This window comes from Geobacter sp., assembly GCF_030834625.1.
In the GTDB taxonomy this organism is placed as follows: domain Bacteria; phylum Desulfobacterota; class Desulfuromonadia; order Geobacterales; family Geobacteraceae; genus Geobacter.
On sequence record NZ_JAUQXO010000039.1, the window covers coordinates 1 to 57671 of the forward strand.

Below are 57671 nucleotides of genomic sequence, written 5' to 3' on the forward strand. Positions count from 1 at the left end.
TGACGCCTCGGATCGCCTCAAGAGCAACTTTCGTCTTGTACTGACTGGTGAAGCTTTTGCGCTTCCGTTCACTCATTGCCTGCTCCTTTTTATCGCAGGCACCATCTTAAACTATTGTCCTGAAATTGGGGTCCACTATAACGGAAACCAGCTTTTTCGGAAGTCATGAATACAGTAAGGAGGAGCTTGTTGCTGAAATGACTTCTGCCTTCCTTTGCGGTGAATCTGGAATCATTCAATCTACCATCGACAATTCCGCCGCATATATTCAAGGATGGTTAAAGGCTCTGAAGGGGAAGGATAATAAGGGAATGGTCATTTGGGCGGCAGCACAGGCGCAAAAGGCAACAGATTTCATCTTGAATAGGAAATCGGAAGAAATAAAGGAAGCGGCATAAATCGAGAGGGGAGGGGGTAGAACCTAACCTCCCTATTTTATTGAATCATTATCTTGACTTGGAAAAAATATTTGGTATCAACATTAAAATACTCTTTTGGGGGCAGATATGGAACTCGTGCAAGGGACAGTGAAAATACTTCAAAATACAGTCAGTTTGTCAGGTGGTGGGAAAGATTCATCTGTCACAACTTCACACATATATATTTTGGAAATAAACGGAAAAACTATAAAATTTGACTTTTATGACCCAGCTATTATCAGTGACGGAGACAATATAATTGTAGTTGGCAAACAAAAAAATGGAGTCGTTGAAGCTGCAATTTATTATAATGTAACTAGAAATATAAGATACTATAACTATAGTAAAACTATATTAATTGTATCATTAATATTGTTATCAATTGGCCTTGGAATTAAAATTACCTTTGACCGTGATGAAGGTATATTATTTGGAGGTATGTTTATTGCTTTGGGATTGACGTTTGTTTACAAATATTTAACATTAAGAGAAGCAATAACTAAATTAGAGCGATATGTTAGTAATAGTATATTCTAGTCCTTCAGTCCTTCCAAATACCGTTCATGCTCCGTTTTGGTATTTGGACAGTTGACATTAAATTTATAATATAGATGTAAATCGTTCACCATTTCAAACAGTGTCCTGATTTCTACATCCTTCACATATCTATCCCCGGTGATCGTCCCTGTCTTATGTCCGAGGAGCCTTGAAATATAGGTGCTTTTCGCATGGGTATTTTCAAGAGCCGTTGCCACGTTCGCCCTCAATGAGTGAAAAGTTTTCGTCCGGTCCTCAGTCACATTTTCCCTATTGAACTTGCTGAACCACTTTACAAAGTCGTGTGAATATCCGTTTTCCCGCTTCACAAGGGCAGGGAAGAGCCGCAATCTTTCCCGCTCTTCCTTGCTTTTCGCTTGCCGGTAAATTGCCCCCACGTACTCTATGAAACCCAAACGCTCAAGGATAGGGTGAACCGGCACAAAGCGCCTACTGGCCTTGTTTTTCAGCTTCTTATCCCGCTCGTTATTTACATCAAAAAAGTAAATTTTTTCAGGTAGCCATTTGATATCCATCACGTAAAGTTGGCAAATCTCGTCTACCCGCATCCCCGAAAACAGCGCAATGAGGGGAACCCAGAACCGTTCTGGCTGTCTTTCCCTATGCCATGCCTCTCTATTCCTCAAAAGGAGATCCACGAGGGTTTGAAGCTCGTTATCCGAGTAGATGCTACGGTGTTCGCTTTCCTTCCGTTCGTCCTCTATATGCAAGCCTTCTGCAAAATTCTTTTGCATGTAGTCGAGTTGGACACCGTACTTGAAAAGACTCGATAACGTAGTCAAGTATTTATTGGTGGTGCTTACCGATCTTTCCGCACGTAAACTAGTCCTGAAATTTACGATGTCCTGCCGTGTAAAATGGTTTACAGGTTTTTTTCTGCCAAGCATGTCAGCAATTTTCCCAAAAATCCCGCTGTACTCCATTTGGGTTTTTTCGGTCCATTTAACCGACTTTTCGGCAACATATTCTTTTATGAGTTGTTCGAGTGACTTGCTGGGTTTTGAACTTGGTGAAGTGCCAGCAAAGGGAGCGGGAACCGGAGGGGAGTTTGTAGACGAGGATGCTTTGAATTTTTGGGTGCAGAGGAGGGCATCGACTTTTTGCCGTGCCATTTCAGCGTCCAGAGCACCGACCCGGAGAGCGACGATGATCTTGTCTAGTTCGGTGTCATAAAATGATTTTAGGGTCCGGGCCTCAGACGGGTTTTTGGTGTTCAGGGTAGTGGTGAACTCCACCAAGCTAAAAAACACGTCATCCCTGAACTTTGTGGGAACCCGACGCCGGTAGTGAAATTTTCCGTTTCTATTCTTCATACGCCTAGCAAGAAACATAAAAAGCCGCTTTCTGTCCACAAAATTTGTGGTACAAAAAGCGGCTTTTTTCTGTCTCACCCTTAAAAGCTCAAATATTTTAAGGATTTGTAACTTGTGGTGCCGAAGACTGGACTCGAACCAGCACACGGTTGCCCGCACAAGAACCTGAATCTTGCGTGTCTACCAATTCCACCACTTCGGCGTTAGGGCTTCAATCTATAGCATCGGCGTTGATTGATTGCAAGAATTTTTTGACGTCTCATGCGTCGTGAGCGTCATTTTCACTTCTCTACGCGGCTCTGCTCGGCGGGCGTATGGGAAGATGTTTCACGGAGCAGGTCGAAGAGCCGCTGGAAATCGAAGGGTTTGCTGAATACTTCACGAATGCCGGCGGCTGCAGCCCGTTCGGTAATGCCGGGGTAGAGGTGTCCGGTACCCATGAATATTGTCAGTTCCGGCCAAAGACGTCGGGCATGGTTGGCCAGTTCGAATCCACTCATACCCGGCATGTTCTGGTCGGTGAGCAGTACAGAATATGGGCGTTCCGCAAGCAGTTCCAGCGCCTGTTCGCCACTTTCCGCGCAGGTCACCTCAAACCCCTCATTTTCAAACGCCAGTTTTACGAAGAAGAGAATGTCACGGTCGTCGTCCACCACAAGTATGCGTCCGTGTGGGCCCGCTAGGGGCTCGTCTCCGGCCTTTTCCATCCTGCACGCCTCCTTTGACGGGTTTGTTGTTCCTGCTATGCGGATTCGATAAATAAGACAAATAGACATTATTGTCAATGTAAAATACTACAAATAGTCATATTGTGAATCGCGTTGACACGTGGGTGCTGAAAGGGGTATACCAAATTGGCTATTGGGGCGTATAAATCCGCGCCCGATCAGTAATTCACCGGAATATATCCCGTGGCACAGGAAATAGTGGGGAGTTGTCGTTGAACAGTGATATCGGTCGAACGCTGAAGAAGCTGAGAAGTAACCGGGGGTTGACACAGAAGGAGCTGGCTGCCCGGGTGAGCGGTGGTCTCGACTATACGTACATTGGGAAGATCGAGAGGGGAGAACAGCTTCCGTCCCTGAAAATCCTGATGGGACTCAGCGAGGCGCTTGGGGTGACGGTCTGTCATTTTTTCCAGGATGAGGCGCCTGCAGAGATCGGCCGACTTCGTGTAGCCGGCGCCGACGGCAAGTCGTCGGAGTTACATAAGGAACTGCGGCAGCTCCACCCCGATGATATCCCCCTCCTGGTGGAGATCGTCAAAGCACTGAACCGCCACCGCAAATTCGACCGGAAAAGATATCAGGCTGCCTCCGAAGCCCTCCCTTTTGCTGCAGAGGATGGCCCCACCTACGAGAAGCCATAGAGCGCTCCCCCATGACAACCCTTCATTCCTCAACCGAATCCAAAAGCCGTGAGCGCCTCGACAAGCTCCTGGTGGACCGGGGACTTGTCCAGTCCCGGGAGCGCGCCCGTGCCCTCATCATGGCCGGCCAGGTTGTGGTGAACGACCACTTGGCCGACAAGGCGGGCACCAAGGTTTCGGCTGATGCGGACATCCGCCTCAAGGGGGAGGATATCCCCTTCGTGAGTCGCGGGGGTCTCAAGCTCGCCCGGGCCCTCGACGAGTTCGGGCTCGATGTTGCGGAAATGGTCGCCATCGACGTGGGAGCCTCCACCGGCGGTTTTACCGACTGCCTCCTCCAGCGGGGAGCCCGTAAGGTCTACGCCGTTGACGTGGGGTATGGCCAGCTCGCCTGGAAGCTCCGCCAGGACTGCCGGGTAGTGAATCTTGAAAAGACCAATATCCGCTATCTGGAGCCGGAAGCCCTTGCCGAGTCCCCTGACCTGGCAGTCATCGACGCCTCGTTCATCTCCCTCGACAAAGTGCTGCCGCCGACGCTTCGCCTCGTCCGCGACGGTGGCGCCGTTGTTGCCCTCATCAAGCCGCAGTTTGAAGTGGGGAAGGGGGAAGTGGGGAAGGGGGGGGTCGTGCGGGACGAGAACAAGCACCGTGACGTGGTGGCGAACGTCGTTGCCCTGGCCGAGTCGCTCGGGCTTGAGGTGTGTGGAGTGACCGAATCGCCGATCCTCGGGCCGAAAGGTAACCGGGAATTTCTGATCCATCTCAGGAAACCATGACCATCCGCATCCTTCATACCGCCGACCTCCATCTGGGCGCCCCCCTCAAGAACTTCGGGGACTTGGCCTGGGAGCGCCGGCGGGATTTCCTCAAGACCTTCGACCGGATCATCACCCTTGCCATCAAGCGCGAGGTGGACTGCCTCCTGGTGGCCGGCGATCTCTTCGATGCCACCCAGGTTGACGCTGAAACCGTGGGGCGTGTTCAGGACGGCTTCGAGCGTCTGGTGGGGCGCGGCATCCGCGTTATTCTCATCCCCGGCACCCACGACAACGTGGTGTCTGCCGAGAGCGTCTACAACCGCTATCCCTTTGCCGGCGTCCACATCCTGAAGGATCCCGTGGTGACCGAGCCCCTTGCGCTGGAGATCAGGGGGACGACGGTCAGTTTCTACGGGTTCGCCTTTCGCTCTGACCGTTCCCGGGAGGCTTTGGAGTCGATGCGCCGTCGGGATGCCGGGGGGCTTCACGTGGGGCTGCTCCACGGTTCCCTCAAGGGGAGCCCCGAGTGGGAGATGCGGAAGAAGGACATTCCTTTCACTGTGGCGGAGCTGGCGGCCCTGGAGCTCGACTACGTTGCACTCGGCCACTATCACAGCGTCGGATGCCTTGAGGAGCAGGGACGGGTCGTTGCCTGCTATCCCGGCTCCCCCGAGGGGAAGAAGTTCGGTGAGAACGGAGAGCGCCACGTCCTCATCGTCGAGGTGGGGGAGGGTGTTGCGACGGTTGAAAAGGTCCCGGTGCAGACCCGGATCGTGGACGAGCGGGTGGTTGACGCCTCCCTTTTCCCCGAGCCAGATGCCCTGGAGGGGGAGTTGGCGCGACTCGCCTCCTCTGACCTGATTGCCCGCGTTCGGCTTGTCGGGACGGTTGAGGATCCCCTCGATACGGCCAATCTGGTCGGCCGGCTCCAGGGAAAGTACGCCTGGCTTGAGCTTGTGGACGAAACCGATCTCTACAACAGTGACCACGTGAAGCGGATGGAGCGGGAAGACTCGATCCGGGGGCTCTTTATCCGCAAGGTTCACGAGCGATTCGGGAAAGCGGAATCCGAGACAGAACGGGAGCTTTGCCGCGAGGCCCTCAAGCTTGTCATGGGCCGATTCGTCCGGGGAGGGGGGAACTGATGCTCTGGATAACCTCAGTGCAGCTCCCCGCCTTTGGCCGTTTCCGGGGGGCGGAATTCACCCTCCGGCCGGGCATGAACCTCCTCTATGGCAAGAATGAAGCGGGCAAATCGACAATTCTGGCTGCCATCGCCGGAACCATCTTCGGTTTCCGCAAGGAGAGGGATCGCTTCGTCCCCTGGGACGGAGGAGAGCGCTGCGAGGCGCGGGTGAGTTTCGCCTACGACGGCCGGGAGATGACCATCGCCCGCGACTTTCTGACCGATCGGGTTCAGGCGGTGGAGCGACGGGGGGAGGAACTCCTGTGGCGTTTCGAGGGAAAGGTTTCGGCTGCGGGGCGCAGCAGCGAGCGGGAGGAGTACCTGGCGAAGATTGAAGATATCTGGGGCTTCGCCGAGGGTGACATCTTCCGCAATTCGGTCTACGTGGGGCAGCGGGACCTGAAGATTGATGGAGATGGGGCACTCACAACCCGGATCAAGCAACTCCTTTCGGGTTTTGCCGAGAGGGACTACGACGCGGTGGTGGTGAGTCTCGAAAGAGAGCTGTTCGAGTTGACCAGACGCCCCGGCGGGCGGTCCAAGGATCGCGAACTGGAGGAGGTCCGCGCCCGGATGACCGAGCTTGCCGAGGCGTGGCGAGCGGCGAGCCGGACACTGGAGGAGGTCGGGAAGATCGAAGCTGAGCTGGCGGAACTGCGGGGCTTCATCGATGCAAGTAAGGCTGACCTGGAGAGGGGGGAAAAGTACCTCCAGCGGGTGAAAAAATACCACGAGTCTGCGGTCCGGGAGGCTGCGCTCCGCAAGGAGTTCGATCGCGTCCAGTCGGAGCGGGAGAAGGTTGAGGCCCTGGTGGCGCAGCAGGAAGCCATCGAGGCGCGGCTCGCCCCCCTTGGGGATGTGGCCGGTTTGCCCGATGGGTTCGGCAAAATCATCGAGGCCTACTGCACTGCCAGCGACCGGTTGGACCAGATGGAAGAGGAAATGGCCGGGCTAGACGCGTTGCCCGTTGCCGGCCGGCCGGTTTCTGTTGCGCTGCTCCTCTCTCCCCTTGTCTGTTGGGGGGTGGCGGTGGCGGCCTGGTTTCTCATGCCGGCGGCTGCCTATGTGGTTACCGGCATTACCGTGGTCGCAACCCTGGCCGTGGCGCTCTATGCCGCCAGATCGAGCAGTGCTCGGAACGCCGAGGCGTCGCGCCGCCAGGGAAGGATCGACGGTCTCTCCGCCGAGATTGGTCGGCTGCGGGACGAGACGGCTCGCCACGAAAAGACGCTTGCCGCGCACCTGGGTGATGTCGACCCGGCCAGCGCCCGGGGGATTCTTGGGGAGTTGGAGCGTGCCGAGGAGATCATGGACGAGCATGACCAGGTGATGAGCGCCCTCCGGGTTCTGTCTCCCCTGGACGAACTCAAGTCCCAGGGGGCGGAGCTTGTCAGGGAACTGGCCGTGGTTCGGGAAGCCGTTGAGAGCACGGTCGGCAAGGGATTTCAGGTTATGACCCATGAGGAGTTCGCTGCGGCCGAGGAAAAGATGCAGCGACTTGCGGGGGAGGTAAACGAGAAGAAGCGGGTCGCCCTCGTCAAGGAGCAGGAGTTGGCGCTGCTCCGCGTGGGGGGACTCGACCTGGAGGCCATCGCCGAGGAAGGGGAGGAGCTCAAGTCCCGGGAGGAACGGCTCGTGCGGCGTACCGGTGCGCTGCGGCTCGCCGTGGAGCTTCTGCGGGAGACCCTCGACGAATACCGGGCCACGTACCTGGCGCGTCTCTCCACCGAGATCAACGGCAAGCTCTTCAATCTTACCGCCGGGCGGTACCGGGAAGCCCGGCTCGACGACGGCTTCAACCTCACCATCGGCGCCGACAGCGGACTCCGTCCGGCGGAAGCCTACAGCTGCGGCGTTCAGGATCAGGCCTACCTCGCCTCGCGGCTCGCCCTGGGCGGCATCCTTTCCCGGGGGAGAAAATTGCCTTTCCTTCTCGACGACCCTTTGGTAAATTTTGATGACGAGCGGAAAACCGCTGCTCTTACGACACTTAACCTCATCGCTTCCGGGCACCAGGTCATTCTCTTTGTCCATGATGAACGCTATCTCCGGCTCAAGGGGGCCGACCTCTGGCACCGGATCCGGATCGACGCGAAAGGAAAACCTGATGGACAACTGCATCTTCTGTAAGATCATCGAAGGGGTCATTCCCGCCAGGAAGGTCTACGAGGACGACGACCTCGTCGCCATTGAAGACATCAACCCGGTTGCACCGCACCATCTTCTTCTCATACCGCGGAAGCACATCGTGAATGCCCTTGACCTTACCGCTGAGGATGATGCCCTGGTGGGCCGCGTTTATCGGGTGGCCGCAGCCATTGCCCGGGAGCGTGGGGTGGACGAGCGGGGCTTCCGCATCGTCCAGAACACGAACGCCGACGCCGGTCAGTCGGTGTTCCACATCCATTTCCATCTTCTGGCGGGACGGCATCTCGGGTGGCCGCCGGGGTAGGGGGATTGCAGTCGGCTTCTCAGAATCAAGGTGACACGCGGGAGGAAACCAATAATGCGCTATTTATGCACAGTGCTGTTCCTGGCTCTGGCTGTGACGGCCCACGCCGACATTTACAAGTGGGTGGACGGGCGGGGAACGGTCAACTACACCGAAGACCTCGGCAAGGTTCCGGCAAAGTATCGCAAGAAGGTGACGGTTATTGTTGATGGAGGGCCTACGCCGGCGGAGGTAACCGAAACGGTTGTCGAGCCCGTAGGACAGGAGAAAAAGCTGGAAGCTGGGCAGAAGGATGTCGATAAGACGCCGGCCCCAAAACAAGAAAAAACGAAGACTGTTTACGGTGGCAAGGACGAGGATGCCTGGAGAGCCGAATTCAAGGAGATGAGAAGTGAAATAAAGGCCAGCGAGGCAGAGCTTGCCGCGCGCCGGACCCGGATGGCTAACCCCGGCACCATGAGTCGTGGCGAGTATCTGGGCGTCCAACGGGAAGCGAAGAGGCTTGAGGATACGTTGATAGGCCTGAACGGCAAGCTGAACGCCCTCGAAGAGAGTGCCCAGAGGGCTGGCGTACCGCTCGACGTGAGGAAGTAGCGTGAGAGAATTTGAATAAAGAAAAGCCCGGAGGATGATACCCCGGGCTTTTCTTGTAATTGACGTCCAGCGGGGATGCTTTCTCGTATTCGTCGGTAGAAACGGTCGTGAAGCCAAGCAGGACGCTCTTTTATGACCGTCGGGCCTGATCTTTCGCGGCCGTTTCCCCTTTTGGGGGCGGTTGTTACGCGCCTGACGGATGAGACGTACGCTTATTGCGCCATTCCCTGGGCGTCAATTAGTAATGTTGCTCCGGGATAACCGTATAACCGCTGGACCCTCTGACCATTGGTAAACTTTTTGTCGGGAAGGCACTTCAGGCTTCCCCTCACTGCGGGCCTGCTCACCGCGCCTGAACCCGTATTGGTGTCGTGGGTTAACCGTCAGGTCCCTCAACCGGTTGTTACCTGATTCCCAGAGCAAATGTCAAAGAACATATCCTTTTGATATCATTGTAACGCCATCATGGATTCTGTCAACAGGGGTGTAAAAATTTTCCTCTATATGCCCCCTGCTGCACAAGTCCAGTGACAGGGGGCGTTGATTGACACCATGCGGTATTATTGCTAGGGTAGGACGATTTCGCCCAGAGAGGAGCACCCATGCAGTTTCCGCACATCGATCCGGTATTCTTCCGTATCGGCCCCCTGGAGTTTCGGTGGTACGGTCTGATGTATATACTGGGGTTTATGGCTGCCTATTTCATTGTTCTCAGGAGGGTCCGGCAGCGCGCTCTCCCCCTTACAGCGGATGATGTGGCGGATGTGATCTTCAGCCTGGCGGTCGGGGTCATTCTTGGCGGGCGGTTGGGCTACGTGCTCTTTTACAATGCTTCCTACTATCTGGCCCATCCCCTGAAGGTTTTCGCCGTCTGGGAAGGGGGGATGTCGTTCCACGGGGGGCTCATCGGCGTTGTGCTGGCTGGATTCTTTGTGGCGCGAAAAAAAGGGGTCGGGTTCTTTACCCTGGCAGACCTCTGCGTGCTCACCGCCCCGGTGGGGATCGGCCTGGGAAGGCTCGGCAACTTCATAAACGGAGAACTCTACGGGCGTGTCACCGATATGCCGTGGGGGGTGATCTTTCGGGATGGAGGAGAGATGCCGCGGCATCCGTCGCAACTCTACGAGGCTATTTTAGAGGGACCGGTGCTGTTCGCGATCCTGATGGCCGTGGGGAGGAGGGAGCGCCCTGGCGGGGTGGTATTCTGGACTTTCATCGCCTTCTACGGGCTGTTCCGTTTCTTTGTCGAGTTTTTCCGGGAGCCCGACCCTCAATTGGGACTCCTGCTTGGCCCGTTTTCCATGGGGCAGTTGCTCAGTTTTCCGATGTTCCTTCTCGGTTTGACAATGGTCCTTGTCATCACGCGGAAAGGGAAAAAATCAGAGTAACTTATTTTACGCGCAGCAGCGCAGGCACTTGGTCATCTCCAGCATATTCCCGCCGTTTATCTTCTCGTATCTCACTGTATCCATCAACTGTTTGATGATAAAAATCCCCCTGCCGCGATCTTCGAGATGGTCGAAGTCGGGCGGGGGGATACTGTTGATGTTGAACCCCTGGCCGTCGTCGAAAACCCTGATGAGAAGGTCCTGGTCCGTGATGTTGATGTAGACGTGGACCATCTTGTCCGGGTCGTTGGCGTTGGCGTGCTTGATGGCGTTCACCATTGCCTCGGTGAGGACCAGGTTTATGTGGTATGCGAGCAAGTCCCTGTCGCCGTCGAAGCGGTCAAGTTCCTTGGCGATGTCCTCGCCGATCCTCCCGATAAGGCTCAGGTAGCGGGTCTGGTTCGGCACCTTGATGTCAACTTCGATCTCGTTCTTGTCCATCCCTCACACCCCTAGAAGTTTTCAAGCGCTTCCGCCGTTGAGCCGAATATCTCGAAGACCCGGTGAAGACGGGTCAGCTCGAACATGGATTTGACCTGGGGCTGCAGGCTCGAAAGCTTGAGACTCCCCTGGTGGGATATGGCATTCTTGAAACCGGAAACCAGGGCACCAAGCCCCGAACTGTCGATGAAGCGGACATCGGTAAGATCGACAAGGATATTCTTCTTTCCCACTTCGAAGAGTTCCTGCATTTTTCCCTTCAGATCATTGGAATTGTGGGCGTCGAGCCGCTCCTCCTTCACGAAGATGATCAGGATTTCATTCTTTTCTTCCGTTTTGAGATTCATGGTCCACTCCTTGATTTCAGGTCTTCCCGGAAAGAAATAACCGTCATTATGTGCCGTTTCACTTCTTATATTTTACACCAAAAGGTTACGCTCCGCTCGCATTTTCATTCATTAACCGTCAGGGCGGGAGCACCTTGAAGACGACCATGGAGATGTCGTCGTTGATGACCGACGTGGCACTGAACTTCTCCACCTCTGCGAGGATGGCCTCGATAATCTCCTCCGCCTTCCGATCATTGTGGTTGGTGAGGATGTCGCAGAGGCGTCCCGTACCGAAGAAGTCGCCCAAGGGGTTCTGGGCTTCGGTGATGCCGTCGGTGTAGAGGAGCACCACGTCCCCGTGCTGGAGGAGTATCATCTTTTCCTCGAACAGGACGTCACGCTTGACGCCAAGGATGAGGCCCTCGGCATCCAACTCCACGCAGGCCAGCTGCCCCTCGCGGAAGATGAGAGGCGGGTTGTGGCCGGCATTGGCGTAGGCGAGGATGCGATGTTCGGCGTCGTAGCGGACGTAGAACATGGTGATGAAGAGCTCGGCGGCGGAGAGATCATCGTGGAGAAGTTCATTGAGGGTCGCGAGGATCGCACCCGCGGTCTTGTCGGAGCGGGTCTGGGCCCGGAGTACGCTCCTGGTCTCAGCCATGATGAGGGCTGCCCCCACGCTGTGCCCCGAGACGTCGGCGATGACTATGTCGATGTTTTTTGTGCCGTGCAGGAAAAAGTCGTAGTAGTCCCCACCCACATGGGTTGCCGGTTTGCACCGGCCCGCGATCTCCATTTCCCGGATGATGGGAGGGCTGGAGGGGAGGAGCGAAAGCTGGATCTGCTTGGCGATCTCCATCTCCTTCACCACCCGGGCGCTCTCCAGAAGTACGCGTTCCTTCTCCTCCCGCTCCCGTTCCTTTGCGTCCATCTCCTTTACGATTCGGACAGCCTGAGCCAACTGCCCCGCCAGGCTCTCCAGCAGGTCCAGGAACGGTTCGTTGAAGAGGCCGACAATGTTCTTGGAGAAGACCGACAGAACCCCGAGGGGGGGCTCTCCCTTGCGGGCGATGGGGATGTGGGCAAAGGACTTGATCCCTTCCCGTACCATCAGTTCGCGGGAGACCTGTTTGGTGATGTACTGGGTGTCGTTGACGAACTGGATCCGATTGGCCTGGAATGCCTCGCCGATGTAGGTTTCGCTCTCGGGTTCCCAGTCCTTGCCGATGATTCCGGCGATTCCCTTGCCCCGGTAGCTCCTTACCCTCAGGATTTCCTGTTCGTCGATGAGCCTGATGACCGCCAGATCGAGCTTGAACTCCTTGAGGACAAGGGCCAGGAGATCATCCATGATGATCTGGAGGTCGAGGGTCCGGTTCATGAGCTCCGACGCCTTGAGGCGCACGTAGAGGGCCTCGCGGCTTTCGGCCAGCGACGCCTGGACCGTGCTGAAGATGTCGTAAACTGGCTCCATCCTTGATCCCAGATCCGAGAGGTAGCTCTCCACGATGGCCCCGGCGGCGGCCGCCCCCACCGACCCGGCAAGGGTCTTCTCGGTGAAGCGCTTCAACTTCGGCAGTTCGAACTCCGACACTCCCCCTTGGGCTGTGATCTCGCGGTTTCCCATGTAGTCGGCAATGGCCGAGTTTGCCTGCTTATCACCGATGAATTTCGACATGAGGTTCACGAACTGCATGATCGTGACCGGTTTCGACATCCGCTTGGTTTCCCAGGGGACACCGTTTCGCTCCTTGGTGAAGACGTCGACGAACTTCCGCACTTGGTCCCGTTCCTTGTCACTTTGAGGTAAAAGGATGGAAAGAGCCAGGTATCCCCCCACGTTGAAGAGTATGCTCCAGAAGAGGGCATGGGACCAGATGTCGAAGCCGGCAAGGCCGAAGAGTTCCGTCGGCTTGAGCAGGGCGATGCCGAAGGGCCCCTCGTCGAGAATTGCTCTTGAGAACCATCCCGACATGATGAAGGAGGGGAGGAGCAGAGTGTAGAACCAGAGGCAGAAGCCGAGGACGATGCCGGTCAGGGCACCTACCTTGTTACCCCGGCGCCAGTAGAGTCCCCCCACGAGGGCCGGACCGAACTGGGCCACCGCGGCAAAGGAAATGAGCCCCATGTTCACGAGCATGAAGGTTTCGCCCACCACCGTCTGGTAAAGGAAGCCGAGGGAGATTATCAGGGCGATGCAGAGGCGCTTCAGGTTGATGAGCATGGCCGGGAACCAGGGGCGCGGGTTCAGCCGGACCACGATCGGCATGAGAAGGTAGGTGACGAACATGGTGGAGATGGCAACCGACTCCACCATCACCATGCCGGCTGAGGCCGAGAAGCCGCCGAGGAATGCCAGCAGCGCCAGCCATGAATGGCCGCTCTGGAGCGGGAGGGAGAGAACGAAGAAATCGGCGCCGCGGGCGCCGCCGGTCTGGAGGATGCCCCCGAGGGCGATGGGGACGACAAAGAGATTGATGAGAAACATGTAGGCCGGCAGGAGCCACATGGCCTTTTTGATGTGATTCTCGTCGCTGTTCTCGATGACCATCACGTGGAACTGGCGGGGGAGGAGCATGATGGCTCCCATGGAGAGGTAGAGAGTTGTCAACCACTGGGCGTAGGTGGTTTCTCCGGGACCTCCGAGAGTGGTCAGGTGGTTGAGGAGTTCCCCCTGGGCGTCGATGCGGGCGAAGATGTCGCCAAACCCGCCGAAGAGGCCGTAGGTGACATAGATTCCCACGGCGAGGAAGGAGACCAGTTTCACGACCGACTCCACCGCAACGGCGGCCACGAGCCCCTCGTGGCGGCGCTCCGTGGCAACCAGCCGCCGGGCGCCGAAGATCATGCTGAAGACGCTCAGGATGAGGGCCGCGAAGAAATTGGTGTGCAGCGAGAGGGGGTAGTTTTTGTGGAGGAGAGGGAGCTGGATGTAGGGATAGCCGCAGATAATGTCGAAGGTGCTCGAAACCGCCTTGAGCTGCAGGGCAATGTACGGCATCACCCCGAAGATGGCGATGACGGTGATGACGGCGCCGAGCCACTGGGACTTGCCGTAGCGGGAGCTGATGAAGTCGGCGATGGAAGTGATGTTGTTCTCTTTGCTGATCCGGACGATCTTGCGCAGGAGAAACCACCAGGTGAAGGCCATGAGGGTAGGGCCGAGGTAGACGAGAAGAAAGTCGAGGCCGGTGGTGGCCGCCTTGCCGACGCTGCCGTAGAAGGTCCACGACGTGTGGTACACGGCGATGGAGAGCGCGTAGACGTAGGGGTTCGAGATGATGCTCTTTCCCTCTTCCCGCTTCCTATTGGCATAGTAGGCCACCGCGAAGAGCAGGACGATGTAGAGAAGCGATACACCGACCACCAGTTCAATACTGAGGATCAACGATGATCTCCTTCGTCGTGCTCGTCTTCAGGCTGGTCGATGGCCCTGGTGAAGAGGTAGATGACACCGATTGAAATCGCCCAACCACCCACGAAATAGAGGTAGAGTTGGGGGATGGCGAATATCCGGTTCGATTTGTTGAAAATCTCGAGGAACGGATAGTTCATCATGACGAGGCCGAGCATGAAGAAGATCACCCACGATTCCCGCAGTTTCAGGCGCTTAAGCAGGGCGACTCGGAATTTTTTCATCACGGCAGTATCTCCATGGTGCCGAGGAGCGTGTCGAGCAGTTCCGCAACCGGTTTGGACGTATCGATTCTCATGAGGCCGGCTTCGTCGTCGGTTGGGAAGTGGAACTCCTCTTTCTGGCGAAGATAAATCTCCCACCGCCCGTCCGAGGGTTCGTTGGTCTGGTTTTTCCTGATTTCCAGGCGCTGCCGTGCGGTCCCTTCCGGGCAGTTGGCGTGGATCAGGTGGAAACGGGCGGCATGGCGTACGGCCATCTGCCGGAAGATATCGCGGTCAGTGCGGCTGCGGAAGGTGGCATCGACGATGATGCTTTGACCGGCTGCCAGTGCGGTTTCGGCCCGTTCGAGCAGAGTGTCGTAGGTGCGGGCGGTGACAGTGATTGCGTAGATTCCTTCACCGTACCGGTCCCTGCGGTGCTCAGTGGGCAAAAGTCCGGCCAGCTCCTTTCTTACCACATCGGAGCTGACGATTTCCAGTCCCAGGTCAAAGGCCAGTTCCCGTGCCACGAAACTCTTGCCGGTTCCGGTGAGGCCGCAGGTCAGAATGAGCGATGGCGGGAGAGTCCGGCGGGCGATGTACCCCCGGGCAAGGCGGAAGTAGCGTCGGGCCCGCTCCCTGGCCGCCTCCTTGTCCGCCAGGGGGATCTGCGGATCGAGGAGCCGCATGCTCTCGACCTTTCCCCTGATGTAGGCCCGGTAGACCTTGTAGAAATCCAGCACCTCCGTGATGCTGTCGTCACCGGTTGTCTGTACGTACTCCTCAATGAATGGCCCACAGAAACCCCCTCTGCGGTTCACGTCGAAATCCATAAGGAGGAAGGCGATGTCGGCGGCGGTATCGCCGTAGCGAAAGCGGGTGTTGAACTCGATGCAGTCGAAGATGCAGATGCCGCCGTCATCGTTCAGGCAGATGTTCTCCATGTGGATGTCGCCGTCGCAGTCGCGGATGAAGCCGCCGGCGACACGCCGGGCAAAGGTTTCGGCATTGTCCCTGATAAAGCGGTCGACCCACCCTTCGATGAACCGAAGATCCCGGCCGCTCAGGGTGTCGCCCGCGAACTGACGGGTCTGTTGAAAGTTTTCCTCCCAGTTGGTGCGAATGGTTTCGATTTCGCCGTAGCGGTCGATCTCGTCGCTCCGCTCGGCACGGCGATGGAACTTGCCGATTACCCTGGCGATGGCTCGGATTTCATCCACGGAAACTTTCCCCAGCTTCAGAAGCCGGTCGAGCATCCGTTCCGCCGGGAGCCGCTTCATCTTGACTGCGTAGTCGATGATCCTCCCGTCGCCTGAAAATCCTGCCCCGCCGGGCGTTTCCCGTACTTCCACCACGTCCAGGTAGATGTCGGGGCAGAGGCGGCGGTTGAGGCGGACCTCTTCGTTGCAGTAGAAGCGGCGCCGGTCGAGGGTCGAGAAGTTGAGGAACCCAAAGTTCACCGGTTTTTTAATCTTGTAGGCGAAGCGATCGGTCAGAAAAATATAGGAGACATGGGTCTGGACGAGCTCCACGGACACGGTGGGGTCCGGGTAGACCGAAGGCTTCAGGAGTGACCGTACGAATCGCTGTTCCATGCCGTTCCCACAGGGCGAAATATACCATAAACAGTACCATAAACGCCGGTCTGCGCAAGGGTTTCGCTCCCTTATAATCATTTGACGGGTCAGGGTAATTGTGCTAGCTTTCTTGAGGAGTTTCGGGCGCTGATTTCCCCTGAAGAGGCCATTCAATTACGACGGAAAGCCGAGCCCCTTGCATCCACTTTCCACCCTGAAGCATCTATTCACTTCTATTACATTCGGAACAACGGAGAGTTGCGCGGCGTCAAAGCGTCTTTTTCCGCTTCTGGCAAACGCAGGCACAGGTAACTGCATGAAGAAACGTATTGTCGCCGCATTTTTCCTGACTCTCTCCTTTCTCCCGGGGTGCGCCACAAACAGCGTGGGAAAGCCGGTCCCTGCCAACGAGCACTCATTTCGTCCCACCGTAGATATCGCCGGATCGAGGGCCCTCTACATCTATTCGCTGTCGCGGCTGCGCGAGATCGAGGGGGATATGGAGGGGGCTCTCACGCTCCTGAACGGCGCCATTGAGGCTGATCCCAACTCTGCGTTTCTCCATACCGCGGCCGCTGAGATCTACCTGAAAACCGCCAAGCTCGACGATGCGCTGCGGGCCTGCGAAAATGCTATCCGCATCGATCCCGGCTTCCGACCGGCGCGGGTCATGGCGGGAACCATCCTGGCCACACTCAAGCGCGACAAGGATGCCATCGGGCATCTCAGCAAGGCCATCGAGCTCGATCCGACCAAGGAGGATGCCTATCTCCATCTGGCCGTCTCCTACGTTCGGGTCTTCGATTACGAGCAGGCGGTTAACACCCTCAAGTCCCTGGTAAAGATCAATCCTGAATCGTCACTGGGCTACTACTACCTGGGGAAGACCTACGACCAGATGAAGCTCCAGAAGGAGGCTGCCAATTACTACAAAAAGGCCATCGAGCTCAAGCCCGACTTCGAGCAGGCAATGATCGACCTGGGGATTTCCCAGGAGGGGCTCGGTCTCCATGAGGATGCCATCGCCACTTACAAACAACTGCTGGAGACAAATCCTTTCAACATGAACGTGCTCCAGCACCTGGCGCAGCTCTACCTCCAGCAGCAGCGGCTGGAGGATGCCCTGCCTCTTCTGCAGGGGATGAAGGAACGGGGTGTCGGCGGGATCGAAACCCAGCGCAAGATCGGGCTCATCTACCTGGAGCTGGAGCGCTACGACGAGGCGATTGCCGAATTCGAACAGATCCTTGCCCGGGAGCCCAATGCCCACCAGGTACGCTTCTATATCGCTAGCGCCTACGAGGACAAGGAAGAGTTCGACAAGGCAATTGAGGAGTTTGGCAAGATACCGGCAGGAACCGCCAATTACATAGAGGCCTTGGGACACATCGCCTTCATTCACCGGGACCAGGAAAGACCCGAGAAGGGGATCGAGATCCTGAAGGCGGCCATTGCCGCCCATCCCGACCAGCTGGACCTCTACCTCTATCTGGCCGGACTGTACGAATCCATGGATAAGTTTCCCGAAGGGCTCGCCGTTCTCAAGGAGGTAGAGGGTACGTTTGCCGGCGACCCGCGACTCCACTTCCGGATGGGGACCATCCTCGACAAGATGGGGAACAAGGAGGAGTCCATCGCCCGGATGAAGCGGGTCATCACCATCGCGCCCGACGATGCCCAGGCCCTCAATTATCTGGGCTACACCTACGCCGAGATGGGAATCAAGCTGGATGAGGCCCTTCAGTACCTCAAGAAGGCGGTGGAGCTTCGTCCCGACGACGGCTTCATTCTCGACAGCCTTGGATGGGTCTATTTCAAGATGAAGCGCTACGACGAGGCGGTGCCGCTCCTGGAGCGGTCGCTTAGGGTCGTGGAGGATGACCCTACCATCATGGAGCATCTGGCCGACGCCTATGCCGCCAACCGCGAGTACCGCAAGGCCCTTCAGCTTTACAAGAAGATCCTCGATGCCGATCCGGGCCGCAAGGATATCTTCGAAAAGAAGAGAAAGGTCAGGGCGGAGAGCCTGGAAAAATGACGGCACGGCTGTTCTGCTGTCTCGCAGCGCTGTTTACCCTTGTTTCGTGCAGCGGCGGCACTCCTCCCGCAGACCTTCCGCGGAGGGGAGCCGGGGCGCCTGCCCACGGTGACGCCCTGGTGGTCGGCACCATCGGCGAGCCGTCCAACCTGATCCCGCTCCTTGCCTCCGATTCCTCGTCTCATGATGTGGCGGGCAACGTCTTCAACGGACTTCTGAAGTACGACAAGAATCTGGAGTTGGTTGGGGACCTGGCGGAGTCGTGGCGCGTCTCCCCTGACGGCCTCACCATCACCTTCACCCTGCGCCGGGGGGTGAAGTGGCACGACGGCACCGAGTTCACCTCCCGCGACGCGCTTTACACCTACCGCGTCACCATCGACCCCAAGACCCCCACCGCCTATGCCGAAGACTTCAAGCAGGTGAAGACCGCCGAAGCCCCGGACCGGTACACTTTCCGCGTCACTTACGGCAAGCCCTTTGCCCCGGCCCTTGCTTCGTGGGGTGTGGGGATACTTCCGGCCCATCTCCTGGAGGGGAAGGACATCACCAAGAGCGAGCTCTCCCGTCATCCCGTGGGGACCGGCCCCTACCGCTTCAAGGAGTGGGTCGCGGGGCAGAAGCTCGTCCTTGAGGCGTTCCCGGACTACTTTGAGGGAAAGCCCTACATCGATCGCTACGTCTACCGGATCATCCCCGATACCTCCACCATGTACCTGGAGCTGAAGGCCGGCGGTCTCGACATGATGGGGCTCACGCCGGTCCAGTACGCACGGCAGACCGATACGCCCGAGTTCCGTGCCCGCTTCAACAAGTTCCGCTATCCGGCCTCGGCGTACACCTATCTGGGATACAACCTCAGCAACCCCCTCTTCGCCGACAAGCGGGTCCGCCAGGCCATCGCCTGCGCCATCAGCAAGGACGAGATCATCCACGGGGTGCTCCTGGGGCTGGGGCAGGTGGCCCACGGCCCCTTCAAGCCGGGAACCTGGGCGAACAATCCGGGGGTAAAGGATTTCGGCTACGATCCGGCCCGGGCAAAGGCCCTGCTGGCCGAGGCGGGGTGGCGCGAGACCGGTCCCGATGGTATGCTGATGAAGGACGGCAAGCCTTTCAGCTTCACCATCCTCACCAACCAGGGGAACGACCAGCGGCTCAAGACCGCCCAGATCATCCAGCGCCGTCTCGCCAAGGTGGGGATCGACGTGAAGATCCGAGTCCTGGAGTGGGCGTCGCTGCTCACCAACTTCATTGACAAGCGGAACTTCGACGCCCTCATCATGGGGTGGACCATCCCCCAGGATCCGGACATCTTCGACGTGTGGCATTCCAGCAAGACTGGGCCCAAGGAGCTCAACTTCATCGGGTTCAGGAACGCCGAGGTGGACCGGCTCATCGAAGAGGGTCGCCGGACTTTCGACCAGGAAAAACGCCAGCGCTGCTACTGGCGTATCCAGGAGATACTGACCCAGGAGCAGCCCTATACGTTTCTCTTTGTTCCCGATGCACTGCCGGCGGTGAATGCCCGCTTCCGTGGGATCGAGCCGGCGCCGGCCGGGATCATGCACAACGTCATCCGGTGGTACGTTCCCAAGGAAGAGCAGATACACTAACGCCGTCCCTAACCCTATGATCAATTATCTGGCAAAACGTTTCATCATGATGGTTCCGCTGTTGCTGGGGATTACCCTCATCTCCTTTGTGGTGATCCGCCTGGCCCCCGGGGAGCCGGTGGAGGCCATGACCGCCATGAGTCCCAAGATCTCCGCCGAGACCCGGCAGCGGCTTCGGGAGTTCTACGGCCTCGACAAGCCGCTCCACGTCCAGTACGCCACCTGGCTCAAGCAGGTGGCGACCCTCGACTTCGGCCGCTCCTTCTCTCCCGACAACCGGCCGGTGACCGACAAGATCAAGGAGCGGATTCCGGTTACCATCTCCCTCAACATCATCGCCCTGATACTGGAATTCGGCCTGGCTATTCCCATCGGCATCTTCGCCGCCACCCACCGGGACACCCTCTACGACAAGGGGATAACCCTCTTTGTCTTTCTCGGCTTTGCGGTGCCGACCTTCTGGCTGGCGCTGCTCCTCATGTACTTCTTCGGCGTGAAGCTGGGCTGGCTCCCCATCTCGGGCCTCCATTCCCTTGGCAGCGAGGCTCTTCCCCCGCTGGCCCGGTTTGCGGACCTGATAAAACATCTGATCCTTCCCGTTGCCGTGGCCACTTTCGGGAGCCTTGCGGGGCTCTCCCGCTACATGCGCTCCAATATGCTGGAGGTGATCCGCCAGGACTACATCACCACGGCCCGGGCCAAGGGGCTCACGGAGCGGGCGGTCATCTACCGGCACGCCCTGCGCAATGCGCTGCTGCCGGTCATCACGCTCCTCGGCTTCTCGCTCCCCGGCCTCATCGGTGGGAGCGTCATCTTCGAGACCATCTTCGCCATCCCCGGCATGGGGCAACTCTTTTTCCAGGGGGTCATGGCCAGGGACTATCCACTTGTCATGGGAATCCTGGTGATCGGCGCATTCCTCACGCTCATCGGCAATCTCCTGGCCGACCTCTGTTACGCTGTGGCCGATCCCCGCATCAGGCACGGGAGGGGGTAGCGATGGCCTTTCGGGAGAGCTGGTTCCATACGGTTTTCTGGAAGCGGTTCAGGGGCAACCGTTTTGCCGTTGCCGGCGGGTGCGTCGTGCTGCTCCTCTTCGGGGTGTCGCTCCTCGCCCCCCTCATCACCCCCTGGGATCCCCATGCCATTGACGCCTACCACGTGCTTCTGCCCCCTTCGGCGGACCACTGGTTCGGCACCGACGAGCTGGGGCGCGACGTCTTTACCCGGGTGATCTACGGGGCGCGGATCTCGCTCAAGGTGGGGTTCGTCTCGGTGGGGATCGCCGTGGCGATCGGGGTGGTGCTGGGCCTCGTCTCGGGCTTCTACGGAGGCATCGTCGATACCGTCATCATGCGGTTCGTGGACATCATGCTCTGTTTCCCCACCTTCTTCCTGATCCTGGCGGTGATCGCCATGCTGGAGCCGTCCATCTGGTATATCATGACGATTATCGGCCTCACCGGCTGGATGGGGGTGGCGCGGCTCGTGCGGGCCGAGGTGCTGTCGCTGCGGGAGCGGGACTTCATCCTGGCGGCCCGGGCCCTGGGTGCGTCGGATGCGCGGATCATCTTCCGCCATATCCTTCCCAACGCCCTGTCGCCGGTGCTCGTCTCTGCAACCCTCGGGGTGGCCGGGGCGATCCTCACCGAGTCGGCCCTGTCATTTCTCGGCATCGGGGTGCAGCCCCCCACGCCCAGCTGGGGAAACATCCTCACGTCGGGCAAAGACTACATCGAATTCGGGTGGTGGCTTTCCCTTTTCCCCGGCCTCGCAATCCTGGTGACGGTCCTTGCCTACAACCTGCTGGGGGAGGGGATCCGCGATGCCCTTGACCCACGGCTGAACCGCTGAAATACCTGGAGTTTACCGAGGTTACCAATGTTAGACAACAATCAACACGCACGGGAGCAGGGGGATGAACCCGTCGTCAACAAGGACGAGTTCGCCATTGTGACCGTCGATGACGAGATCAGGGCCGACGGCCTCTGCCGCTCGCTCCTTCGGCGATTCTACAATTCGCTTCTGGAGGGGGGAATGGCCCCCCAGGAGGCAACCATCCTGGCCAGCGGCGCCGATTACTACGTGCGCGATTTTCTCGTCGGCTACAAGCATCGCAGCCTCTTCGACGAGCGGCCCGGGATCGTCCGGCAGTTCGCCGGCAACTGGTACATCGTCAACACCATCGAACCCGACCTGGAGGAGCTTGCCGGACATCTTCGCGGAGTGCGTTCCTTCTACCGTTTCCTCCACGACCAGGGACTCATCGGCGGGGATTTTTCCGCCGCCATGGAACAGGAATGCGGCGAGGGGGCTTACTACGAAGGCCGCATCAGGAGCTTCTGGGAAATCGAGGGTGATGGTTACCTTGCATGGGAACGTGAATGTTCACTGAAACAGGACTGAGATCAGGGAGGAGAACCATGAGATTCGCACGACTGCTGTTGCTGCCCCTAATCGTCATCGGAATGCTGTCCGGCTGTGCCGTCAACATGGCGGACATCCACGGTTTCAACGTCATCTCCATCGAGCAGGAGAAGGAGCTCGGCAACAAGTTCGCGGTGGAGATCGAAAAGCAGTATCCGGTCTACAACGACGCCGAGGCCCAGAAGTACATCGACCGGCTGGGCCGTCGGCTCCTGACCGGAGCCCGGGAGGTGAGCTTCGACTACGTCTTCAAGGTGGTGAAGGATGACAGTGTCAACGCCTTTGCCATTCCCGGCGGTCGGCTCTATGTCCACACGGGTCTTCTCAAGGCGGCCCAGAGCGAGACGGAAGTGGCGGCGGTCATGGCCCACGAGATCAGCCATGCGGTGGCCCGGCACGGCACCCGCCAGATGACCCAGCAGTATGGCTATTCCATGGTTCTCTCCCTGGTTCTGGGACAAAACTCCAATGTGCTGACCCAGTTGGCCGGTGAGCTCTTCGGCAAGGCGGGCATGATGTCCTACAGTCGAGAGTACGAGAACCAGGCCGATTTCCTCGGGGTGGAAACCATGTCCAAGGCCGGCTACAACCCCCAGGGGATGGTCTCCTTCTTCCAGAAACTCGATGCCATGGGCAAGCAGGACTCAGGCTCACTTGCCAAGTTCTTCTCCTCCCACCCCCTCACGTCGGAACGTATCCAGCGGGTGCAGGCGGAAATCGGCAAGCTTCCCCACCGCAGCTATCCTTTGGTGGACAATACCGAACTGCAGAAGATCAAGGCTCGCCTCAAGTGATGAACGGCCGGGACGAACGCTGGGATCGGTTAGCCGGCAAGCTCGACCACCTTCTGGACCGCTTCGACCTGCTTCTGGACGGCCATGTCCCCCCGCCTCCGCCCGACGGTCAGCTCTTCGAGCGCCACCTCGCTTTCCGCTGGCGGCGGGCCGGAGAGGGAGGCGCGTTCTTGCCGGTGGAGCATCCCCACCTTCCCGACCTGAAGGATCTGGTGGGGATCGACCTTGTCCGCGATGAACTGGTCCGCAACACCGGGCAGTTCGTGGCAGGGTATCCGGCCAACAACGTCCTTCTCTGGGGAGAGAGGGGGACCGGAAAGTCCACCTGCGTGAAGGGGCTTCTCCGGCGCTTTTCCGGGGAGGGGCTCCGTCTCGTGGAGGTGCTTCGGGACGATCTCTTCACCCTGCCGGCCATCATCGGACCCCTCAGAAAGATGCCCCAGCGTTTCATCCTCTTCTGCGACGACCTCTCCTTCGGCGAAGGGGAAGGGGGATACCGTGAACTCAAGGCTCTCCTGGAGGGGGGGATTGAGGACCGGCCTGCCAATATCCTCTTCTATGCCACCTCCAACCGTCGTCACCTCCTCCCGGAGCGGATGGAGGACAACCTGGGGGGAGAGATTCATCCCGAGGAGGCGGTATCGGAAAAGCTCTCCCTGGCCGACCGCTTCGGCCTCAACCTGAGTTTTTATTCCTTCGATCAGGCCACCTACCTTGCCATCGTTGTGCGGTATGCCGAGAAGTTCGCCCTGCCCATGGACGGAGAGGCCCTCAGGCGAGAGGCGCTGCAATGGGCGCTCTTCAAGGGGAGCCGCTCCGGCAGGTCTGCGCGGCAGTTTGTTGATGACCTGACGGGGCGGTTGCGGGTGACCCTGCTGGACGGTTTGCGCTAGATGGAGAAGCAGAAGATGGCTTACACGGTGCGCAGCGCCACGGCGGCAAAGCCGGGGAGGGGAGGGGTTCGCCCGGGCTCACCGGGGCCCGACCTGACCAAGGAGCCGTGCTGAGGCCCCAAGACTCCCGCGGTCAGCGGGATCATCGATGAAAATGTCCCCGGCTTCATCCGCTGGCACGAAACTCCTGCCGGTCGGGTGCCGATCGTCTCGACTGACCTTCGGCTTACCGACCGGCTCGGCGCCTGGAAGGCCCGGTGGGGTATCGGGCGGATGTCGTATCTGGTGCCGCCAGGGCTCTACGCCGTCGGCTTCCCCGGCCCCGAAGACCCCGTGGTGGTGACCGCCAACTACAAGATGAGCTACGATCTGGTCAGGCGAGAGCTTTCGGGGCGCAGCGCCTGGCTCCTCGTCCTCGAAACCTTCGGGATCAATGTCTGGTGCGCCGCCGGCAAGGGGACCTTCGGCACCGACGAGATCGTCCGGCGGTTGAAAAAGACGGAGCTCGCCACGGTAGTGAAGCACCGGACTCTCATCCTCCCCATCCTCGGCGCCCCCGGCGTGGCCGCCCACCTGGTTGCCCGGCGGACCGGATTCAGTGTGCGCTACGCCACGATCCGCGCCGCCGACCTCCCCGAATACCTCGACAACGGCATGGTAACCACGCCTGCCATGCGCCAGCTCACTTTCACTGCGCGAGAACGGCTCATTCTAACCCCCATCGAACTGGTGGCTGCCGGGAGGTGGGCCGTGCCGGTCATGGTGCTTTTTGCGGTGCTGTCGGCCTTCTCGGGGGGAGGCTTTTCGTTCTCAACCCTTGTGCATCCCGTGGTTCTCTGCGCCGGGACTGTCCTGGTCGGCGCTGTTGCCGCGCCGGTGCTTCTTCCCTGGCTTCCGGGCAGGAGCTTTGCGGTGAAGGGGGCGGTGGCAGGCGGGTGCTGGGCTGCTCTGCTCGTCTGGGCGGGGTGGGGGACAACGGGGTGGCTTGACGCTGCGGCACTCTTTCTTGCCGTGACGGCTGTTTCTTCCTTCCTGACCCTAAATTTCACCGGCAGCACTCCCTTCACATCCCGCTCGGGGGTGAAGAAGGAGATGCGGCTTGCATTGCCAGTGATGGCGGTGTCACTGCTCGTCGGCATTTTTCTCTGGATCGCGGGACGTCTCGCCTAAGCCCGCAGGGAGCTGATGTACGTGAAAGGATTTGCCCATCTCTCCAATGTGGCCACCCTCGAACTCAACCGTGAAGCCTGCATCGGCTGCGGCATGTGCATGGCTGTCTGTCCCCATGGAGTGTTCACTCTGCAAGGCGCCAAGGCGGAGATAAGAAATTTCGATGCCTGCATGGAATGCGGCGCCTGCGCCGTCAACTGCCCCGTGGATGCCATTGGAGTCGATTCGGGGGTCGGGTGCGCATCGGGGTTGATTAATGAGTGGCTCGCAGGCATCAGCGGGAGAAGAACCGGAGGCGGTGGCTGCTGCTGAATCACTCATCTATTGAGCATTGACTTGCTGCTTGGATGGTGATAATTAAATATTTCAAAAATTCAAGCCAGTGGAGGGTTTGCGCATGAACGAGACGGGAAGAAGGGTTGCACGACTCATCATCGGTGTGGCTGTTGCCGCATCGGCAGCGGTGGCGTTTGCTTCTGGGGGAGGCGTGGGCGTCAGCGCCGATGAAGCGCTCCAGCGCCTCATGGACGGAAACAAGCACTACGTGGAAGGGCAGATGGGCGCCTGCCGCGAGAGCGACACGGCCAAGCGCGAAGGGCTGGCAAAGGGGCAGAAACCCTACGCCATCATTCTCTCCTGCTCCGATTCACGGGTTCCCCCCGAGATCGTTTTCGACAAGGCAATGGGCGAACTCTTTGTCGTGCGGGTTGCCGGCAACATCCCCGATCCCGTTGTCCTCGGGAGCATCGAGTATGCCGCCGAGCACATCGGTTCTCCCCTCATTATGGTCCTTGGTCATGAGCGGTGCGGCGCCGTGACTGCAACCGTCGATGCCAAAGGGAAAGCCCACGGGAACATCGGCTCCATCGTCAAAACCATCGCCCCGGCTGCCCAGAAGGCCCAGAAGGAAATGAAGGGCAAGCCCAAGGCAGAGATTGTCGAAGCTGCCTCCGACGCCAACGTTCAGATGGTTGCGGCCAATATCACCAAGAAGTCGCCCGTCATCGCCAAGCTCGTGAAGGAAGGCAAGATCAAGATCGTGACTGCAAAGTACGACCTGGACGACGGCAAGGTAACCCTCTTCGAGGGCAAGAAGTAGCGATAGCTTCCGTTACACGACATGCATGAAAAAGCCCGCTTCGCGCGGGCTTTTTCAGTTTTGCAGGACCTCTTTGATCTTAGCCAGGAGCTCGTCGGGCTTCACCGGCTTCGCAATGAAGTTGATTCCCTCGTCAAGAACCCCCTTCCGGCTGATGATGTCCTGGGTGTAACCGCTTATGAAGAGCGCCTTCACGCTCGGGCGCACGCGCCGAATCTCTTCATAGACGGACTGGCCGTTTTTCTTGGGCATAACCACGTCCAAGAGAACAAGGTCTATCCGCTCGCTGTTCTCCATGAACCGCTTGACCGCCTCGACTCCGTCCACTGCCTCGATGACGGTGTAGCCGTTGCGCTCCAGGACATGCTTCGAGAGCTTGCGCACGTCCCGGTCGTCTTCGGCCACCAGGATGGTTTCCTGGTTTCCCTGGATGGCTGTTGCGTCCTCGTGTCGTTCCATGGCCCCCTTTGCCGTGACTATGGGGAGGTATATCCTGACCGCCGCGCCTTTTCCCGGCTCGGAATCCACCATGATGAATCCTTCGTGCTGCTTGACAATGCCGTATACCATGGAGAGTCCGAGCCCTGTTCCCTTGCCCACTTCCTTGGTGGTAAAAAAGGGGTCGAAGATCCGCTCCCGTGTCTCCTCATCCATGCCGACACCGGTGTCGGCAACGGTCAAGATCGCATAGTGGCCGGGCTTTCCCTGCTCAAGGGGGCCAAAGAACTCGTTGTCCAGGAAGTCGCTCCCGGTTGTAAGTGTCAGTGTCCCGCCGTCCGGCATGGCGTCGCGGGCGTTCGTCACGAGGTTCATCAGAATCTGGTCGATCTGGCCCGAATCCACATGGCACACAAGGGGTTCGCCGGAGAGGGAAGTGACAAAGTCGATATCCTCGCTCACCAGTCGATGGAGAAGCTTTTCGATACCCTTGACGATCTCGTTCAGATTCGTCGGGCGGGGGGAGATCACCTGTTTCCTGCCAAAGGCGAGAAGCCGTTTCACCAGGTTGGTGGCCCGATCGGCGGCGGAGAGGATCTGGTCCACGTAGATGCGGTAGGGACTATCGGCCTTGAGGCTTCGTTGCAGGAGGGTGCCGAAGCCGACGATGGCGGTGAGAATGTTGTTGAAATCGTGGGCAATCCCTCCGGCGAGCGTCCCGATTGCCTCCATCTTCTGGGCATGGCGGAGTTCCTCGGCCAGATGTTCCTTTTCCGCCTCGCGGGCTTTCAGTGTCGTGCCCAGGTGGTTGAACGCGGTGGCGAGCCGGCCGATCTCGTCCTTCAATTCGACGGGAACGGGTTCGAAGGAGCCGCCCTTTTCAAGATCCTTGATTCCTTCCGTGAGCCGGTCGAGGGGGCGCGTGATTCTGCGGGTGATGATGTAGGTAAATACGGTGCCGAGAAAGAGAAAGCCCAGCGCCATGAAGACGCTCGTGTAGAGGAGAGTGTCGAGTTTATTCCTGAGAAGATTCTTGTCGACGACGATTCGCGCGTACCCGATAACACGGGGAGTCGTCCGGGGTGCCTGATCAAGAAACAACGATTCGTCCGTGGGGATGGAAGAGCTCGATATAACCGGCGCCCAGAACTCAAAGATGTCGTCTCCCTCCGTGACCAGGGGTTCCGCCGTTCCCTTCAGCTGTTCGTAGCGGGTGCTCCACTGCGGGAAGGCTCGCGCTGAATTATTGATAATGCTTTTGTGCGCCTGCTCCCGAAGAAGTTTCCCCTCTGCCGTCACGACTGAGACGAACAAGACCCCTTCGTGCTCCAGTATCCCTTCGACGGGGTCCTTTAGCAGTTCTGCGTTTTCAGCGAAAACCCCAAGCCGGATATTATGGGCCAGGAGCCTCGCCAGGAGTTTCCCCTCTCCAATAAGGCTGTCCGTCAGGGAGTTACGCTGCTGCTGGTAGAAAAACAGGGTGAACGAAACCGAAATTACCGCGATGAAAAGCGTGAACAGGAGGAAGAACCTCAGTCCCACACTGTCACGACGGATTTTCAGCTTCTCGAAAAGATTCATCCCATGCCCCTAGCGTATGACCTTGGCCCGGCCCAGGGCCTCCTCGTCAAGGGAGAGGCCGAGCTTGCGCGCTATTTTGCTGTTTACCGTCATGACCGCGCTACGGGGGTCGCTGCGCGGAATATTCGCGGGAGAAGTTCCCGACAGGATTTTTTTGACCATCTCGCCGGACTGCCGTCCCAGATCGTAGGAATCCACATCAAGGGCCATGAGTGCTCCCATTTCCACGTATTTGTCCGAAAACGTGACGATGGGAATTTTATTGTTGAGGGAGAAAAGCAGCAGGTATTCGACTGTTTCGGGGGTCACGACGGTGGGGTCGGGGAGCATGAGGAATGCCTCAATGTTTCCTTTCATTCCCTCGACGAGGTTCAGAACGTCCCGTGAGGAGCGGACTTCACGCGCCACGAGGTCCATGCCGAGAGACCGTGCCGTGGCCTGCGTCCTGCGGAAAAGGGAGCTGCTTCGCGCCGGGTTATACAGGGTTCCCACGCGCCTGATGCGTGGCATTGCCCCCTGAAGAGAAGCCAGCTGCCGCTCCGGTGCCACATGCATGCCGATTCCGGTGATGTTTGTTCCCGCGGTGAGCGTATTCTGCGGATCGAAGACCATAAGGTAGACGATGGGGATATCCTTGATTCTCTTGACCCTGTTCATGGCGTCCGTGCCGATGACCACAATGACGTCGGGCCGTTCATCCCGGACCGCCTTCGCCACATCGACACCCTCAAGGTCGGACAAAACCAGCCTCTTGACGCTCCCGGTCGCAACGCTCCGCAATCCCTTGACCGCTTCATCGTACGGAGCCACCCTGACACTTTGGAGAGCGAGGATCTTCTGAGCCGCCTCGCCGGACCCGGCAAGGAGCACAAGAGTGAACACGAGGGCGAACGATACGCGGGTCAACATAAGGATGACACGATTCACGTCTCTTTGGCCTTGGAACGATGGGAATGGGGGTTCTTCGCTGATGAACCCATCGTTTGGGGTCAAGTCATGGTTTTGTCGGTAAATTGACGTTTTTGGAATAGTAACTGCCAATTTTTGGTTGCCTGAGTCGTTAATTTGACTTGATTGTAGGATTGACGAATAGGGTTAACTCTCTGAATACTCATGAAAAACTTTAATTTTCTTGTGTTGAAGGCATGAAAAGAAGTTGTAAAGGCAAAGGAGAATGCGATTTTGATGCCATTTTAGCAATGATACCGGTGAGTTGATAATATTTAGGGGAGCGAAAATGGTGAATATATCAAGCGGATATCTGATGTTGCTGATTTATCGTAATATTTTAGAAAACGATTAGTTTTGATGGTTGCGCTTTAGTGGCGTTGATCGTTTAGAGAGGAACTTTTCTTGCATATAACTGGTTTCTTGAAAGTATCTTAATGGTTGCCGCTTGGTGATAGGGCATGGAACTATGAGAGTCGATGTGGGGTGGGGGAGGCGAATGTCTTACCGTGATAATACCATCAAGAAACGCGTTTTGGTTGCGACGACCAGCTGTGCAGGTGTTGCGCTGTGGCTCTGCGGAGCGACGACCCCCGTTTGTGCCGATTATGACGATATAAAGGTCCTGGAGATGTTTTACGAGGACAAGGAGCTCGTGGTCACCCCCACGCGGGACCCAAAGCCCATCTCGCAGGTGGCGGAAAACGTGACCGTCATTACGGCCAAGGAGATTCAGGCCCTCAACGCCCATACCCTGGGAGAGGTTCTCAATACCATTCCGGGGGTTCATGTGGAACCCCGGGTGACGCCGGGAGGTTTATCCCCCACGTTGTCCATCCAGGGGTCCGAGAGCAACCATGTCCGGGTGGTCATGGATGGGGTGACCATCAATAACGTCTCCGACTTTCTGGCTGATGTGGGGGCCATACCGGTGCAGCGCATAGCGGCGATCGAGATAATCAAGGGACCGGCCTCCTCGGCGTGGGGCTCTTCCTTGGGGGGGATCATCAACATCATCACCAAGTCTCCGGACGAGGCCCGGAAGGTGGGAGGAGTGTTCTCGGCCTCCATGGGTGAGCGGACAACCGGCGACTTTTGCCTGGAGCTCTCCGGCACCAGTTCTCCCCTTGGATACTATCTTGCTGCAGACGGTATAACCTCCGACGGTCTTCAGCCCCATACAAACGTGGACAGCGGAAGCGTCTACGGCAAGCTAACTTGGGACCCCCATGAGGATACCCGCGTGCTTGCCACGTACAGTTACTCCCGTGGGGAGAGGGGGTTGGGTACATTCCCACAGTACGGAATTTTGCAGGACGGGGACTATGAGCATCTGATTGCGACCCTCGGTATGACCCATGCGTTGAGCGAAAGCCTTGATCTGGATATCGCGGCCCGCTTCTCGCGGCGCGATTATGGTGATGTATCCGACGATTTGGGCACAGGACTGGAACTGGGACACAACCGGTATCAGCAGCCCAACCTCGGGGCGAGCGCCAAGCTTGCCTGGCGGGCCGGTATCCACAGTGTAACCCTCGGAACCGATTACGATAACGGCACCATGTCGGCCAACCTGAAAAGCCTTGGGGTTGACCCCACAAGCGGTGACCTGGTCACGATGCGGGCAGAGACCGACGGCCGCCTGGAGCGGTGGGCGATCTTCGCCAACGACACCATCGTCTGGAACAGCTGGTCGATCACCCCCGGCCTTCGTTACGACTGGACCAGCACCAGCAACGACTTCCTTAGCCCGAGCCTCGGCATGACCTACAACTGGAGTGACCATACCGTCCTGCGGGCCTATGTGGCCCGGGGGTTCAATATCCCTTCCCTGGTAGCAACGACTGGCGGCGCCCAGGGGTTGCAGCCAAACCCTGGCCTGGAAGTGGAGAAGGTCTGGTCTTACCAGGTGGGTTTCGAGACGACCCTCCTCCGGTACGTCTGGCTGAAGAGCACTCTGTTCCGTCATGAAGTCTCTGACTTCCAAGCCTACGATAGAGAGACCGGCAGTTACGTGAACCAGGGGGAACAGCGTCGCGACGGGATTGAAGTGGAGGCAAAAACCATCCCCTTCTTCAACACGACACTCTCTGCCGGTTATACCTTTATCGACGCCCACGGACCCTTCACCGATGTCAATGGTGTGCTCCATAACGGAAAAGTACCCAACATCCCCCGCCACACCTGGGATGTTGCCCTAAACTACGACGACAGGAAGCTTCTACGCGGGGGGCTTGTTGGTCGCCACACCCGGTGGAATGCCCGGGAGGATTTCAAAAGCCGCGACTCCGCCATGATCTGGGACCTGACCGGTGGGGTTCGGTTTCTGTCCACTGACAACCTTTCAGGGGAACTTTTCTTCGTAGCCCACAATCTCTTCAATGGCTCCCAGTATCTCATTGAGTTAAGCAAGAACCCGGGCCGCTGGTACGAGGGGGGGGTCCGCTTTAATTTCTGAATTTTGGGCGATTATTTTGCTTGGCAATCGCTAATTATTTTTCTCTTGATCAACTGTGTGAAATAATTAGAATAGCGTTCTAGCAGCAGCATCTCACCAGGAGGGAGGTACGTATGCAACAGGATGTGCATGTCGCGAAGGCTGAAGAGATGGCGGAGGTGATGGTTGTATCGGAGGGGACAAGCGGTTCCGGGCCACAGATTGGTAATTGCTTTGGTTCGTACTTTATTGTCAGAGGATGACAATCGCTGAAGTATGGACGAAAGGGGGAAATTTTCCCCCTTTTTTTATGTCTGACCATACCATTACGCAGGTCAGAACCGGTGAGTCATAGGGCTTGACCCCCCACACCGTAGGCGCCAGGGAGGGCCGCCATGCATCTTTCCCGCTATCTCAAGCGGTACCCCTGCCCCGAACGGCCCGGGCACCTGCTCCTTTTTTCCACCAGAACTGCCGCCATTGCCATCGTGCCTGAGAAGACCGTCGCCGACATGGAGCGGGGGATCATCTCCTCGGCAACTGGTGAAACCCTCTCACGGCTCGGATTCCTCGTCCCCGATACCGATGCCGAGGCAGAAGAGGTGCGTCGGTTCTTTACGATGTTCAATCAGCAGCGAACCCTTGCCACTATCATTGCCGTGCTGAACATGGACTGCAATCTGGCCTGCACTTACTGTTTCGAGGGGGGGCTGAAGGGGGAGCGGTACATGAACACCGAGACGGCAGAGCGGCTGGTTTCTTTTCTTGACCAACGGTATCTTGCTGAAGGCGTCTCCCTCAACCTGGATTTCTACGGAGGTGAACCGCTCCTGAGCATGGATCTGATCCGACTCATCGCCACAAGGCTTACGGAGCTTGCCGGCGCGCGGGGGCTCTCCTGCTCCTTCGGCATGGTCAGCAATGGTACGCTGCTGACCGGAGAGGTGGCCCAAGAGCTGGCTTCGCTGGGGGTTAGAGGGGTCCAGGTTACCCTTGACGGGACCCGTGAGAACCATAACCGGTTCAGGCCCTTTGTCTCCGGCAGGGGGAGCTTTGATGTCATCGTCCGGAATCTGTTGGAATCGTGCGATCTGCTCGATATCAGTATCGTCTGCAACTACACCGAGGAGAATTACTGTGAGTTTCCCCTCCTTCTCGATTACCTCCTGGAGGTGGGACTGGCGCCGGAGCGTCTCGTCGCGGTGAATTTTGCCCCCATCTCCCAGATCGGCGCGGACGCTCTTCCGCCCGAGTTTAACGATGGCTGTGCTTCCCACAACCTGCCGTGGGTACACGAGTCCCAGCTTTTCCTGCGACAGGAGGCTCTGAATCGGGGTTATGGGGTGGCGAAGCTTCGCCCACCACTCTGCATGGTGGAGCTTGCCAATGACCTGGTAGTGACCCACGATGGGGAGCTCTACAAGTGCCCGGCTTTCATGGGGAGAAAGGGACTTGCGGTTGGTACGCTGGAAGAGGGTGTCACGGACTACCGGGATTCTTACCGACTTGATATCTGGGAAAATGAGGAATGCTTCAACTGCGAGTACCTTCCCTTCTGTTACGGCGGGTGCAGGCTTTCGCGGCTCGTCCAGACGGGGGAAATTACGGGTCTGGACTGCAGGCGGGATTACTACGAAGCGTCACTTGAACAGTATGTTCAGCAGGAGATGGCCAACAGCTCCCGAAAGCGATGACGCTTATCAGGAGTGCTATGGTGCCGTTACCTGCACCACCGAACTCACCTCACCATTGGGGTTGAACACCTGAATCCGCAGATCTTTATCCGTCGGGTCGGCGGGATAGCGCTGGTAGATCAGCTTCGAACAATCCACGAAGGTCAAGAATTCCCGCTCTCCCGATGATATCGCTCCGGCTGAGAGCCGTTTGCCGGCGCCCGCGTTGAGCCCCACCTGCAGGCTGCTTTCCTCGACCACTATCGTTGCCCCCGGCTGGAAATTCTTTCCTTCGATAACCAGTTTGTAGTAGGTGACTGCCCCGTCGCCCCTTGTGACGCTGTGAATCTCGGGTTTCGCCAGGATGGCGAGAGTCATTGGCGTGGTGAGTGTCTCCTCGGGGTTTTTGACCTGAACCTGATGGAGTCCGCCGCTGGTCTGGGGTACGGTGAATGTGAGCGATTCGGCAGAACCGAAAGTGCTCCTGACCGCCGAACCGTCGAAAAGGACCTGACTTGCTGGTTGGAAGTTGCGGCCGGTGATGGTTACGATGCGCTCGCCGGCGGAAGAGCAGATGCTGATGCTTTCGGGGGAGAGCGATTCGACAAAGGGTTTTTGTGGCTGGATCGAGAAGTTATAGGTACGGCTCGTGGCGCCGTCTTCGCGCTTTAGGAAGAGGGCGTAGAGGCCCGCCGGGAGTCTGGGGATGGTGAAACTCAGCAGTTCCGGGCCCACGACCGTGGTCGGCACCTCGGTTGTGCCGAGAAATGCCACGGTCTTGGCTGTGAAGCCGGTTCCTGAAAGGGTGACGGTGATATTTGGCTCACCTTGGGCAGGGATGATGCTCAGGATGTTCGGGGAAGGCGGGGGGGCCGGCGTTTTTACCGGCGCAGCGGCCTTCTTCGATGTCTTGGCCAGAGGAGCGCCTTGGGCGGTGGCGGCTGACAGTAACGTCACAAGAGCCACCAGTGCAATCACATACTGTTTCATGGGACCTCCCGTCAGAAGTGTGATTCGCAGCAATTAAATCACGCAGCCATCTGATGTCAACGGTTGAGCGTCATGGCAAGCCAGATGCCCGAAAGGGCGAAGATGACGTTGGCTGCCCATGCGGACACCAAAGGGGGAAGGACCCCTGTCTGGCCGAAGGATACGAGGATGGCGTTGATGATGAAGTAGGCGAAGCCGATGCCTATGCTGGCGCCGATGCCGAGGGCTATGCCGCTCGACCGGCCGCCGCGTAGGGCGAACGGGATGCCGAGAAAGGCCATGATGAGCGAGGCGAAGGGAAGCGATATTTTTGCATGCATCTGGGCTTCGTAACGGGTGGTTTCGTACCCTCCCTTTTTCAGCTTTCGGATGTACTCCCGCAGCTTCAGAAATCCCATGTTGTCGGCGTATTTGTCCACCACCTTCAGGTCTTCAATCTGGAGGTTGAGGTTAATCGGCATGCTGGCGACCTGTGATGTGACGGCAACCCCGCCGCTTTGAATATCTCTCACGGCCACCTTCCAGAGGGTCCACTGCTGGCCGTCCCAGCTCCCCTGTTCGGCGTCGATCCTGCGGGAAGGGTTCATCCCCCCCGAGAAGTTCCACAGGGTTACCCCCCTAAGCGTCTGGTGAGTGGGATCAAAGACCCGTGCCATGAGAATTGCGTTGCTGTCCTTGTGCCAGATGTTGTTCTGGCGGAAGAAGGTGTTGGAGCTCTTTTTCCTGATGAGGACTTGTTCGATGTGCCGCATCTGCCGGTAGGTTTCCGGCAGGATCAGCTCGTTGGAGACAATGACGAAGATGCTTGCCGCGCAGGCGATTGCCAGGATGGGGATGCTGATTCTGCCGAGGCTTACGCCGCAGCTGCGCATGGCGACGATTTCGCTGTTGCGCGACAGCATTCCCAGGGTTAGCAGCGTGGCCATGAGGACCGCAAGGGGGACCACCTGGGTAACGATCTCGGGGATCTTGAAGAGGAAGAACTGGACGATGTGTGTCCATTGGGGCTCGAAGCGGAGGAATCGGCCGATCTTCTCCAGAAAATCGATCACCAGGTAGATGGCGATGAATGACGCCAGGCAGAGGCCGAAAATCCTCAGATAGGCAGCGGCGATGTAGCGGGTCAGGATAGTCACGTCGGCTTCCTCCATCGTCTGAGCCAGTCCCTTGCCCGTCCAATCAGCGCGCGGCCCATGTCGACCAGGGGAATCTGACGATCAGCTGCCGCCAGCCGCAGCAGATACAATCCGAAGGCGATGAAGAGTGCATTGGGGAGCCAGACGGCAAGCGATGGGGGAAGAATATCCTTCTCGGCAATGGTTTTGCCTGCGGACATAAGCATATAGTATAGCATGAGGATGACGATCCCGGCGGAAAACCCGCCGGCTCTCCCTGATCGCTGGTTCTGGATGCCGAGCGGAACCCCGATCACTGCGAAGACGATACAGGCAAAAGGGAGTGAAAACCGTTTGTGGAGCTCGATGGAGACATCGCGCCGGAATCGGTCATCGATCTGCTTGTTGCTGCGATTGACCATCAGTTGCCGAAGGGTCAGGTCCTCTTCGTCGAGTTGGTCTTTTTTTGTACTCTGGCGCAGGTTGATATGGAGATCGTAGCTGTTGAACTCAACGAGACGGTAGCCACTTGCACCGATTCCCCGGTGAATGCTCCCGTTCTTAAGGTGAAGGCGGATGTTGTTTTCTTCGGGGGACGCAGCAATTATTCCGGTGGATGCGAAGATTGTCACCGGTTCTTCCGGATTACGCTCGTCGTGAATCAGGATGCCTGATATCTCGTGACTGGCGTCGTCATAGCCGTCAACGTAGACGACCAAGCCGGGGAATTCGTCGTTGAATACCTTTTCCTTGATAGTTGTGGCAGCTCGGGTTTCTATTACTGCATAGAGAAAATGTTTGAAGGAGGTGTTGCCCCAAGGCAGGGCATAGACCGTTATGAATGTCGTTGCGAGGTATGCCAGGACGCCGAAGGTGAGGACCGGCGCGAGAAGTGAGCCGAGGCTGATTCCGCTCGCCTTTATGGCCGTTATTTCGCTGTCCGATGAGAGCCTTCCGAAGGCGAGAAGCACCGCCAGAAGAAACGCCATGGGGATCGAAACGAGAAAAAATGAGGGAAGCATGTAGAGGATAAGGCGGCAGACGTCGAGGAAGGGTACTCCCTTGGCGAAGACCATCTCTGCCAGCTTGAGCAGGCGTCCCATGAGGAGTACAAAGGTGAAAACCGCCATGCCGAGAAGAAACGGAACGGCGGTTTCCTTGAAAATGTAGCGGAATAGGATGCTGGTCATGAAGGGGCGATGATACACGAAGGGAGGGGGGTTGTAAATAACAGACGGATGCGCAGGGTAGTTTGCTCTTGTCAAAGAGTGCCTCCTGTGCTATATGAATTCGGTTTCTATTTCGCACGCTTCCTGTCCGGTCGGTGGTGTCCGCGGTTGTCGCGGGTTCCGGCTGTCGGGGGAGCGGAGGCACAACCAAAAGGAGAAAAGCATGTCGAACGTAACAATGAAGGAGCTTCTGGAAGCCGGTGTCCATTTCGGCCACCAGACCAAGAGGTGGAATCCGAAGATGAAGCCCTACATCTTCGGGGCGCGCAACGGGATTTATATCATCGACCTCCAGAAGACCGTCCGCCTGTTCAAAAGTGCCTACAGCTTCGTTCGCGAGTGCGCGCAGTCCGGAGAAACGGTTCTGTTTGTAGGAACCAAGAAGCAGGCCCAGGACGCCATCGGTGAGGAGGCAACGCGGTGCGGTATGTACTACGTGAATCAGCGTTGGCTCGGCGGGATGCTCACAAACTTTTCCACAGTGAAGCAGAGTATCGACCGGCTCAAGCGTCTCGATGCCATGTTCGCCGACGGCTCTGTTGAGGCTTACACCAAGAAGGAAGCCCTTCGGCTGGAGAAGGAGCGCGAGAAGCTCGAAAAGACCCTGGGTGGGATCAAGGGTATGGGGAAGGTTCCCGGAGCCCTTTTCGTGGTCGACCCGAAGAACGAGACGATTGCCATCAGTGAAGCCAAGAAGCTTGGCATTCCCGTCGTGGCGGTTGTCGATACCAACTGTGACCCGGATCCGATCGACTACGTTATTCCTGGCAACGATGATGCCATTCGTGCCATCCGCCTCCTGACGTCCAAAATGGCCGATGCGGTTATGGAGGGTGCGCAGGCCCGTGACGCACGGTTGCAGACTGGCGATGAAGAGGATGCCGTTGCCGAGACCGAGTCGGAGCAGGCCGAAGCGTAAACTGGCTATCTTCTCCACTTTATGTGGGGTTAGATTCTATATTAACTACAATTTACGGGGCGACGCCCGGCGCGTCATCCCTGTCCGGGAGGATACAGTGAGCATCACAGCTGCACAGGTAAACGAGCTGCGGAAAGCTACGGGAGCGGGACTCATGGACTGCAAGAAGGCCCTGGCTGAAACCGGTGGTGACCACGAGAAGGCCATCGACTATCTCCGAAAGAAGGGGCTTGCTGCCGCATCCAAGAAGGCGGGCCGCGTTGCTTCCGAGGGGATGGTGGGTTCCTATATACATGCGGGGGGCAAGATCGGGGTCCTCGTCGAAGTCAACTGTGAAACCGACTTCGTTGCGCGTAACGACAACTTTCAGAATTTCGTGAAGGACATCGCCATGCATATCGCAGCGGCTGCTCCCCAGTATGTGCGCCGCGAAGAGGTATCTCAGGATGTCGTGGAACGCGAGAAGGAGATCTATCGCGCCAAGGCCAGGGAAACCGGCAAGCCGGAGAACATCATCGAGAAGATCATCGAGGGTCAGGTCAACAAGTTTTATGCTGACATCTGTCTCCTTGAGCAGCCCTATGTAAAGGATCCGGACAAGTCGGTCCAGCAGTTTCTCAATGAGACGATCGCGTCAATCGGCGAGAATATTTCGATCCGCCGCTTCGTTCGGTATGCATTGGGTGAAGGACTTGCGAAGAAGGAAACCGACTTCGCTGCAGAGGTTGCTGCCGCAGCTGGTCTGTAAGAAAGTGAGTGGGCCGGCCATGCTCCATGGCCGGCCTTTTTTACGTCCATTGCACAGAGGCGCTGTCAACCAACCAGGCGTGGGGGCCTACACACCATGGGTACACCTTACTACAAGCGAGTGTTGCTGAAACTTTCCGGGGAGGCCCTGGCGGGGGATCAAGGTTACGGCATTGATCCCCAGACGATCACGGCCATTGCTGCCGAGATCAAGGAGGTCGCCGCCACCGGCGCCCGACTTGCCCTGGTGATCGGCGGGGGGAATATCTTCCGGGGTCTGGCCGCTTCATCCAAGGGGATGGATCGGGCCAGCGCCGACTACATGGGGATGCTGGCCACCATGATCAACTCACTGGCCATGCAGGATGCACTTGAAAAGATAGGAGTTGATACCCGGGTTCAATCGGCCATTGCCATGCAGGAGGTTGCCGAACCGTACATCAGGCGCAGGGCCATGCGGCATCTGGAAAAGGGGAGGATCGTCATTTTTGGCGCAGGAACTGGCAATCCGTACTTCACCACCGACACTGCGGCAAGCCTGCGAGCCATGGAGATCGGGGCAGATGTGATCCTTAAGGGGACCAAGGTGGACGGCGTCTACTCGGCCGATCCCAAGAAGGATCCGACCGCCCAGAAGTACCCGAAGCTCACCTATCTTGAAGTTCTCAAGAAGGGTCTCCAGGTCATGGACGCCACCGCCACCTCTCTCTGCATGGACAACAATCTCCCCATCATCGTCTTCGACATCACCACCTACGGCAACATCAAGAAAGTGGTGTGTGGCGAAGAGATCGGCACCATCGTGAAAGGAGAATAGCATGACGAAGGAAGTCATCGCGGACATGAAGACCCACATGGACAAGTCGGTGGACGCACTCCGCCGCGAGTACCAGAAGGTGCGCACCGGCAGGGCCACTACCGGGCTGTTGGATGATATAAAGGTTGAATACTACGGCAATCCCTCGCCCCTCAGCCAGGTTGCAACCCTTGCAGTACCCGAGTCCCGAACCATCACTATTCAGCCTTGGGAAGCAAAGCTGATCCCGGTGATCGAGAAGGCGATCATGAACGCGAATCTCGGGTTCACTCCTGCCAATGACGGAAAGACGATCCGCATCTCCCTTCCGCCTCTCACCGAAGAGCGCCGGAAAGAGATCGTCAAGATGCTCAAGAAGATGGCTGAGGATGCAAAGGTCGCAGTCCGGAACATCCGCCGTGAAGGGATAGACAGCCTCAAAAAACTGGAGAAAGACAAGCAGATCTCCGAAGATGATCTGAAGCGTGCCGAGAAAGAAGTGCAGGATGTGACCAACGCTTCCGTTGCCAAGATTGACGAGGTGCTCACTCACAAAGAGAAGGAAGTCATGGAGGTCTGATGCCACGCCAAGCGAGGGCGGGGAAAGTCGTTTCCGTTTTTTTGCTTGCGCACCAGGTTCTTTTATGCTTTAATCCCCTTTAACCCCTCAATTAAAGGGGATTTTTTGTTTTTGGGTATCCCATGTACGGTCTCTCACTCGACAAACTTCCCCGCCACTTGGCCGTTATTATGGACGGAAACGGCCGCTGGGCCCAGGAGCGGATGCTCAAGCGTATCATCGGCCACCAGAAGGGGGTTGAGACGGTTCGGGTGATTGTTGAGGAATGTTCCCGTCTCGGTATCAAGTATCTTACCCTCTTTGCCTTCTCCGCAGAGAACTGGCTTCGCCCCAAAACCGAGGTGAAGTCCCTCATGTCACTCCTCAAGAAGTACATCAGGATCGAAACCGCCCGGATGATTGAGAGCAATATCCGATTCAACGTGATCGGTGCCCGCGAGGAACTGCCGCCGGACGTTAACCAGGCTGTGCAAGAGGCCATCGACAGGACGGCGCGCAACAACGGGATGGTGCTGACCCTTGCCCTGTCCTATGGTGCACGTCAGGAGATTCTCAAGGCAGCTGAGCGCATCGCGGTTGATCTCTCCTCTGGCCGCCTTGTCTCGGAAGATGTGGATGAGAAAACTTTCTCCTCGTACCTGTTTACGGTGGGAATGCCAGATCCCGATTTCCTCATCAGGACGAGTGGTGAGATGCGCATCAGCAATTTCCTTCTCTGGCAACTCGCTTACACGGAACTCTATTTTACCGATGTAAACTGGCCTGAGTTCACCGCCCATGAGCTCCATCGTGCCCTGCACGTTTATCAGTCCCGCGAGCGGCGCTTTGGCCGTACGAGTGCCCAGCTGCAGAACAGGAGCTGACCATCAAGCGCCTACTGACTGGGGCCATTGCCCTGCCGCTGCTGATACTGTTCATCCTTAAGGTGAGTGTCTTTCTCTTCGCCTGCTTTGTCTTCCTCGTTGTTCTGCTTGGTTTGAGCGAGTTCTACCGAATGGCACTCCCCGACCGGAAAGTGGTAGGGCAGGTTGCGTCGCTGTCGGGGGCGCTCTTTACGTTCGTCCTCGCCAGCCCCGAGTCGCTCCAGCGCTTCATCCAGTTCCCCGGAGGGAATGGAGTGCTGTTTTTCTCGTTCACTGTGGCGTTTCTCGTTGTGGCCATCTTTTTCCTGTTCAGCATCAGGGACATCCGGCAGAGCGCAACCGAAATGGCTCTCCTCTGGTCGGGAATTGCCTACGTGCCGTTGCTTCTCTCGCACCTTGTCCTGCTCCGGGCGCTCCCAAGCGGAGTCGAGTGGGTGTTTCTGATGCTCCTGATCGTCATGTCCGGTGACACAGCGGCATACTATGTAGGGAGCAGCCTGGGTAAGCGAAAGCTTTATCCGAGTGTCAGCCCCAACAAGAGCATCGAGGGGGCCTTGGGCGGGCTCTGCGGGAGCCTCGTGGGCACTTTTGCTGCGAAGTTAACCTTCTTTCCTGCGCTCACCGTTGCCGACTGCGTGGTCACGGCCTTGGCCGTCGGGGCGATAGGTCAGCTTGGCGACCTTTTTGAATCGCTCCTTAAGCGCAGCTTCGGGGTTAAGGATTCAGGGGCCATCATCCCTGGGCACGGTGGTATCCTCGACCGACTCGATAGTATTCTCTTTGCTGCACCGGCCCTGTACTACTATGCCTCTCTTATAGTCTTGGCCCGGTAGGTTTCCTGACGAGGAATAATGAAAAAGCTCACCATTCTTGGTTCTACCGGCTCCATCGGGGTAAGCACCCTGGAGATCGTCGCCGCCCATCGGGATCGGTTCCAGGTGGTTGCCCTCTCGGCGGGGAACAACCTGGAGCTTCTCAAGCAGCAGATCGATGCGTTCCGACCTAGGCTGGTCAGTGTCCTGACCGCTGATCTGGCCCGGGAACTGGATCGAATGCTCACAGGCCTGAAACCCCAGATCCACCATGGGGTTCCCGGCCTCATTGCTGCTGCCACTGCCGGGGAAAGCGACATGGTGGTTGCTGCCATCGTTGGTGCTGCCGGCCTCGTGCCGACCGCTGCAGCCATCAAGGCCGGCAAGGACGTTGCCCTTGCCAACAAGGAGACCCTCGTCACCGCCGGTCGGATCATGATGGACCTTGTCAGGGAGAAGGGGGTAAGGCTCTACCCGGTCGATAGCGAGCACTCCGCGGTCTTCCAATCCCTTGAGGGGCAAAGCCGGAAGGACGTGAAGCGGATTATCCTTACCGCATCGGGGGGGCCGTTCCTGGACCTCCCTCTTGATCGTCTCTCCCAGGTCTCGGTTGCCGATGCCCTCAATCATCCTAATTGGAGCATGGGGCAGAAAATAACCATCGACTCGGCCACCATGATGAACAAGGGGCTGGAGGTTATAGAGGCGCGCTGGCTCTTTGATACGCCGGCGGAGCAGATTGCCGTGAATATCCATCCCCAGAGCATTATTCACTCCATGGTCGAATATGCGGACGGCTGTGTCATGGCTCAACTGGGGGTACCCGATATGAAGGCCCCCATCGCCTACGCTCTCACCTATCCGGAGCGGATTCCGACGGGGGTGAAGCCCCTTGATCTGACCGTGTTGTCGGGGCTTACCTTCCTTGCTCCCGACTATCAGCGTTTCCCTGCCCTGAAGCTGGCCTACGATGCCCTTGCCGCCGGGGAGAGCATGCCGGCGGTCATGAACGCCGCCAACGAGGTTGCGGTCGAGGCCTTCCTGAAGGGGAGGATCGGTTTCACCGATATTGCCACGTCTATCGCACGAACCATGGATGCCCATGAGTCCCGTTCACTTGTCACCATAGAGGATGTTCTTTCCTCCGATCTCTGGGCGAGAGAAAAAACCCGGGCGCTCCTCGGGTTGTACTGACAAGATTCCCTGCCCCTTTTGCGAGGCTTCAGATGACAAGCATTGTTTCCGCAATTATCGTTCTCGGCATACTCATCTTTGTGCACGAGTTAGGGCATTTCATCTTTGCCAAGCTCTTTGGCGTCGGAGTCGAGAAGTTTTCCCTCGGGTTCGGGCCGAAGCTTATCGGTAAGAAGGTCGGCGAAACCGAGTACCTCCTTTCCGCGTTCCCCCTTGGTGGGTATGTGAAAATGGTTGGCGAGGGGACCGACGGCGAGCTCACCGATGAGGAGAAGACCCGCTCCTTTGCGGAAAAGACACCCCTCAGGCGCATCGGCATCGTGGTGGCCGGTCCCGGCTTCAACCTTATCTTCGCCTGGCTCCTCTTCATCGTGATCTTCATGATTGGCGTGCCTGCCGCAACCACCAAAGTCGGGGAAGTGGTCAAGGACAAGCCTGCTGCCAAGGCAGGCCTGGCTGCAGGTGACATGGTCACTGCCGTGAACGGCAAGAAGGTGGTCCGGTGGGACGAGATGGCGGCCGAGATCGCGACGACGAAGGGATCATCGCTGGATATCGAGGTTAAGCGGGGCACGGAGACAAAGATCTTCCGGATTGTCCCCGAGACGCGAACCGGGAAGAACCTCCTCGGAGAGACGGTGACCTCCCCCGTCATCGGGGTGGTTGCTGCGGGAGAGACGGTCATCGACCGATACCCTCCCGGCGAGGCCTTCTCCCGGGGAAGTGCCCAGACCTGGAACGTCATCGAGTTGACGGTCCTTTCGCTGGTGAAGATCGTCGAGCGGGCCATTCCTCTGGATACCATCGGCGGACCGATCATGATCGCCAAGATGGCCGGCCAGCAGGCCGAGGCGGGAGGAGTGAGTTTTCTCGCGTTCATGGCGCTGCTCTCGGTGAACTTGGGCGTTCTCAATCTCCTTCCCATCCCGATTCTCGATGGCGGGCACCTTGTTTTCTACCTCTGGGAACTCGTCTTCCGCAGACCGGTCAGCATGCGGGCGCGGGAAATCGCTCAGCAGGTGGGGCTTGCCCTTCTCATCGGGCTCATGGTGCTCGCCTTCTACAACGACATTGCCCGCTACCTCGTGGGGAATGGGTAGCTTGAAGCTCCTCACCGTCGATACATCAACGTCCACCTGCGGCGTAGCACTCACCATCGACGGGCGTCTCGCGGCCGAGTCCCTTCTCGATAGTGAACGGACCCTTTCCGAGCGGCTCCTTGCCGCGGTTGACACCATCTTGCGGGATTCCGGGCTCCTCCTTGCCGATCTTGATGGCTTCGGCGTGGCCTTGGGCCCCGGATCTTTCACCGGTGTCCGGATTGGAGTATCCACTGTCAAAGGGCTCGCGCTGGCGACGGGAAAGCCGGTGGTTGGTTTTTCGTCCCTTGCCATGCTTGCGCTCAACCTTCCCGTGTGCTCACTTACGGTCTGTACTCTCTTCGACGCCCGAAAGAAGGAGGTCTACGCAGCGCTCTACCGTTGTGGTGTTCTTCCCGAACCCCTCCATGCCGACTGCGTCATAGCCCCGGAACGCTTCCTCGGGCTCATCGACGGTCCGACCCTCTTTGTCGGCAACGGGGCGCTCCGCTACCGGGATCTCATCGAAGAAACCCTTGGTGACAGAGCCGTCTTTGCACCTGCGCACTGCCATCAACCCCGTGCAGCAGCCGGTGCGGTGCTTGCCCTTGAGTTATTCCGCTCGGGTGCGTTCACGCCGCTGCCTTGCTTGAATCCCACCTATATCCGTCCATCCGAGGCCGAGCTGACTAAGATGATGCGGGAAACGCTATAACGCCATTTTAATGGTGTTGACAGTCCCCACCTAATGTATTATTTTCACACTTTCCCTTTGTACTCCGATCTGTTTGAGATAATTGAATTTTCGATTACGATTGCGAAACGGTCGGCAGGATCAAAGACATTCCTTGGGAATTCCCCCCATTTGATTTTTTTCAGCCAGAGGTCTTCCAGATGCGCAGTGACACCATAAAGAAGGGGATCGAGCGGACTCCGCACCGAGCCCTCATCAAGGGAACCGGCGTTCCCCAGAGCGAGATGACGAAGCCGTTCATTGGCGTTGCCACCAGTTTCACCGACCTGATTCCGGGGCACGTGGGGATGCGGGACCTGGAGCGCTTCATCGAGAAAGGTATCCACACCGGCGGCGGTTATGCCTTTTTCTTCGGCATTCCCGGCGTCTGCGACGGCATCGCCATGGGACACAAGGGGATGCACTACTCCCTCCCGACCCGCGAACTGATTGCCGACATGGTCGAGTCGGTGGCCGAAGCCCATCGGCTCGACGGCCTCGTTCTCCTCACCAACTGCGACAAGATCACTCCCGGCATGCTCATGGCGGCGGCACGGCTCGACATCCCCGCCATCGTGGTGACCGCGGGTCCCATGATGGCCGGCCGCGGTGTCGAAGGGCGGCGCTTCTCCTTTGTAACCGATACTTTTGAGGCCATGGCCCGCTACAAGGCCGGCGTCATCGACGAAAAAGAACTTCAGGTCTGTGAGGAAAACGCCTGTCCCGGCATGGGATCGTGTCAGGGGCTCTTTACCGCCAATACCATGGCGATTCTCACCGAAACCCTCGGCATGAGCCTTCCCCGCTGCGGGACGGCCCTGGCAGTTTCAGCCCTCAAGCGTCGTATTGCCTTTGCCTCGGGCGAGAAGATCGTTGAGCTTGTCCGCAACGGAGTGACGCCGCGCCAGATCCTGACACGTGCCGCCTTCGAGAATGCCATCCGGGTTGATCTCGCCCTCGGCGGATCTTCCAATACCGTTCTCCATCTCCTGGCCATTGCGCGGGAGGCAGGGGTCGAACTCCCTCTGGAAACTTTCGACATCCTCTCCAAGGAAACGCCGCAGATCGCATCCATGAACCCGGCAGGGGAGTACTTTATGGAGGATCTCGACGCAGCCGGCGGTGTTGTCGGAGTTCTTAAGCAGCTCGGCGATATGATCAAGGACAATCCGACCGTCATGGGACTCACTACCCGTGAACTGGCGTCCACGGTACAGACGGTAGATGAGCGGGTTATCCGTCCCGTGTCCGATCCAGTCAAGAAGGAGGGGGGAATTGCCGTTCTCTTCGGCAATCTTGCTCCAAAGGGTGCAGTGGTTAAGCAGTCGGGGGTGTCGGCGCCCATGATGAAGTTCGAGGGAAGAGCCCGCTGCTTCGACTCGGAAGAGGCCGCCATGGCCGCCCTCATGGGGGGGGAGATCACGTCCGGCGACGTGGTGGTGATCCGCTACGAGGGGCCCAAGGGGGGGCCGGGAATGCGGGAGATGCTTGCACCGACCGCGACCCTCATGGGGCTTGGCCTCGGAGATTCCGTTGCTCTCATCACCGACGGCCGCTTCTCCGGTGGTACCCGCGGTCCCTGTATCGGGCACATTTCTCCCGAGGCGGCCGAAGGGGGTCCCCTCGCTCTGGTGGAAGAGGGGGACAGGATTCGACTCGATATCCCCAACCGGAAGCTGGAGCTCCTCGTGGACGAGTCAATCCTTGCGGAGCGCCGCAACCGCTGGGTTGCTCCCGAACCCAAGATCAAGACCGGATGGCTCGCACGCTACGCCAAAGTGGTGACCTCGGCATACACCGGGGCGGTCACGACGGCCGAGTAAGAGCGATTTCTCGGGATCATTCCAGAAAACCACTTTGTTCCACCAGATTTGATGTCCCTCTTGGGAGGTTTATATGAAAATGACAGGCGCACGAATACTCCTTGAATGTCTCAAGCTGGAAGGTGTTGACACCGTCTTCGGCTATCCTGGCGGCACGGTTATCAATATCTATGACGAGCTCTTCAGCTTCAAAGATATCCGTCATATCCTTCCCCGGCACGAGCAGGCAGGCGTCCATGCGGCCGATGGCTTTGCCCGGGCCACTGGCAGGGTCGGCGTCGCCATAGCCACGTCCGGCCCCGGCGCCACTAATACGGTGACCGGCATTGCCACCGCCTACATGGACTCCATCCCCCTGGTGGTTATCACCGGGCAGGTGCCGACGGCCCTCATCGGCAACGACGCCTTCCAGGAGGTGGACATCATTGGTATCACCCGTCCCTGCACAAAGCACAACTTCCTCGTGAAGGATGTTAAAGACATCGCCACGATCATCAAAAAGGCCTTCTTTATTGCCCGTACGGGGCGCCCCGGTCCGGTTCTCGTCGACTTGCCGAAGGATGTTCAGATCGCTACCGCCGAGTTTCACTATCCCGATTCCATCGAGCTTCGCAGCTACAAGCCGACTGTGGAAGGTCACCCGAAGCAGATAGAGAAGGCCGTGTCCATGCTCCTGGCGGCAAAGAAGCCGGTCATTTACGTGGGGGGCGGAGCCATTTCCGGCGATGCCGCCGGTGAACTCAGCGCCCTGGCCACCAAGCTCCATATTCCGGTCACCACGACCCTTATGGGGCTTGGCGCCTTTCCCGAGGACAATCCTCTCTCGCTCAATCTTCTCGGGATGCACGGCACCTATTTTGCCAACATGGCGGTGACCAACTGCGACCTGCTCGTTGCGGTGGGGGCACGCTTCGATGACCGGGTGACCGGAAAGATCGCCACCTTTGCTTCCCATGCGAAGATCATCCACATGGACGTGGACCCGACCTCCATTCGCAAGAACGTCCGGGTTGATCTCCCGATCGTCGGACAGGTCAAGGATGTCCTTGGCCGCATGCTCAAGACTGTTGAAGAGTGTGGTGACAAGATAGCGGCGTTCCACGCAGGGATTGAACCGTGGCTGGTGGAGATTGACGGGTGGAAGAAGAAGCACCCGATGAGTTACAAGCAAACAGCCACGGTGATCAAACCCCAGTTCGTGATCCAGAAGCTTCGTGAGCTTTCGGAGTCCGACGCCATTGTGGCCACGGACGTGGGCCAGCATCAGATGTGGACCGCCCAGTTCTTCGGGTTCCGCGAGCCGCGAACGCTCCTTTCGTCTGGCGGTCTCGGGACGATGGGATACGGACTTCCGGCGGCAATGGGTGCCCAGGCGGCCTTCCCGAACCGGCAGGTCATCGCTGTCTGCGGCGACGGCGGTTTCCAGATGAACCTTCAGGAGATGGCGACGCTGGTCCAGAACCGGCTTCCCGTAAAGATTGTAATTCTCAACAATAACTTCCTCGGCATGGTTCGCCAGTGGCAGGAGCTCTTTTTTGACAAGCGCTACTCCCAGACCTGCATGGAGCTTCCCATCGACTTCATCAAACTTGCCGAGGCTTTTGGGGCCAAGGGGTTCCAGGCGACGAGACCCGACGAGGTGGAGGCGACCATCAAGAAGGCCTTCGAAACGCCGGGTCCGGTCATTATGGAGTTCAAGATCGCCCGTGAGGAGAAGGTGCTCCCGATGGTCCCTGCCGGGGCGTCTCTCAATGAAATGGTGCTCAATGCCTAGTGGGCGCGGACACGCGAAAGCGCTTTCGATCTTGCCCGCTCTTCAGGAGGTTTCTTCATGAGACATACGATCACCGTTATGGTGGAAAACGAATTTGGCGTCCTTTCCCGCGTAGCCGGCCTCTTTTCCGGCCGCGGCTTCAATATCGATTCTCTCTCGGTTGCTCCCACCAACGATGAGACCATCTCCCGGATGACCATAGTTACCCGGGGGGATGACCAGATTCTTGAGCAGATATCCAAGCAGCTCAACAAGCTCATCGACGTCATCAAGGTAATCGACTTTACCGATGGCGAGGCGATCGAGAGGGAGATGGCCCTCATCAAGGTTACCGCCGAGGAGTCCGCCCGGGCTGAAATCCTCAGGATTGCGGATATTTTTAGGGCGAAGATCATCGACGTAACCACCAAATCGTTCACTATCGAGGCGACCGGTGCCCCGGCGAAAATCGACGCCATTCTTGAGCTCCTGCGTCCCCTCGGACTCAAGGAGTTGGTCAGGACCGGTCCGGTGGCCATAGGCCGCGGCGCCAAGGCATGGAAGGGCTAGCTGGCTTTTTCGCTGTGCATGGCAATAACACAGTTAAATGGATTCACTACACTCGAGGAGGAAAGAATGAAGATTTACTATGACAAGGATTGCAATATGGGCGTGCTCAAGGGGAAGAAAGTAGCCATCATCGGCTACGGCTCCCAGGGACATGCCCATGCCAATAACCTGAAGGATTCGGGCATCGACGTTGTGGTGGGGCTCCGCGCCGACTCCGCGTCGGTTAAAAAGGCCACCGAGGCCGGTCTGACTGTACTCCCCACCCCGGAAGCGGTGAAAATTGCTGACGTGGTGATGATCCTTCTCCCAGACGAGACCCAGGGGGACATCTACCGGGAAGAGATCGGCCCGTTCCTCAAGCAGGGCGCCTACCTCGCCTTCAGCCATGGTTTCAACATCCATTTCGGCCAGATCGTGCCGCGTCCCGACGTCAACGTTATCATGGTAGCTCCCAAGGGACCGGGTCACCTGGTTCGTCACGAGTACACGAAGGGTGGCGGCGTGCCGAGCCTCATCGCCATCCACCACGACCCGGCCGGCAATTCCCGTGATGTGGCCCTTGCCTACGCCTCGGCCAACGGTGGCGGTCGCGCCGGCATTATAGAGACCTCCTTCAAGGAAGAGACCGAGACTGACCTCTTTGGCGAGCAGGCTGTGCTGTGCGGTGGTATCTCTGCCCTGATCCAGGCTGGTTTTGAGACCCTGGTCGAGGCGGGCTATGCTCCGGAGATGGCCTACTTCGAGTGTCTCCACGAGACGAAGCTCATCGTTGACCTGATCTACGAAGGCGGCATCGCCAATATGCGTTACTCCATCTCCAATACGGCCGAGTACGGTGACCTCACCCGCGGACCGCGGGTCATCACCGCTGAAACCAAGAAGGAGATGAAGAAGATTCTCGACGAGATCCAGACCGGCCAGTTCGCCAAGGAATGGATGCTCGAGAACAAGGCCAACAAGCCGGTCTTCACTGCTCTTCGCCGCAAGGGTGCCGAGCACCAGATTGAGGAAGTCGGGGCACGTCTCCGCTCCATGATGTCGTGGATCGGTGCTTCCAAGATCGTCGATAAAGCAAAGAACTAAACAGAGACTGAAACAGCGACAGGGAGGCCGGGTACGGGACAGGGTAAGAACACCCCCACCGCATCCGGCCTCTTTGTGGTTGCGTGAAAATGCGGTCGCCATGGAGCGGTCGTTTGGTTTATGATGGTCCAAAAGCCTGAGGTTCTCTGATGCGCAACACAAATACCCCCATTGCCGCGGAGGGATATCCCTTTATCGCTGGTGCCGCGGTAATAACCGTGGCGCTGGCCGTCCTTTGCTCGAAGATGCCCGCATTCTTGATTCTGGCGGTTCTTTTCGGAGCATTGACACTCTTCATAGTTTTTTTCTTTCGCAATCCCGAGCGGACCACCCCTGCAGACGATAACGCGGTGATTGCTCCGGCTGACGGCATGGTCATTTATCTGGGCCCTTCCCGCGAGGAGCATCTGGGGGAGGAAATGACCAAGATCAGTATCTTCATGTCGGTTTTCAACGTCCATGTGAACAGGGTGCCGGTAACTGGCAAGGTGCTGGACTCCTTTTACATCAAGGGTAAGTTTCTTGATGTCCGCGACGAGCGGGCCACCTTTGAGAACGAGCAGGCTGGGCTTGTCATCGAAACCGCCAAGGGGATGAAGATGGTTGTCGTTCAGGTGGCCGGTCTTATAGCACGCCGCATTGTCTGTTATGCTTCAAAGGGTGATCACCTTGTCCGCGGAAGGCGTTACGGCCTGATCCGCTTCGGTTCCCGTCTCGATGTCTATCTGCCGCGCGAAACCGCAGTGCGAGTAAAAATGGGCGACAAGACCGTTGCTGGGGAGACCATCTTGGGGATACTGCCATGAGCGGTGAAAAGATCGACATGAGCGAGAGCATGCGGAAGGGGATTTACATCCTTCCGAACCTCTTTACCACAGGAAGCCTGTTCGCCGGTTTCTACGGCATGGTCGCCACCATGAACGGCGATTTCAAGACCGCCGCGCTCTGGATCCTCATTTCCTCTATATTCGACGGTCTCGACGGCAAGGTTGCACGGCTCACCGGCACGTCCAGCAAGTTCGGGGTCGAATACGACTCGTTGGCCGATGTGGTATCCTTCTGCGTCGCGCCGGCCCTCCTCATGTACAAGTGGGCGCTCCAGCCCTTCGGCCGTCTGGGGTGGCTTGCGGCGTTTCTCTTTGTCGCCTGCGGGGCCCTCAGGCTGGCCCGCTTCAATGTTCAGGTCAACACGGTGGAGAGCAAGCGCTTTGTGGGGTTGCCGACACCGGCGGCGGCGAGCATGGTGTCGGCCATGGTGCTCCTTTTTTACCACTTTGGCTGGCCCAGTTCTTTCAAGAAGCTGGCGATACTAATTCTCATCTACCTTCTTGCCTTCTTGATGGTATCCAATTTCCGCTACTACTCCTTCAAGGACCCGGAGCTTATCAAGCGCCAGCCGTTTGCCTTTCTTGTTCTTGCGGTGCTCCTTTTAGTGGTTATCGCGGCAGAGCCAATCGTCATGCTGTTCGTGATCTTTCTCTGCTATACCTTCTCAGGAATCATCGGATTTCTGATGACTTGGCCCCGGAGGCGAAGGCTCGAGAAGGTGATCCACAACAAGCACGTCAAGGAAGAACACTGAACGAACTGATCAAATGCGTGGAGCACCATCATCCTCTTTGGTTGCGGCAAACAAGATTTGAAGGCGTGGAACTTGTCGGAATCCAAGCGGAATTGTCTTGACAGCCGGACGTATTGTTCACTACTATTGCCTCTACAATTTGAAAAGGCTGAGAAGAGGAGTAGTAATCCTTTTCCTTATTGCACTGAAGATGATTTCGGTGACAGAGAGCCGGTGGGTGGTGCAAACCGGTATAAGGACGGATGAACTCGCCTCGGAGCCGCCTTGGTGAACGTGGCATGGAAACTCTGTTCCACCTAGTCAAGGCCGTTACCCGCGTTAAGGGGAAACAAGGTCCGCTTCCGGTATGCAGTTGGCTGGGAACAAAGTGGATAAAAAAGGGTGGTACCACGGAGCAGAGCCTTCGTCCCTTGTCTGGGCGGAGGCTTTTTTGTTTTGCGCAGAGGGCTGCTACAGGGAAACTAGGCCGCAGGCGGCTCGAGACGACCATTACGCATAGGGAGGCAGACCATGGCGGAATTGAAGACTATCAAGATTTTCGATACAACGCTTCGCGACGGCGAGCAGTCGCCGGGCAACAGCATGAACATCGAGGAGAAGCTGCGCGTTGCCAAACAGCTCCAGAAGCTGAATGTTGACGTCATAGAGGCGGGTTTCCCCATCGCTTCGGAGGGAGACTTCGAAGCGGTGAAGCGGATTGCCCAGACCATCAAGGGGCCGGAGATCGCCGGGCTCTGTCGATCCAGCGACAAGGATATCGACCGCGCTTGGGAAGCGCTCAAGTATGCAGGTGAGAAGGGGCGGATCCATACCTTCCTCGCCACGTCGGAAATACACATGAAGTACAAGCTGAGAATGACCCGCGATCAGGTGCTCGAGAACGCAGTCAAAGCGGTGAGGCGAGCAAAATCATACACTCCCAACGTGGAGTTTTCCTGTGAGGATGCTGTTCGCACCGACCTGGCTTTTTTGGCACAAGTAGTTGAGGCGGTGATTGACGCTGGTGTCACGACGGTGAACATCCCCGACACCGTCGGCTACACGATTCCTTTCGAGTACTTTAATATCATCAGGCACCTCAAGGAGAACGTGCCAAACATCGAAAAGGCGGTCATCTCGGTCCATTGCCATAACGACCTGGGACTGGCGGTGGCCAACTCCATCGCTGCGGTCCAGGCCGGGGCAGGCCAGGTAGAGTGCACTGTCAACGGAATCGGCGAGCGGGCGGGGAACTGCTCCCTGGAGGAGTTTGTCATGGCCATCAGGACGCGGCACGACATCCTCCCCTTCAGGACCAATGTGGACCATGAACAGATCGTTCCGGCCAGCCGTCTCCTTACCACTATTACCGGAATCGGAGTCCAGCCCAACAAGGCGATAGTCGGGGCCAACGCCTTTGCCCACGAGTCGGGAATCCATCAGCATGGCGTCCTTATGGAGAAGTCCACCTATGAAATCATGACCCCCGAATCGATAGGGCTCAAGGCGAACGTGCTGGTGCTCGGCAAGCACTCGGGCCGCCACGCCTTCAAAAAGCGTCTTACTGAACTTGGTTACGAACTTTCCGATGAAGACCTGAACCGCGCCTTCGAGCGGTTCAAGGCCCTGGCTGATCTGAAGAAAGAGGTCTTCGACGAGGATCTTGACGCCTTGGTGGCTGACGAGGTGATGCGACCGGCGGAGAAGTATCGGCTCTCCCACATCACGGTCACCTGTGGTTCCTTTGCTGTGGCCACCTCCACGGTGCAGATGGAGATCGACGGCTCGCCGGTACGGACCGCCGAACTGGGCGACGGTCCGGTTGATGCGACTCTCAAGGCCATCAAGAAGCTGACCAAGACCAAGGCGAAACTCCAGCAGTACAATGTGGGATCCATCACTGGCGGTACCGATGCTCAGGGTGAAGTGACCGTGCGTGTGACCGACGGTGACGAGACGGTCGTTGGCCGTGGTTCCTCCACCGATATTATTGAGGCGTCGGCAAAGGCATATATTAATGCGCTCAATCGTCTTCAATCAAAAATGGAGCGAATCCACGAGTGTCTGTAAACGTAAGCAGGGGGAGAATGCTGGTTATTTCTCCCCCTGCCGTGGAAGACTCTCTTATTACAATTACAGATGGGATTGATAAAAAAGAGCCCCGCTGGAATACTCATGCGGGGCTCTTTTGTGCCGTTTATCGGCTGATTAGTTAGGCTTTTTTTACGTTGGCTGCCTGGAGCCCTTTGGGTCCGGTGACCACGTCGAAGGTGACCGCTTCGCCTTCAGCAAGGGTCTTGAACCCATCGGTCTGGATGGCAGAGAAGTGAACGAACACATCCTCTCCGTTGTCCTGCTCAATGAAGCCGAAGCCTTTGGCGTCGTTGAACCACTTAACCTTGCCCTGTGCCATTTTCCTACCTCCTTTTTGGTGCCTCCGGATCGTTGCCGGAACTTCGTGGGATGTTGCTAGAGTTTCCGGAGTCTTGAGGCAGGAAAACCGCAAAGCATGTGAATCTTTGTACTGGTTTTCATTTGCTGCATAAAGCTTCCGAAACTTGCTACGTGCAAAAATTAACAGCGTGTAATTACGTTGTCAAGGGTTTTTCAGTTGGCGATCAGAACAGGTTGAGCTTTCTGATGAAGGCGACGAGGAGTCCGTAGTGTTGGTGGTCGAACTGCAGCGAGATCCGGGGCAACTTAAGGAGATCGGGCTCATCGGCCTCCTCGGGGAGGGGTGCACAGGGGACGATGCGGGTCCCCGGCAGTCGTATTTCGGGGAACTCGTTCTCCAGTTCATCGATCTGTTCGGGGGTAAGTTCCTTTGTGAGGCGGATGATGAGACGTGCTTCAAAGAATCTGAGCGAATGGTAGTTGCGGTAGAAATCCTCGATGACCCTGATTGCTTCGTCCTCGTCACGGGTGATGGTGAAGATGGAGAAGTCTTCGGCGGAGATGAAACCCTTGCCGAGGATGCATTCCTTAACGAAGTCGAACCAGCGGTCCCAATAGCCGTCATTGTCGTCGATGAGAACGAGCGGTTTGGGAGAGGTTTTGCCAGTTTGGATGAGGGTGAAGACCTCCATTGCCTCGTCGAGGGTACCAAATCCGCCGGGGAAAACGGCTAAGGCGTTAGATTCCTTCACGAAGGCTACCTTTCGGTTGAAGAAGTACTTGTAGTTGATTAGCCGAGGATTCTGGAGCATGAACGGGTTTGGTTGCTGCTCGAAGGGGAGGCGGATGTTGACGGCAAAGGAATGCTCGCTGCCGGCTCCTTCGTTTCCTGCCTGCATGATTCCAGGCCCGCCGCCGGTAATGATCATGAAACCCTTGTCTGCAAGCTTTCGGCTGAAGCGAACACAGGTCTGGTAGATCGGCTCGTGGTGTTCGGTACGTGCGGAGCCGAAGATGGTCACCTTTCGCTTCCCTCGATAGGGAGCGAAGACGTTGGTGGTGTAGCGCATCTCCTTCATGGTGTTGTTGAGGAGCTTGAGATCCGCCAGGTAGTTGCATTCCTGGCCCGACTTGAGGGCGGAGATGATCATCTCCCGGATCATCGCCGGGTGGTGAATGGCGTCGACTCTCTCCATAAGGGTGTCGATCAGTTTGTCGATTTCTCCGTTGGAGCGGGTAAAACTTAATTCCATGGCAGGTCAGCCCCCGTTGAAAATTTTCGCATTCTAGCATGTCATTATCCTGCAAGCAAATGTTAAGCCGGGTCGAACAAATATTACGTTGATTTATCAAGGGGCTTTGTTTACAGTTGCCGAACAGTTCATCACATGCGAAAGGGTAGTTCACATGGGTAAGACCACAGCTGAAAAGATTTTTGCGAGTCACCTGGTCGATGAGCCGTTCCCTGGTACCAAGGTGCTCAGGCTCGACGTGGTGATGTGCCACGAGATTACCACTCCCATCGCCATTGCCGATCTGATTTCGCGGGGCAAGGACCGGGTCTTCGATCCCACGAGGATTAAGGCCGTGGTCGACCACGTGACACCGAGCAAGGACACGAAGACCGCCACCCAGGCCAAGATCCTGCGCGACTGGGCACGGCGCCACGCTATCCAGGACTTTTTCGACGTCGGCCATAACGGCGTATGTCACGCCCTCTTTCCCGAGAAGGGATATATCCATCCCGGTTACACGGTCATCATGGGCGATTCCCATACCTGCACCCACGGTGCCTTCGGTGCCTTTGCCGCCGGTGTCGGCACCACTGACCTGGAGGTGGGGATTCTCAAGGGGGTCTGCGCCTTCCGGGAGCCGAAGACGATCAGGATCAACCTGAACGGGTCTCTCCCCCGTGGCGTCTACGCCAAGGACGTGATCCTCTATGTCATCGGCCAGCTCGGCGTGAATGGCGCCACCGACCGGGTGATGGAATTCAGGGGGTCGGTGGTTGATGCAATGACGATGGAGTCGCGGATGACGCTCTGCAACATGGCCATCGAGGCGGGGGGAACCTCCGGTATCTGCATGCCCGACATGGTGACGGTGGAATACCTTTGGCCCTTCATCCAGAACGAATATCCATCGAAAGAAGCCGCCCTTGCCAAGTTCGGCACATGGTGTTCCGATGCTGATGCCAGTTACGAACGGGTACTCGACTTCGACGTATCGACCCTGGAGCCCATTGTCACCTTCGGCTACAAGCCCGACCAGGTGAAGCCGGTCAGTGAAATTGCCGGCGCCCCCGTCGACCAGGTCTATCTGGGCTCCTGCACCAACGGCCGTCTGGAGGACCTGCGGATTGCGGCTCAGATCCTCAAGGGGAAGACGATTGCCCCTACGGTGCGCGGCATTCTCTCCCCGGCCACGCCTAAGATCTACAAGGATGCCATGGCCGAAGGTATTATCGACATCTTCATGGAGGCTGGTTTTTGCGTCACGAACCCCACCTGCGGAGCCTGTCTCGGCATGAGCAACGGGGTTCTCGCTGAGGGGGAGGTCTGCGCCTCCACCACCAACCGCAACTTCATGGGACGGATGGGGAAGGGGGGGATGGTTCACCTCATGTCCCCAGCCACGAGCGCGGCAACTGCCATCGAAGGGGTGATCGCCGACCCTCGGAAATACCTGTAATTTTTTTGGTGGATGGCTGGCAGCCCTTTGATGCGCCAGTCACCGGTCACTCGTGACCGACTTTTCCAAGGAGACTGAACCATGAAACAATTTGGCGGCCCCGCACTCTTTCTCGACCGCTCCGATATCAATACCGACGAGATCATTCCGGCCAAGTACCTGACCGAGATCACTAAGGAAGACCTGAAACCCTATATCCTCGAGGACCTGAAACTCCCCGGATTCGATCCGAAGGGTGAGAAGACCAAGGCCGCCCGGGTCATCGTTTCGCGGGCCAACTTCGGTTGCGGATCCTCCCGGGAGCATGCGCCGTGGGTCTTTGAGGTGAACGGCATCACCGCCGTGATTGCAGAGTCGTTCGCCCGTATTTTCCGGCAGAACATGTTCAACTGCGGCATGGCAGCAATCGAATTACCGAAGGAGAAGCTCGACCTTCTCTTCGCCTATGGGGACTGCCTCGATGCAGTCATCGGAATCGACGTGGAAAAGCAGGTCCTTACGGTCGCAGGCGGAGGAAAGGAAGAGAGTATTTCATTTGAGGTTTCTCCCTTCGACAAGGCCCTGGTCCTGGCCGGCGGCTGGGTTGACTACGCTGACCAGAAGTACTGAGACGCTCCGTTTCCCCTGTTCGCTTTTTCGAGAGGCCTGCGTTGTGCGCAGGCCTCTTTCTCTATGGTGCAGGGAGGACAGGGTGTTTTCTGTTGACTCGTCCCGGTGCTTGAGGGTATTTAACTAGTCGATCCACTTTTTTGACACGGTGAAATATTTTCCATGCTTTATCGTTCCTTACTCATCACGTGCGTTCTCACGATGCTTCTCGCAGTGCCGCTTCGGGCGTCCGGGAACGGTGATGGGGGGCAGGGAACTATTTTTACCCTCTGGCCCCTGGTTGACTACCGGAAGAGCCCCAATACCGGTTTCAGCAATCTTTCAATCCTTGGGCCCCTCGTCAAGATCCAGCACCAGGGGGATGAAACGACGATCGCCGTCCGGCCCTTTGTCTACCGAATCGTTGATGAGGGGGAAAGGAGCGCGTCGACAAGCTACCTCTACCCGATCGCCTCATCGCGCGAAACCCCTGAGGTGTCGACCTTCCAGGTGACGCCGCTCTTCCATGTCAACACGTTCCGCAAAGACGAGCCGGACAAGGTGGAGAGCGATTCCATGCTCTTCCCCTTCTTCATTCGCGGCACATCGGACACCTACGGGCCGTACACCTCGATTTTTCCGTTTTATGGAACTCTTTACGAGCGATTCTCGCGGGACGAGATCCATTACACCCTGTTTCCACTTTACAGTCGCACGGTCAAAAAGGGGACCACGACGCGGAACTACCTCTATCCGTTTTTCTCAACCACCACGGGGGAGCGGGAGACCGGATTCCAGTTCTGGCCTCTTTACGGCAGATCGGCCAAGGAGGGGAGCTATGAGCGTCGCTTCGTCCTGTGGCCCTTTTACCTCCACGAGCTGAAGGGACTCGACACCGACAACCCCACAGAGCGGCTCACCGTCTTCCCCTTCTACGCGGCCACCGAGTCGCCTCGGGTCTCTTCCCGCACCTATCTCTGGCCCTTCATGGGATGGACCAGCGACCGTGAGGCGAAGCAGGAGGAGCGGTACTACCTCTGG

At 57.7% G+C, this 57671-nt stretch carries 54 protein-coding genes, 1 tRNA gene and 1 other annotated feature (1 of these 56 running past the window's edge); of the genes, 40 read left to right on the forward strand and 15 right to left on the reverse strand.

Annotated elements, in window-relative coordinates:
* Window positions 1-125 precede the first annotated feature (125 nt).
* Together RCH91_RS10330 and RCH91_RS10335 are read left to right on the forward strand one after the other, a co-directional pair.
* Window positions 126-398, forward strand: a complete 273-nt coding sequence (locus RCH91_RS10330; protein WP_306534799.1) for a zincin-like metallopeptidase domain-containing protein — start codon at window positions 126-128, stop codon at window positions 396-398.
* A 108-nt stretch (window positions 399-506) separates the two neighbouring features.
* Entirely contained in the window at window positions 507-956 is a 450-nt protein-coding gene (locus RCH91_RS10335; RefSeq protein ID WP_306534801.1) for a hypothetical protein, read from the forward strand.
* Here the strand turns inward: RCH91_RS10335 and RCH91_RS10340 are convergent.
* The 3 genes from RCH91_RS10340 to RCH91_RS10350 all read right to left on the reverse strand — a co-directional run bounded on the left by RCH91_RS10340 (window position 953) and on the right by RCH91_RS10350 (window position 2997).
* The gene (locus RCH91_RS10340; protein WP_306534803.1) at window positions 953-2368 is read right to left on the reverse strand and encodes a site-specific integrase; all 1416 of its coding nucleotides are present in this window, start codon (window positions 2366-2368) and stop codon (window positions 953-955) included. The genes RCH91_RS10335 and RCH91_RS10340 overlap by 4 nt on opposite strands.
* A gap of 37 nt (window positions 2369-2405) precedes the next feature.
* Window positions 2406-2492: transfer RNA gene (locus RCH91_RS10345), tRNA-Leu, on the reverse strand.
* A 79-nt stretch (window positions 2493-2571) separates the two neighbouring features.
* The gene (locus RCH91_RS10350; protein ID WP_306534805.1) at window positions 2572-2997 is read right to left on the reverse strand and encodes a response regulator; all 426 of its coding nucleotides are present in this window, start codon (window positions 2995-2997) and stop codon (window positions 2572-2574) included.
* 233 nt (window positions 2998-3230) lie between these two features.
* Between RCH91_RS10350 and RCH91_RS10355 the strand changes: the two genes are divergently transcribed.
* From RCH91_RS10355 to lgt, 7 genes are all read left to right on the forward strand, one after another.
* Window positions 3231-3659, forward strand: a complete 429-nt coding sequence (locus tag RCH91_RS10355; protein ID WP_306534807.1) for a helix-turn-helix transcriptional regulator — start codon at window positions 3231-3233, stop codon at window positions 3657-3659.
* 11 nt (window positions 3660-3670) lie between these two features.
* Window positions 3671-4435, forward strand: a complete 765-nt coding sequence (locus RCH91_RS10360) for a TlyA family RNA methyltransferase (protein WP_306534809.1) — start codon at window positions 3671-3673, stop codon at window positions 4433-4435.
* Entirely contained in the window at window positions 4432-5562 is a 1131-nt protein-coding gene (locus tag RCH91_RS10365) for a DNA repair exonuclease (RefSeq protein WP_306534811.1), read from the forward strand. The genes RCH91_RS10360 and RCH91_RS10365 overlap by 4 nt, the downstream gene beginning before the upstream one ends.
* Window positions 5562-7733 (forward strand): ATP-binding protein, encoded by a 2172-nt coding sequence (locus RCH91_RS10370; protein WP_306534813.1) that lies wholly within the window; start codon window positions 5562-5564, stop codon window positions 7731-7733. Before RCH91_RS10365 ends, RCH91_RS10370 begins: the two co-directional genes overlap by 1 nt.
* Window positions 7711-8055 carry a histidine triad nucleotide-binding protein gene (locus RCH91_RS10375; protein ID WP_306534815.1) on the forward strand — a complete coding sequence of 115 codons (345 nt, stop codon included), beginning with the start codon at window positions 7711-7713 and terminating at the stop codon, window positions 8053-8055. The genes RCH91_RS10370 and RCH91_RS10375 overlap by 23 nt, the downstream gene beginning before the upstream one ends.
* Before the next feature lie 54 nt (window positions 8056-8109).
* A complete protein-coding gene (locus tag RCH91_RS10380) occupies window positions 8110-8649 on the forward strand; it encodes a DUF4124 domain-containing protein (RefSeq protein ID WP_306534817.1) in 540 nt (179 codons plus the stop codon).
* Between the two features lie 602 nt (window positions 8650-9251).
* Entirely contained in the window at window positions 9252-10037 is a 786-nt protein-coding gene (gene lgt / locus RCH91_RS10385) for a prolipoprotein diacylglyceryl transferase (RefSeq protein ID WP_306534819.1), read from the forward strand.
* Between the two features lie 6 nt (window positions 10038-10043).
* Here the strand turns inward: lgt and RCH91_RS10390 are convergent, their stop codons facing one another.
* From RCH91_RS10390 to RCH91_RS10410, 5 genes are all read right to left on the reverse strand, one after another.
* A complete protein-coding gene (locus RCH91_RS10390) occupies window positions 10044-10478 on the reverse strand; it encodes an ATP-binding protein (protein ID WP_306534821.1) in 435 nt (144 codons plus the stop codon).
* Between the two features lie 11 nt (window positions 10479-10489).
* Window positions 10490-10825: an STAS domain-containing protein gene (locus RCH91_RS10395; protein ID WP_306534823.1), complete on the reverse strand. Its 336-nt coding sequence runs from the start codon at window positions 10823-10825 to the stop codon at window positions 10490-10492.
* A gap of 118 nt (window positions 10826-10943) precedes the next feature.
* Window positions 10944-14195, reverse strand: a complete 3252-nt coding sequence (locus RCH91_RS10400; protein ID WP_306534825.1) for a SpoIIE family protein phosphatase — start codon at window positions 14193-14195, stop codon at window positions 10944-10946.
* Entirely contained in the window at window positions 14192-14446 is a 255-nt protein-coding gene (locus RCH91_RS10405; protein WP_306534827.1) for a hypothetical protein, read from the reverse strand. The genes RCH91_RS10400 and RCH91_RS10405 overlap by 4 nt, the downstream gene beginning before the upstream one ends.
* On the reverse strand, window positions 14446-16017 hold the full coding sequence (locus RCH91_RS10410; RefSeq protein WP_306534829.1) for an AAA family ATPase: 1572 nt from the start codon (window positions 16015-16017) through the stop codon (window positions 14446-14448). Before RCH91_RS10410 ends, RCH91_RS10405 begins: the two co-directional genes overlap by 1 nt.
* 298 nt (window positions 16018-16315) lie before the next feature.
* Here RCH91_RS10410 and RCH91_RS10415 point away from each other — a divergent pair, with 298 nt between their 5' ends.
* From RCH91_RS10415 to RCH91_RS10460, 10 genes are all read left to right on the forward strand, one after another.
* Entirely contained in the window at window positions 16316-18037 is a 1722-nt protein-coding gene (locus tag RCH91_RS10415) for a tetratricopeptide repeat protein (RefSeq protein WP_306534831.1), read from the forward strand.
* The gene (locus RCH91_RS10420) at window positions 18034-19650 is read left to right on the forward strand and encodes a peptide-binding protein (protein ID WP_306534833.1); all 1617 of its coding nucleotides are present in this window, start codon (window positions 18034-18036) and stop codon (window positions 19648-19650) included. Before RCH91_RS10415 ends, RCH91_RS10420 begins: the two co-directional genes overlap by 4 nt.
* 16 nt (window positions 19651-19666) lie before the next feature.
* On the forward strand, window positions 19667-20647 hold the full coding sequence (locus RCH91_RS10425) for an ABC transporter permease (protein WP_306534835.1): 981 nt from the start codon (window positions 19667-19669) through the stop codon (window positions 20645-20647).
* 2 nt (window positions 20648-20649) lie between these two features.
* Window positions 20650-21504 carry an oligopeptide ABC transporter permease gene (gene opp4C, locus RCH91_RS10430; RefSeq protein WP_306534836.1) on the forward strand — a complete coding sequence of 285 codons (855 nt, stop codon included), beginning with the start codon at window positions 20650-20652 and terminating at the stop codon, window positions 21502-21504.
* A 27-nt stretch (window positions 21505-21531) separates the two neighbouring features.
* The gene (locus tag RCH91_RS10435) at window positions 21532-22056 is read left to right on the forward strand and encodes a hypothetical protein (protein WP_306534838.1); all 525 of its coding nucleotides are present in this window, start codon (window positions 21532-21534) and stop codon (window positions 22054-22056) included.
* A gap of 17 nt (window positions 22057-22073) precedes the next feature.
* The gene (locus RCH91_RS10440) at window positions 22074-22871 is read left to right on the forward strand and encodes a M48 family metallopeptidase (RefSeq protein WP_306534840.1); all 798 of its coding nucleotides are present in this window, start codon (window positions 22074-22076) and stop codon (window positions 22869-22871) included.
* A complete protein-coding gene (locus tag RCH91_RS10445) occupies window positions 22871-23764 on the forward strand; it encodes an ATP-binding protein (RefSeq protein WP_306534842.1) in 894 nt (297 codons plus the stop codon). The genes RCH91_RS10440 and RCH91_RS10445 overlap by 1 nt, the downstream gene beginning before the upstream one ends.
* 93 nt (window positions 23765-23857) lie before the next feature.
* Window positions 23858-24934, forward strand: a complete 1077-nt coding sequence (hgcA, locus tag RCH91_RS10450; RefSeq protein WP_373694383.1) for a mercury methylation corrinoid protein HgcA — start codon at window positions 23858-23860, stop codon at window positions 24932-24934.
* 21 nt (window positions 24935-24955) lie between these two features.
* A complete protein-coding gene (gene hgcB / locus RCH91_RS10455) occupies window positions 24956-25246 on the forward strand; it encodes a mercury methylation ferredoxin HgcB (RefSeq protein WP_306534843.1) in 291 nt (96 codons plus the stop codon).
* 85 nt (window positions 25247-25331) lie between these two features.
* Entirely contained in the window at window positions 25332-26033 is a 702-nt protein-coding gene (locus RCH91_RS10460) for a carbonic anhydrase (protein WP_306534844.1), read from the forward strand.
* 54 nt (window positions 26034-26087) lie between these two features.
* Here RCH91_RS10460 and RCH91_RS10465 read toward each other — a convergent pair whose 3' ends face one another.
* Together RCH91_RS10465 and RCH91_RS10470 are read right to left on the reverse strand one after the other, a co-directional pair.
* Complete coding sequence (locus tag RCH91_RS10465; RefSeq protein WP_306534846.1) at window positions 26088-28052, reverse strand: ATP-binding protein; 1965 nt, start codon at window positions 28050-28052, stop codon at window positions 26088-26090.
* 9 nt (window positions 28053-28061) lie between these two features.
* Window positions 28062-28979: an ABC transporter substrate-binding protein gene (locus RCH91_RS10470; protein WP_306534848.1), complete on the reverse strand. Its 918-nt coding sequence runs from the start codon at window positions 28977-28979 to the stop codon at window positions 28062-28064.
* A gap of 520 nt (window positions 28980-29499) precedes the next feature.
* On the opposite strand from RCH91_RS10470, the gene RCH91_RS10475 reads away from it, so the two are divergent.
* The gene (locus RCH91_RS10475) at window positions 29500-31458 is read left to right on the forward strand and encodes a TonB-dependent siderophore receptor (RefSeq protein ID WP_306534850.1); all 1959 of its coding nucleotides are present in this window, start codon (window positions 29500-29502) and stop codon (window positions 31456-31458) included.
* 374 nt (window positions 31459-31832) lie between these two features.
* Window positions 31833-33131 (forward strand): geopeptide radical SAM maturase, encoded by a 1299-nt coding sequence (gene gptM / locus RCH91_RS10480; RefSeq protein ID WP_306534852.1) that lies wholly within the window; start codon window positions 31833-31835, stop codon window positions 33129-33131.
* A gap of 15 nt (window positions 33132-33146) precedes the next feature.
* Here gptM and RCH91_RS10485 read toward each other — a convergent pair whose 3' ends face one another.
* The 3 genes from RCH91_RS10485 to lptF are packed head-to-tail and all read right to left on the reverse strand — an operon-like array spanning window position 33147 to window position 36480.
* Window positions 33147-34100, reverse strand: a complete 954-nt coding sequence (locus RCH91_RS10485; protein WP_306534854.1) for an IPT/TIG domain-containing protein — start codon at window positions 34098-34100, stop codon at window positions 33147-33149.
* Window positions 34101-34156: 56 nt separating this feature from the next.
* The gene (gene lptG / locus RCH91_RS10490) at window positions 34157-35236 is read right to left on the reverse strand and encodes an LPS export ABC transporter permease LptG (RefSeq protein ID WP_306534856.1); all 1080 of its coding nucleotides are present in this window, start codon (window positions 35234-35236) and stop codon (window positions 34157-34159) included.
* On the reverse strand, window positions 35233-36480 hold the full coding sequence (lptF, locus tag RCH91_RS10495) for an LPS export ABC transporter permease LptF (protein WP_306534858.1): 1248 nt from the start codon (window positions 36478-36480) through the stop codon (window positions 35233-35235). The genes lptG and lptF overlap by 4 nt, the downstream gene beginning before the upstream one ends.
* A gap of 127 nt (window positions 36481-36607) precedes the next feature.
* On the opposite strand from lptF, the gene rpsB reads away from it, so the two are divergent.
* The 16 genes from rpsB to RCH91_RS10575 all read left to right on the forward strand — a co-directional run bounded on the left by rpsB (window position 36608) and on the right by RCH91_RS10575 (window position 53027).
* Entirely contained in the window at window positions 36608-37363 is a 756-nt protein-coding gene (gene rpsB / locus RCH91_RS10500; RefSeq protein ID WP_306534860.1) for a 30S ribosomal protein S2, read from the forward strand.
* 97 nt (window positions 37364-37460) lie between these two features.
* Window positions 37461-38111 carry a translation elongation factor Ts gene (gene tsf / locus RCH91_RS10505; protein ID WP_306534862.1) on the forward strand — a complete coding sequence of 217 codons (651 nt, stop codon included), beginning with the start codon at window positions 37461-37463 and terminating at the stop codon, window positions 38109-38111.
* 96 nt (window positions 38112-38207) lie between these two features.
* On the forward strand, window positions 38208-38927 hold the full coding sequence (gene pyrH, locus RCH91_RS10510) for a UMP kinase (protein WP_306534864.1): 720 nt from the start codon (window positions 38208-38210) through the stop codon (window positions 38925-38927).
* A 1-nt stretch (window position 38928) separates the two neighbouring features.
* Window positions 38929-39486: a ribosome recycling factor gene (frr, locus tag RCH91_RS10515; protein WP_306534866.1), complete on the forward strand. Its 558-nt coding sequence runs from the start codon at window positions 38929-38931 to the stop codon at window positions 39484-39486.
* A 122-nt stretch (window positions 39487-39608) separates the two neighbouring features.
* Window positions 39609-40349 carry an isoprenyl transferase gene (locus tag RCH91_RS10520; RefSeq protein WP_306534868.1) on the forward strand — a complete coding sequence of 247 codons (741 nt, stop codon included), beginning with the start codon at window positions 39609-39611 and terminating at the stop codon, window positions 40347-40349.
* 2 nt (window positions 40350-40351) lie between these two features.
* On the forward strand, window positions 40352-41182 hold the full coding sequence (locus RCH91_RS10525; protein WP_306534970.1) for a phosphatidate cytidylyltransferase: 831 nt from the start codon (window positions 40352-40354) through the stop codon (window positions 41180-41182).
* Between the two features lie 18 nt (window positions 41183-41200).
* Window positions 41201-42355 carry a 1-deoxy-D-xylulose-5-phosphate reductoisomerase gene (locus RCH91_RS10530; protein ID WP_306534869.1) on the forward strand — a complete coding sequence of 385 codons (1155 nt, stop codon included), beginning with the start codon at window positions 41201-41203 and terminating at the stop codon, window positions 42353-42355.
* A gap of 32 nt (window positions 42356-42387) precedes the next feature.
* Entirely contained in the window at window positions 42388-43455 is a 1068-nt protein-coding gene (rseP, locus tag RCH91_RS10535; protein ID WP_306534871.1) for an RIP metalloprotease RseP, read from the forward strand.
* A gap of 1 nt (window position 43456) precedes the next feature.
* Window positions 43457-44149, forward strand: a complete 693-nt coding sequence (gene tsaB, locus RCH91_RS10540; RefSeq protein WP_306534873.1) for a tRNA (adenosine(37)-N6)-threonylcarbamoyltransferase complex dimerization subunit type 1 TsaB — start codon at window positions 43457-43459, stop codon at window positions 44147-44149.
* A gap of 179 nt (window positions 44150-44328) precedes the next feature.
* Window positions 44329-45990 carry a dihydroxy-acid dehydratase gene (gene ilvD, locus RCH91_RS10545; RefSeq protein ID WP_306534875.1) on the forward strand — a complete coding sequence of 554 codons (1662 nt, stop codon included), beginning with the start codon at window positions 44329-44331 and terminating at the stop codon, window positions 45988-45990.
* 73 nt (window positions 45991-46063) lie between these two features.
* Window positions 46064-47764 (forward strand): biosynthetic-type acetolactate synthase large subunit, encoded by a 1701-nt coding sequence (ilvB, locus tag RCH91_RS10550; protein WP_306534877.1) that lies wholly within the window; start codon window positions 46064-46066, stop codon window positions 47762-47764.
* A gap of 57 nt (window positions 47765-47821) precedes the next feature.
* Entirely contained in the window at window positions 47822-48313 is a 492-nt protein-coding gene (ilvN, locus tag RCH91_RS10555; protein WP_306534879.1) for an acetolactate synthase small subunit, read from the forward strand.
* 66 nt (window positions 48314-48379) lie between these two features.
* Complete coding sequence (gene ilvC, locus RCH91_RS10560) at window positions 48380-49396, forward strand: ketol-acid reductoisomerase (protein WP_306534881.1); 1017 nt, start codon at window positions 48380-48382, stop codon at window positions 49394-49396.
* Window positions 49397-49545: 149 nt separating this feature from the next.
* On the forward strand, window positions 49546-50202 hold the full coding sequence (locus tag RCH91_RS10565) for a phosphatidylserine decarboxylase family protein (RefSeq protein ID WP_306534883.1): 657 nt from the start codon (window positions 49546-49548) through the stop codon (window positions 50200-50202).
* Window positions 50199-50978, forward strand: a complete 780-nt coding sequence (gene pssA / locus RCH91_RS10570) for a CDP-diacylglycerol--serine O-phosphatidyltransferase (protein ID WP_306534885.1) — start codon at window positions 50199-50201, stop codon at window positions 50976-50978. Before RCH91_RS10565 ends, pssA begins: the two co-directional genes overlap by 4 nt.
* A gap of 141 nt (window positions 50979-51119) precedes the next feature.
* Window positions 51120-51392 (forward strand) — a binding site (T-box leader).
* 96 nt (window positions 51393-51488) lie between these two features.
* A complete protein-coding gene (locus RCH91_RS10575) occupies window positions 51489-53027 on the forward strand; it encodes a 2-isopropylmalate synthase (protein ID WP_306534887.1) in 1539 nt (512 codons plus the stop codon).
* A 142-nt stretch (window positions 53028-53169) separates the two neighbouring features.
* On the opposite strand, the gene RCH91_RS10580 is transcribed toward RCH91_RS10575, so the two are convergent.
* Both RCH91_RS10580 and RCH91_RS10585 read right to left on the reverse strand, forming a co-directional pair.
* Window positions 53170-53370, reverse strand: coding sequence for a cold-shock protein (locus RCH91_RS10580; protein WP_306534889.1), 201 nt, complete (start codon window positions 53368-53370; stop codon window positions 53170-53172).
* 205 nt (window positions 53371-53575) lie between these two features.
* On the reverse strand, window positions 53576-54604 hold the full coding sequence (locus tag RCH91_RS10585; protein ID WP_306534891.1) for a TIGR00730 family Rossman fold protein: 1029 nt from the start codon (window positions 54602-54604) through the stop codon (window positions 53576-53578).
* Window positions 54605-54758: 154 nt separating this feature from the next.
* Here RCH91_RS10585 and RCH91_RS10590 point away from each other — a divergent pair, with 154 nt between their 5' ends.
* The 3 genes from RCH91_RS10590 to RCH91_RS10600 all read left to right on the forward strand — a co-directional run.
* Window positions 54759-56042 carry a 3-isopropylmalate dehydratase large subunit gene (locus tag RCH91_RS10590; protein ID WP_306534893.1) on the forward strand — a complete coding sequence of 428 codons (1284 nt, stop codon included), beginning with the start codon at window positions 54759-54761 and terminating at the stop codon, window positions 56040-56042.
* Between the two features lie 81 nt (window positions 56043-56123).
* Window positions 56124-56651 (forward strand): 3-isopropylmalate dehydratase small subunit 2, encoded by a 528-nt coding sequence (locus tag RCH91_RS10595; RefSeq protein WP_306534895.1) that lies wholly within the window; start codon window positions 56124-56126, stop codon window positions 56649-56651.
* Window positions 56652-56852: 201 nt separating this feature from the next.
* Window positions 56853-57671: the 5' portion of a hypothetical protein gene (locus RCH91_RS10600; protein ID WP_306534897.1), read on the forward strand. The gene runs 660 nt beyond the window's last position; only the first 819 of its 1479 coding nucleotides appear in the window; the start codon lies at window positions 56853-56855; its stop codon lies off the right edge, out of view.

Bases quoted from the DNA above. Each gene is read 5' to 3' on its own strand.
- RCH91_RS10395 (WP_306534823.1), bottom strand. From the start codon at position 10,825: ATGAATCTCAAAACGGAAGAAAAGAATGAAATCCTGATCATCTTCGTG.
- ilvC (WP_306534881.1), top strand. From the start codon at position 48,380: ATGAAGATTTACTATGACAAGGATTGCAATATGGGCGTGCTCAAGGGG.
- rseP (WP_306534871.1), top strand. From the start codon at position 42,388: ATGACAAGCATTGTTTCCGCAATTATCGTTCTCGGCATACTCATCTTT.
- RCH91_RS10575 (WP_306534887.1), top strand. From the start codon at position 51,489: ATGGCGGAATTGAAGACTATCAAGATTTTCGATACAACGCTTCGCGAC.
- ilvB (WP_306534877.1), top strand. From the start codon at position 46,064: ATGAAAATGACAGGCGCACGAATACTCCTTGAATGTCTCAAGCTGGAA.
- ilvD (WP_306534875.1), top strand. From the start codon at position 44,329: ATGCGCAGTGACACCATAAAGAAGGGGATCGAGCGGACTCCGCACCGA.
- RCH91_RS10485 (WP_306534854.1), bottom strand. From the start codon at position 34,100: ATGAAACAGTATGTGATTGCACTGGTGGCTCTTGTGACGTTACTGTCA.
- RCH91_RS10365 (WP_306534811.1), top strand. From the start codon at position 4,432: ATGACCATCCGCATCCTTCATACCGCCGACCTCCATCTGGGCGCCCCC.
- RCH91_RS10465 (WP_306534846.1), bottom strand. From the start codon at position 28,052: ATGAATCTTTTCGAGAAGCTGAAAATCCGTCGTGACAGTGTGGGACTG.
- RCH91_RS10405 (WP_306534827.1), bottom strand. From the start codon at position 14,446: ATGAAAAAATTCCGAGTCGCCCTGCTTAAGCGCCTGAAACTGCGGGAA.
- RCH91_RS10475 (WP_306534850.1), top strand. From the start codon at position 29,500: ATGTCTTACCGTGATAATACCATCAAGAAACGCGTTTTGGTTGCGACG.
- frr (WP_306534866.1), top strand. From the start codon at position 38,929: ATGACGAAGGAAGTCATCGCGGACATGAAGACCCACATGGACAAGTCG.
- rpsB (WP_306534860.1), top strand. From the start codon at position 36,608: ATGTCGAACGTAACAATGAAGGAGCTTCTGGAAGCCGGTGTCCATTTC.
- RCH91_RS10420 (WP_306534833.1), top strand. From the start codon at position 18,034: ATGACGGCACGGCTGTTCTGCTGTCTCGCAGCGCTGTTTACCCTTGTT.
- RCH91_RS10435 (WP_306534838.1), top strand. From the start codon at position 21,532: ATGTTAGACAACAATCAACACGCACGGGAGCAGGGGGATGAACCCGTC.
- RCH91_RS10530 (WP_306534869.1), top strand. From the start codon at position 41,201: ATGAAAAAGCTCACCATTCTTGGTTCTACCGGCTCCATCGGGGTAAGC.
- RCH91_RS10335 (WP_306534801.1), top strand. From the start codon at position 507: ATGGAACTCGTGCAAGGGACAGTGAAAATACTTCAAAATACAGTCAGT.
- lgt (WP_306534819.1), top strand. From the start codon at position 9,252: ATGCAGTTTCCGCACATCGATCCGGTATTCTTCCGTATCGGCCCCCTG.
- RCH91_RS10520 (WP_306534868.1), top strand. From the start codon at position 39,609: ATGTACGGTCTCTCACTCGACAAACTTCCCCGCCACTTGGCCGTTATT.
- RCH91_RS10370 (WP_306534813.1), top strand. From the start codon at position 5,562: ATGCTCTGGATAACCTCAGTGCAGCTCCCCGCCTTTGGCCGTTTCCGG.
- RCH91_RS10460 (WP_306534844.1), top strand. From the start codon at position 25,332: ATGAACGAGACGGGAAGAAGGGTTGCACGACTCATCATCGGTGTGGCT.
- RCH91_RS10360 (WP_306534809.1), top strand. From the start codon at position 3,671: ATGACAACCCTTCATTCCTCAACCGAATCCAAAAGCCGTGAGCGCCTC.
- pyrH (WP_306534864.1), top strand. From the start codon at position 38,208: ATGGGTACACCTTACTACAAGCGAGTGTTGCTGAAACTTTCCGGGGAG.
- RCH91_RS10565 (WP_306534883.1), top strand. From the start codon at position 49,546: ATGCGCAACACAAATACCCCCATTGCCGCGGAGGGATATCCCTTTATC.
- RCH91_RS10415 (WP_306534831.1), top strand. From the start codon at position 16,316: ATGAAGAAACGTATTGTCGCCGCATTTTTCCTGACTCTCTCCTTTCTC.
- RCH91_RS10350 (WP_306534805.1), bottom strand. From the start codon at position 2,997: ATGGAAAAGGCCGGAGACGAGCCCCTAGCGGGCCCACACGGACGCATA.
- RCH91_RS10390 (WP_306534821.1), bottom strand. From the start codon at position 10,478: ATGGACAAGAACGAGATCGAAGTTGACATCAAGGTGCCGAACCAGACC.
- pssA (WP_306534885.1), top strand. From the start codon at position 50,199: ATGAGCGGTGAAAAGATCGACATGAGCGAGAGCATGCGGAAGGGGATT.
- RCH91_RS10590 (WP_306534893.1), top strand. From the start codon at position 54,759: ATGGGTAAGACCACAGCTGAAAAGATTTTTGCGAGTCACCTGGTCGAT.
- RCH91_RS10580 (WP_306534889.1), bottom strand. From the start codon at position 53,370: ATGGCACAGGGCAAGGTTAAGTGGTTCAACGACGCCAAAGGCTTCGGC.
- RCH91_RS10410 (WP_306534829.1), bottom strand. From the start codon at position 16,017: ATGGAACAGCGATTCGTACGGTCACTCCTGAAGCCTTCGGTCTACCCG.
- RCH91_RS10440 (WP_306534840.1), top strand. From the start codon at position 22,074: ATGAGATTCGCACGACTGCTGTTGCTGCCCCTAATCGTCATCGGAATG.
- RCH91_RS10425 (WP_306534835.1), top strand. From the start codon at position 19,667: ATGATCAATTATCTGGCAAAACGTTTCATCATGATGGTTCCGCTGTTG.
- RCH91_RS10380 (WP_306534817.1), top strand. From the start codon at position 8,110: ATGCGCTATTTATGCACAGTGCTGTTCCTGGCTCTGGCTGTGACGGCC.
- gptM (WP_306534852.1), top strand. From the start codon at position 31,833: ATGCATCTTTCCCGCTATCTCAAGCGGTACCCCTGCCCCGAACGGCCC.
- opp4C (WP_306534836.1), top strand. From the start codon at position 20,650: ATGGCCTTTCGGGAGAGCTGGTTCCATACGGTTTTCTGGAAGCGGTTC.
- ilvN (WP_306534879.1), top strand. From the start codon at position 47,822: ATGAGACATACGATCACCGTTATGGTGGAAAACGAATTTGGCGTCCTT.
- RCH91_RS10595 (WP_306534895.1), top strand. From the start codon at position 56,124: ATGAAACAATTTGGCGGCCCCGCACTCTTTCTCGACCGCTCCGATATC.
- RCH91_RS10375 (WP_306534815.1), top strand. From the start codon at position 7,711: ATGGACAACTGCATCTTCTGTAAGATCATCGAAGGGGTCATTCCCGCC.
- RCH91_RS10585 (WP_306534891.1), bottom strand. From the start codon at position 54,604: ATGGAATTAAGTTTTACCCGCTCCAACGGAGAAATCGACAAACTGATC.
- RCH91_RS10445 (WP_306534842.1), top strand. From the start codon at position 22,871: ATGAACGGCCGGGACGAACGCTGGGATCGGTTAGCCGGCAAGCTCGAC.